We start from the raw sequence: 57671 nt of genomic DNA on the forward strand, positions 1-57671 counted from the left end.
TTACGACTAAAGGCTTTTTTGTATATAAAAATAATTCTAAAAGGAGCTAATTTTATGGAACATAATCAAAATGGAGTACTTGCTTTAATTGTTTTGTTTTTAGGATTAGTGTTTTTTGTTAGTGGAATGGTTTATCATATATGGGGTTCTTTTTAATCGTATGATTGTAATCACTCATAAATAGCCTCACGTATATCGTTCCTTTATTAATTTCAACGTTTAGACAGATACATAATTCCAAAACTAAAACGTGTATTGCAATTATCGATATGGAACATTTTCAAAAACAACTTAACATGGTAAAATAATATTCGGACGGGAGTCCAATATTATTAAAATTAAGATGGTTCAAGTCGGAGGAAGGCACCTTAGGGTGTCTTTTCTTTATTTTCAAAAGGACCTGCTCAATTATTGTGTAAAAAACATAAAGTAAGTTGAATCCATTAAAATACATGAGTGACCCCTTGTTTTCCCCTCTTATTAAAGGAGGAACTATTATGGGATTTGGTGGTAGTTGTAGTAGTGGTTGTGGCGGCGGCTTTGCTTTACTAGTTGTATTGTTTATTTTATTGATCATTGTTGGAGCTTCTTGCTTCTGCTAAAAAACTATCGGAAAAGACACTCTTATATGGGTGTCTTTTCTTTGTAATAAAAAGCTCTCTAGAAAAGAAAGTTTTGAGGCTTTTACATTCAAATCATCCAAATTAGTTATTTACACAGCACTTTATTTCTTCTCATCCCTCATACTGTAATAGCCCAAATTAATAATAATCAAGAAATACCCACCCATAATTCCAGCTGCAAATGTCCACATGTACTCACGGTGTTCAATTTCATACATAATAATCGCGCCGAGTATGGCCGCTGCAAATCGATTCATCATGCCGAGCATCGGTGCTTTTTCTTTTTTTACAATGCTGTTTCCGAACTTTTCGATACGCCTTCCTAAAATCCAGGCGCAGTACATACTCACTAAAAGGCCGATGCTTATCCCTACAAACTGGGCTCGAAAAGGTGTCACCAACCATCCTAGTAACATCACGCCTAGTAAACAATATATTTGTATGTTGAATGATCTTAATGCGATGCGAATCATGTTATGCTCCTTATCTTTCCTATTAATCCCATCTTTCGGACTTCAAGCTTTCCGATATATCCTTTTTAAAATGGGGGAATTTGATTTTGCTCACCATTAAATAAGCGAGTACGCATGTGCCAAATGCCACGGAAACTGGATTATTTAGGAGGCATAAAATGAGGAGACACATTGCCGCAAATGGAATGGGCATTCCGATGAATGTTGGGAGTTTGCTTTGTACTGTATTAAATCTCGCAAGCCGCAGCATTCCGCAAATACTATACGCAAGGGCACCTATCATCCCAATAAACTGCAAATCTTTTAAAGCGACACTATATGCAAGAATAGACGGTGCCACACCGAAGGTCACTAAATCCGCAAATGAGTCTAACTCTCCGCCTATTTCCGAAACAGCATCTAGTTTCCGAGCGACCATACCATCAAACAGATCAAATACCATACCTGTAATAATGAACATAACTGCACCATACATATCGTGAACGAAAACAGCGTGAATAGCCAACAGCCCACACACAAAATTTGCTATCGTAATCATATTTGGTATGTAACTCATCACACGCTTCTCCTCCTTTCTACTAATTGCTTCAACTTGCTTCTTACTCATTAGACTCAAGTTCCTTCTGTTTTTCTTCCAATATCACTTTATTTATTTTCGTTAACGTATCAGTCATTTGCTGCAAAGCTCCGATATCAATTTTCGAGAAATATTTCTCAATCAATACATCATCTAACTCAGACAATCTTTCGATATATTTACTACCATTTGGACCGATCGTAAGGAAATACTCCCTTTTATTATTCGGATTAACTTGTTTTGAAATCATCTGTTGCTTTTCCAATTTCGATAAAACTTGGCTCACCGCACTTTTCGTTATATTAAAAGTACTCGCAATGTTATTCGCTGTCGTGTTTTCATTTAAATTAATATGAAATAACATGCTCTCTTGCTGCCCAGTAAGACCAAACTCATCCTTTAAATCTTGAAATAGTAAAATGTAAAGTTCCGTGTAGGCTCGATTCATTTCATTAATTACTTCTTTATATGATTTAGTCATAGCGTTCTTCCTCCATGCTGTTATTTCGTTTTTAATAGTTTAGTTCACTTAACTAAACTATATTATACCTTTATGTTTGTGTAAAGGGAAATATCGCTCCGTATTTTATTCACAATGAAAAAAGAAGACATCGATTAAGATGTCTCCTTTTCATACTTAAGACTCCAAACTCTTACCATTCGTCTTAATTACTTCTTTATACCAATCGAAGCTTTTCTTCTTCGATCTTTTTAATGAACCTTTTCCTTCATTATCTTTATCAACGTATATATATCCGTAACGTTTTTTCATTTCTCCAGTCGAAGCACTTACAAGGTCAATTGGGCCCCAGCTTGTATATCCGATAATATCTACTCCATCTTGGATTGCTTCTGACATTTCAATCATATGCTTCTCTAGGTAATCAATACGGTATTCATCATTCACTTCGTCTTCACCATTTAATTGATCGATTGCACCGAGACCATTTTCAACAACAAATAACGGTTTTTGGTAACGATCGTAAAGTTGGTTCGCTGTAATACGGAAGCCTTTCGGATCAATCGTCCATCCCCACTCTGATTTTTCAAGATATGGATTTTCAACAGAACCGAATACATTCCCGCTCGTTATACTTTTTAATACTTCTGGATCTGTACTTGTTGCTCGGCTTGCATAGTAGCTAAAGCCAATATAATCAACTGTATGCTCTTTTAAAATTTCCTCGTCTTCTTTTTCCATCTCAATTGTTACATTATTATCTTTAAAGAAACGTTTTGCGTATCCAGGATATGCTCCTCTTGCTTGTACATCAATGAAGAAGAATGATTCACGGTCTTGTTCCATCGCACGAAGTACATCATCTGGATTACATGTGTACGGATACGTCGCACCTGCCGCAAGCATACAACCGATTTTTGCATCTGGAATGATTTCATGACACGCTTTTACAGCTAACGCACTTGCGACAAGTTGATGATGCGCCGCTTGATACTGAATTTGTTTTTTATTATCACCTTCTTTAAATGCTAGACCTGCTCCCATGAAAGGTAAATGTAAAAGCATATTAATTTCATTAAACGTCATCCAATATTTCACTTTATCTTTATATCTATTAAAAATCGTTTTTGCGTACGTCTCGAAGAAGTTTACAAGCTTTCTACTTCTCCAGCTTCCATACTTTTCTACTAAATGAACAGGTACATCGAAGTGAGCCATCGTAACAACTGGTTCAATACCGTGCTTTAACAGTTCATCAAACAAATTATCATAAAACTGTAATCCTGCTTCATTTGGCTTTTCATCTTCACCACTTGGGAAAATACGCGTCCACGCAATAGACACACGTAACGCTTTAAATCCCATTTCTGCAAATAGAGCAATATCTTCTTTATAACGATGATAAAAATCAATTGCTTCATGTGATGGATAAAACTCTCCTTCTACCGGTGTAAAGGAATGAATATTTCCTTTCATAATATCCCAGCGGTTTTCACCAGTTGGTAATAAATCAACCGTCGTTAATCCTTTTCCGTCTTCTACATATGCGCCTTCAACTTGATTGGCTGCAGTCGCTCCACCCCATAAAAACCCTTTTGGAAAATTAACTTTAGACATATAGAAAAACTCCTTTATATAAGAATGAACGAGGAAAGCTATTATAAGTTTTAAAGAATACCTTTCTTCGTTTGAACCTGTATGAAATGTAACTACTATTTAACTCCTAACGTTAGTAAGGAATCTCCTGCTTGAATCTTTTCTATTTCCGTTTTTTTGATGCTATATTTATCATAATTTGTAACAACAACTGGTGTTGTCACAATATAACCCGCCTTTTGGATTTCAGCTATATGAAACTCAATAAGTAATTGTCCTTTTTCTACTCTTGCTCCTTGTTCAATATGAGAAGAGAAAAATTCGCCGTTTAATTTCACAGTATCCATTCCAATATGGATTAAAATTTCAGCACCTGAATCCGCCGTAATTCCTACCGCATGATTCGTCGGGAACAGCGCAGAAATCGTACCTGAAACTGGTGAAAACAACTTTCCTTCTGAAGGCTCAATCGCAACTCCTTCACCTAGCGCACCTGATGCAAATGCAGCATCGTCAATGTTTTGAAGCGGCATAACGACGCCATGGAAAGGACTAAAGATTACTTCATCATCGTTTGATGCAGCGATTTTATCAATTGTTTCAGTTGTTTCTGTAGATGTTTGTTTTTTCGTAAAACCAAATAAGTAAGTTAGAATAAAACCTACTATTAAAGAAACAACCATCGAAATAATTGCTCCCCAAAATCCAGCTGTAATCCCATCTTTCGGACTAATAAATGTCGGAAGCGTAAATATACCAAGGCCACCTGTCATATAAGCTTGTGTACCAAATACGCCAAGTATTGCGCCGCCAATTCCTCCAGCAATACAGCTCATAATAAACGGCTTTTTAAGAGGAAGTGTAATGCCATAAATCGCCGGCTCTGTAACGCCGAAAATACCTGAAATAAAAGCTGGAATGCTAAGTGTTTTTAATTTCTTATCTTTCGTTTTCATCCAAACGCCAAGCACAGCACCAATTTGAGCAAATGAGGCAGCAAATATAAGTGCTAATATTGGATCAACACCGTTTACTGCTAAATTGTTATAGCCAATCGGAACGACGCCCCAATGAAGGCCAAATATGACAAGTACTTGCCAGAAAGCACCGAGTAAAGCACCCGCTACTAATGGGCTTGCATGATAAACCCAAAGCGTTGCCTGTCCTAAAAACTGCCCTGCCCACGTCGCAATTGGGCCAATAACGAGAAATGTAACTGGTACAACGATTAATAATGTGAAGAATGGTAATAAAAATGTTTTCACAACATCCGGAATCACTTTCTTTAAAGACTGTTCTACTTTTGCTCCAAAATAAGCAGCAAGAATAATTGGAATAACAGATGATGCATAGTTCATTAAAATAACTGGTATGCCTAAAAACGTAATATGAATTGGTGATTCAAACATCGTCCCTGCAAATAACGTATATAATGGCTCACTTGCTTTTAAACCTAATAAAGCCGGATAAACTAAAGCTCCCCCAATTGCCATACCGATGAATGGTGATCCTCCGAATTTCTTACTTGCTGTATATCCAAGGAAAATCGGGAAGAAATAAAATAATGAATCGCCAACTGCATTTAATATTTGATACGTTCCTGACTGTGTACTTAACCAGCCTAACGCTACAAATAGAGCATTAAATCCCTTAATCATCCCTGTTGCAGCTAGCACCCCTAAAATAGGAGTAAAAATGCTAGAAAGAATATCTATAAGACTACTCTTTTTCTTCTCACTCGTATTTTCTTCCTCAGCTTCCTGAAATCCTCCAGCAGCAATAACCGCTTTATACACGTCGGATACATGGTTACCAATTACAACTTGATATTGTCCGCCGCTTTTCATAACAGTCACAACATCTTCCATACTTTTCAGTACTTCTGTATTTGCTTTCTCCTCATCTTTTAACTGAAATCGTAAACGAGTGATACAATGTACAACGCTATGTATATTTTCTCTTCCGCCAACATTCTTCAGTATGTCTTTTGCCAATTTTTCATACTTCATAGTAATTTCCCCTCCCTACAATCATCCCATTTATTATTTTTTATAAAAGAAAAAACCTAAACTAACCATAACGGCGTGATACATACGAATCACTCCATTACAAGTCAATTTAGGTTTTGCCTGCCAAACAGTAACAATCCCGTTTATTCAATTACATAATTCATTGCGTTTCGTTACACGATGAATGTGCAACGTCAAGTACACCTTTTCATCTTTTGAAAGATGACTATTATGTGCTTTTCGCAAGTATGCTTCGATTTTTTCTGTACAACAATACGCCTCTTCATACTTACTTTTCACTTGCTCGTATAAAAAATCATCCTCAGCCGAGTTCAATTCCTTCTGCATTAAACGCTGTGCAAAATATCGTAAATGCGTTACAAACCGGCTATAATTAAATGAACTTTCATCTAAGTTCATCTTATAGTGGTACTTTACAACATTTAAAATATCTTGGACGATTTTCGTCATCGCTACCGTTTGTTGCATCGCCGGCTCTCCTTGCTGCGCATTCACGAAATGCAAGGCAATTGAACCTGCTTCATCTTCAGAAAGTCTAAGCCCAGTCTCTTCTTCAATTATGTTCAAAGCTTGTAGACCAATTTCAAACTCTTTCTGATAGAACCTCTTAATCTCCCAAAGCAAAGTATTTTTAAGATCCATTCCTTCTTTATGCCGAGTTAAGGCGAAACTTAAGTGATCCGTTAATGTAAGATAAATATAATCACTTAAAGTCCCCGGCAAAGCTGTCTTAGCAAACTGAATAATTCTCTCTGTAATCTCTAAATTTTCTACAGGAATTTCAGTTAGCAACCTAGCAAGTTTCTCTGATAATTCTCTTGTTTCTAGCACAAAGGTCTTTTCTACCTTAGATTCATCAATCGTATCGCCGACTTTTTTCTGAAATCCCAAACCTCTGCCCATCAGTACAACTTCTGTCTCATTATCCTTCATCGTACAAACAACATTGTTATTTAAGATTTTATGGATTCTCATATTGTTCCGCCTTCTTCTTCTTAAAGTCACAAAAGGTATAAAAAAAACCTAAACTGATTCCAAAAGCCACACTACACCCGTAGCCTCTAGATCAATTTAGGTTTTGCCTGCCGAACAGTAACAATCCTTTTACTTATTAACTTACCTTTATTATACACAAAGAGTAAGCGGTTGCAATGATAAATTATTGAATATTTTTTTACAAAGAACAATACTTTTAAAAAGCATTGTTCTTTGTAAGTATACTAACAGTTTATCAACTGTTGCTTACATTCATCTAAAACTCTCTTTCTCTCTTCATAATCTTCCGTATCGGCTTCTTCCCAAAGCTCAAGGTCAGCCCCTCGTTCAATTAATGCAATCGCATTACTGCGAACTTCTTCTTGAAGACAGCCTTTCTCCAATTGTATTGCCGCAAGACCAATATATACTAAAGACATTACTTCTAAATCTTCCTCTATATCAAACTCATCTACATACTCTTCTAAAATGAGCTTAGTTGCTTCTTCTACACTGCTACCTTCTTCTATATATTCAATAAACTGCTCTTTCACATCACAAGTCGTGTCATCATCAAATAATCCAGTTCCCCAAGCGCCCATATGCTACAGCTCCTTCTTTGTACTTTTTTCATTTCTATTTCAATCTTAAATATAGTAAAAATTCATTACAAGACTAGTTATATACATCATTTTATTTTACAATTACTGTAGGTAACATATATTTTTCACTACGTGTATCATTCCGAATAATCAAACATAATTATTAATAAAATTCCATATAGACCCAGTAATGGTTAAAATGTTATAATGAAATTACCCTACATAGTTACTCATATTTAGCATGAGGAACTAGCGTCTTATTAAGCAATGCGCATAACTCAAATAAAAAAGACACTTTGAAGTGTCTTTTTTATTTATATTCTCATAGGAAGCATCTCTTTTATACACAAAATCTATCAGATGAAAAAGGAGACTATCATATGGAGCATCCTGTAGCAAGAGAACTTAGGTTCATACGTGTCTGCCTTATTATCTTGATCATTGTCATTGCATTTTGGGATCGTGAGAAAACTGTGGATATCACTGATTATGGTAGTGATCCTAGCTTAAACATTAGCAATATGACCCAAGTTGGCGATAATACATTTGCTTATAAAGACGAATCGAATCAAATTAAAATATTTAAGTTTGACCCGGATACAAATGAAATAAAACTAATAAAAGAATTTTACGCTAGCGAATATTAATTATATAAAGGCACCTTAAGGTGTCTTTTTTTTATTTTCAAAAGGACCTGCTCATGTTTATACTTCAAAACATAAAGTAAATGGAATCCGTTAAAAAACACGAGTGACCCTTTGTTTTCCCCTCTTATTAAAGGAGGAACTATTATGGGATTTGGTGGTAGTTGCGGCGGAAGCTGCGGTTTTTCTGGAGGATTTGCACTATTAGTTGTGTTATTCATTTTATTAATCATCGTTGGAGCTTCTTGCTTCTGCTAAACAAACTATTGGAAGAGACACTCTTATGTGGGTGTCTTTTCTTTGTAAACTAAAAAGTATGAGAATCCGATCCTTTAGACATAATTACGACTAAAGGCTTTTTTTGTATGTGAATAAATGAAAAAGGAGCTAATTGTATGGAACATAATAAAAATGGAATGCTTGCTTTAATCGTTCTGTTTATAGGACTAGCATTTTTTGTTTTCGGTATGGTTTATCATTTATGGGGAACAGTTTAAAAATAAATATTAATCCATTTAGAAGAAATCTAGATGCAACATCCATATCTTCATCTCATTAAGCACCGATAATCTTTTTCCTAGTTATGTAACCCCTCCTTGAGCTTGAGGGGTTTCTGCCTTCACACCATAAAAAAAAGCCCCATCACTGAGGCACTCAAAAAATAATATAAGTAAATGAATTAAAACAAATAACAGACAACTAAAATATATACGATTTAAATTATATATTCTATATATATGTAATATTACATAAAGATATTTACTATTACATGTTATACTAAAATAGGAGTCGATAGTCGTTATTTTCTTCTTAGTTTTAAAGCAATATGGATATATACCTTCTTATCGCATTTGGATTGTACAAACAAAAGAAGACATCTTAATTGATGTCTTCTTTTCTTATATTTTTATGAGTTCCTTTGAGCAGATGCTCTCCAAGCACGAAAAGATGTTGGGCGTCTAGAATAAGCTGTCGTTCGTTGAAAAGAAAAAATATTGCTTTTTGAAAAAAGTGATAACATATATTTCTTTCTCTTTTTTCAATTTAACCTTATTTTTCTAACAATAAGGCTATAGTTTGACTTCCTCCGTTGCCAGTTTCACCGGAAACATCATCGTAAATTTCTTTTACAGTAAACCCTACAGCAGTTACCTCTTTGATGAATAATTCTTTTGTGAAGAATTGATACCAAATGTTGTAAGTTTCTATTTTTTCATCGGTTACCACTGTTGTTTGTTCTAATGTTACTCTATCAGGATATTTGAGATTTCTCCCGATAGCTAAATAGCAATCCTTTGACCAGAAACCACCATTTTCATTCATACTCCAATATTGTTCTTCCTTGAACTGATCAAATTTATTTTGAGAGAAAACATCCAATAACAACTTTCCACCATCCTTCAGACTGTTCCAAATGTTGAAAAGTAATTTACTACGATTTTCAGGCGCAAGTGCACCATAATCACAATATATCAATAGGGCCAAGTCATACATATTTGAATCATTTAATTCCAAATAATTTTCATAGCGATATTCAATATTATAATCTAACTTTTTCACTTGTTCTTTAGCATAACGAATTGAGTTTTCAGAGAAGTCTATCCCTGTTACTGTATAACCTTTTCTAGCTAATCGCTCACTATAAAGGCCTGGTCCACAACCTAAGTCTAGTACTTTTTGATAAGATTTTTTGGGAGCTATTTGTTGGATAAAATCAATAGATTTATCAATAAACTGAAAACTCCTACTAGCTCCTTCAGTATCAGAGCTTAAATGAACTTCTAATAATTTTTTAGCAATATAAGGATCTTGCCAAAAAACATTATCAGTTTGTTCGAATCGTGAAGGTACCTGCAATTGATTTAATAAATTATTCATAAAAACTTCCTCCTAAAAATTTTTAAACACAAAAAAACCGCAGAGTTTTACTCTGCGGTTAAAAAAGAGAACAAGTCCGTAGAGTAAAAAAATCAAATGGGCATACCGAATAAACACATAAAAATGCGTATTTCAGTTTGCTTCAAATTGATTTATTTACTCTTTTCCAGTCATAACAAAGTTCACGAAAATCAAACTTCTGCTATGCCGAACTTCTTCACCTATCCTTTTAGTGTTTGTATAAATATAACAGACTATAAAATACGAGGTCAACTACTAGTTTAACCCATTATTCAAGGATATGGCCCGATTGTTGAATGGAATGACTTGCATTTTTAAACAACTTTTTACATGGAGAGTTTTTTATGAATAGAAACATATTAAATCAAGAATGAAGAATGAAAAATGTATATTCAATTCTATAAAAATAGTGCGCTACTCCAATTGGTCTTGTTTCAAAAACAGATGCTACCAGTTCATCGTCTATACTAAATTATCATTTGTAACGGAGAAGCAAAATAAAACTGAGCATGTGAATTGAATTTCTCTGTGATGTTCAGTTTAAAAAATATGTTAGACTGAACAACGGTAGTTTCATTAGATTTTCCTCTTGTTACATTCTTAATGTAACAAGATAAAGATGTATATTAGTGAATAATTTTGATCTTGTAACAAAATTTAATCTCAGTCGGAAGTTCAACTGCTAATTTTGCTGGTTACAAAGCAGACGATTGATAGACGAAACTAGCTTAATTGAATCCTTATTTTATTCAAAAATCAATATCATAACAATATATAGATTCTGAAAATTGATTATGTTATTATTTTTCTATTAAGGGAGGATTAAACATGTTACTAAATGAAATTAAAGTTCCGCCTGAAGAACTTGAAAGAATTTCAAAAAATTTTCACCATGCAGGCATAGAGGCAAAAATGAAACATGAGAATCTTAAAAAAGATATTGATATGCTATATAACAGTTGGTATGGATTATCATCGCAAAACTTTTTTATAGCTTTCAACCTTTCAAGAGGCATACTTGATACATACGTAGACAAGCTAGAATATATTGAAAAAAAGCTTGCGCAAATTGCCGAAAAATTTAGGAATACAGATGAAAGTTATATATTTGAAGAGAGTTCTAATCTATTAAAAACTAGTAAAGATTATATAGAAAGTGGATTGTATGGGGATACCTTAACATATGAAGTAACTGGAGAAATCCCCAAAAATTTTGACTCAATACCCTCTAAACTCCTAGCAGGAGAGCAAATTGGTGGTGAAGCCAAAGGAGCTGTAGTAGATTCTGGATATAAGTTTTCGGATGAAAGTACACTTCATGAAAAATTGGTAAGTGGCGAAGCAAAATTAGCTGTGGAACAGGGAAAATTTGAAGCTTCTGCCGATGCATCCCTCATTGATTTTTCATATGATAGCGAGCAAGGGCGTGTAAGTACAGAATTTTTACATGGTGAAGCTAAAGCAGAAATTGGTGCTGGTGGAGGAGAAATAGCAGCAAAAATAGATGGAGCTAAAGTAGAAGGTGAATTTAAAATACCTATATGGGGAAACTGGGAAATCACTGTTGGTGGTGATGCCTCTTACGGTAGTTTAGGTATCGCAGCTGGAGGAAAAGTAAGCAATTCCGGCGGAGAAGCACACGGAAGCCTAGGGGTAGGTCCTTTTGGACTAGGATTTAAGTTAGGCGTAAATAAACACAATTAATGTAAAAAAGGGGTACTTTCACGATGTCATTTGAGACTATAAAAAAAATTTTTATCGGTTTTGGAACATTAATTTGTATAATCAATATCATTTCTATTTCATTTTTATCTAATTTAGATATTGGTTCAAAAATTAAAAATATAGCTTTTATATTAATTTTATTCCTTATCATTTGGTTTATTCTTTATAAAGTAATTGCATTTATTTATAAAAAATATGAAATTCGTAAAAAATACTAAGGGAGATATGTCATGGAGAATACAAAAGAATTCCTTCCAATTGGAACTGTTATTACAATTTATGGACTAGAACAAAAGGTTATGATTTATGGAAGAAAACAACAACAATCTAACGAAAAAAAAATTTGGGATTATGTTGGTTGCCTTTACCCTTATGGTAACCTTTCAAAAGATTACAATGTTTTTTTTGATCATATACAAATTGAAGAAATTTTATTTACTGGATATGAGAATGAAGAAGAACTTTCCTTACGAAAAGAACTCATATAAATGTTTAAAGAGGATGCACCGATAGATGCATCCTCTTTAATTTATCTTCCGTCCGAAAAATGTAAAAACAAAAATATCTTTTGTCCATTTTCCTTTCCCATACATATAAAATACAAATCCACTAATACTAGTTAGTATAAGAAGCACAACGAAATATATCCAATTTTTATTATTACCATTCTTTAAGCTATCTATAATTTGCTCCTTAGTATTTCCCATATAAACACATTTTCCGTATCTACTAGGTAACTCTTTTATTACCTTTCCCTCTACTAATCCAAGTACAACTACATTTTCTTTATTTTCTACTGCTCTAAATGAATAAAAGCGTTTTCTTCCATCTGCTAACTTTGTAGTATTCGCCTGAATATCATTTATTCTTGTTGAAATGACATTCTGACTATTTAATTCCATAAATGGCGTTTCAAGAGACACATTTTCTTTATTTATTAATTTTAATTCTTTATTTCCAATATGTATTGGTTCATTATAAAAAGCTGTTACTTGGCCGTTACTCCATAACGAGCGATTGGGTGCAGAAGTCTGTGTATAATATGTCGTTTTTTTCTTTTGAATTCGATTCACTACCGCATACCCATCAGCAAGTAGCGTTTCATCCCCTGTTACATGTTCAGAATATACCTTTCCTTTTACAAAGTATATACCATTTTCAACCTCTTTATCGCTTGAAATCATCTGTACATCACCGAGTTCATTCCAGACTAAAAAACTATTTAAACTCTTATACCCATAAAAAGCAAATACCATTAATAAAATTGTAAACAATGCCCCTATTTTAATTGTTGCCTTTTTATTCACTGGTTGTTATACCCCCATATGCTACGAATACTTTTATCTTAATTATAATTAGAGATATTATTGATGTACATATATTAATCTTTTTTCCCTAAGCTAACTTTGTTACCTACTATTTAAGTAAACGTCAAGTAACGCTGAATCTACAAGCTTATTTATATTTTCCTCTTCCATTTCAGCCAATAATAAAGCCGGTGAAGCGATAAGTTCTGTTTCCGCACCAGACACCTAAAATATATACAACATAAAATCATATAATTCATATATATGCAACATTACATAAAAATATTTAGTATTACATGCTATACTAAAAAAGGAGTCGACAATCGTTATTTTCTTCTTATTTTAAAGCAATATGGATATATACCTTCTTATCGCATTTGGATTGTACAAGCAAAAGAAGACATCGTAATCGATGTCTTCTTTTCTTATACTTTTATGAATTTTTTTGAGTAGATGCTCTCCAAGCACGAAAAGATGTTGGGCGTCCAGAATGAGCTCTTTGCTTTGCAGCAGCTGATTTTTCTTCAATATTCATTGGTTTTTCTTCAATAGTCGCTGGTTTTTCTTCCACAATCACTGATTTTTCTTCAAGAATAGTCACAGCTGTTTGCATTTTTTCCAGCTGTTCTTTTAAAGCTTGCTGTTCAATCTTTAAATCTGTAAGTAATCGTAAAATCATTTCAGAATTGGCCATAAAGATCCTCCTTCCCCCAATACACAGAATAAAATACAATATGTCATCAGCATAATACCCGTGACAAAAATAAGGTCGTCAATTCTTATAAAATCTAAGCATCTTTTATTTTTCAAAAGGACCTGCTCAAGTTTATCCGTAGAGACATAAAGTACATTAAATCCATTAATTAATGGTCTTTAGGGAAGGAGGAGTTAATATGGGATATGGCGGTAGTTGTGGTGGAGGCTGCGGTTTCGGCGGCGGATTTGCTTTACTTGTTGTACTCTTTATCTTATTAATCATCGTTGGCGCTAGCTGTTGGGGCGGCGGATTCGGCTGCTAATAAGAGGCACTCTTGAGAGTGTCTTTTTTTTGTGTTTTTTGATGTACAACCCCTTCGCATTGGTAGTTTATCAAAGTTAATAGTTAGAAAATGGTATCCTCGAAATTCGCACATTTTAACATTGACATAGCACTTCATGCACCATATACTGTTAACAACAGTATACTGTCATTAACAGTATTAATTCTAATTCATTCAAGGAGGTATATCCATGAAACATACAGGAAGACATACAGGTGCATTTCTTTTGTTATTTTTAGCAGAAGGTGATAACTATGGCGGGCAATTATTGCAAAAGTGCGAGGAAGAACTTCCAGTTAATCCAATTGATAGCGCCATTTTATACCGTACGCTAAAGAAATTAGAAAACGAAGGTGCAATTGAATCTTACGTAAGTACAGATCATCAAGACAAACCGAGAAAGATGTACAAAATTACGCCTGCTGGAAAGGAACAATTAGCAGATTTCCAAATGGATATTGAAGAAAAAATGAAGAACTTATCCTTTTTCATAGACAAATATAAAGACTTAAAGGATTCCGACCATGATTAATGGCGTGATCCTTTACACTTTAGCCATTATTCTTACGGGGATTTCTTTTATGAAGGACCGCACGAAGACGAAAGAAGCTCTAATGAAGTCATGGAAAATGTTTCGCAATCTTCTACCTGCGATGCTCTCCATCATGCTTTTCGTTGGCTTATCACTTTCTATATTAACGCCGTCTTTCATCTCTTCTATTATTGGGGAGCAATCTGGATTTCTCGGCATTGTTTATTCAGCAATACTCGGCTCCGTTGCACTTATTCCAAGCTTCGTCGTATTTCCTCTTGGCAATACATTAGTCCAACACGGCGCAGGCCTTCCTCAAGTTGCAGCACTTATGTCTACACTCATGTCAGTAGGAATTACAACCTTACCGATGGAACAAAAGATATTCGGACGAAGCTTTGCTTACGCACGTAATGCATCTGCATTGCTCATGTCCCTCCTATTCTCCTATATCATTTGGGTGGTGCTGGTATGAAGGAGCTAAAAAGATATCGCTTCTTTTTCATCTTACTACTGGGACTCTTTGTATTAACTTTTATAAATCAATCTTTAGGATGGAGCGCATTACAATTAACAGGCAATAGCATTTTAGATATGTTGTTTCTCCTCCCCCCTGTCCTCATATTTGTAGGATTACTTGATCAATGGGTGAAGAAAGAAACGCTTATGAAATATATGGGCAAAAATTCCGGCGTATACGGAATCTTATTCTCTCTATTATTAGGCGGCATTGCAGCTGGTCCTCTCTACGTTGCCTTCCCAATTGCAGCACTACTCCTAAAAAAAGGCGCAAGCATTCGATACATCGTATTTTTCTTAGGGGTTTGGACAACTGCGAAATTGCCAATTCTCGTGTATGAATTCTCTTCATTTGGAGCTACTTTTACACTCATTCATATTTGCTTCGGGCTAGTATTCTTCTATATTATGGGGCTTATTTTTGAGAGGTTTTATGATCAGGGGCAGTTGCTTCGGTATGATGTTACGAAAGAAATATAAAAAGACACCTTTCCTAGAAAAGGTGTCTTTTTTATATAAACCTTAATTCTCGTTCTGTAAAACCCTCGCTGCCTTGACTCCCTCTCTCTCTTCTTTTAAAAACAACGATACGATAAAAGCAACAACAATAAAGATTAACCCAAGTGTAAACGCACCTTGGAATCCTGATGTTAAACCGTTCAACTTCTCCACTGGGTCCAGTGGATTTGCGGAGCTTTCCATATAGCTAGTTGTTCCTGAAGACATTTTCGAAATAAAGATAGCCGTTCCAATTGCGCCAGCTACTTGTTGCAACGTACTAAATAGTGCTGTTCCGTGCGGATATAAATCTGGTGTTAATTGGTTTAAACCGTATGTTTGTGCTGTCATGACAAACATAAGTCCAACCATTAATACGCTATGCATGACAATAATTTGTACTATTGATGTATCAGGAGTAATGCCCTTAAATAAGAACATCGCTATCCCTACTAACACGATACCGGGAACGATAATAACTTTCGGACTAAATTTATCAAATAGTTTACCTGCGATTGGTCCCATTATGGCGCTAATAACACTTCCCGGAAGCATGATGATTCCTGATTTAAAAGCTGTAACGAGTAAAACTGTTTGCAGGAACATCGGTAATAAAGTCATCGTTGAAAATAACGACATCATCACAATGACAATTAATCCAACTGATAATGTAAACATCGGAACTTTAAATGCTCGTAATTCTAAAATTGGATTCTCAATTTTCAATTGTCGAACGACAAATATACATAATGAGATAAGCCCAACAAGTAAAGTGCCATACACTTTCGCATCAGACCATCCTAAATCACCCGATGCACTAAAGCTATACACAAGTCCGCCAAATCCTAATGTCGATAAAAGGATAGATGGATAATCTACTTTTGGCCTTGTTAACTCTGAAACATTTTGAATGTACTTCATCCCAATCATAATTGAAATGATCACGATAGGAATAACAACATAGAATAACCAGCGCCAATTTAATGAATCAACGATTACTCCAGATAATGTAGGGCCAATTGCTGGAGCTGCCATCATTACAAGTGCGATTAACCCCATTGTGGCACCACGTTTTTCAGGCGGACAAATGATTAAAATCGTATTCATTAATAACGGTGTAATTAACCCCGTCGCTACAGCTTGGACGATACGGCCAACTAATAAAACGGAAAATGTCGGTGCGAATCCCGCAATTAATGTACCGACTAAAAATGTTACCATAGCGATTAAAAACATTTGTCTCGTTGTGAGCCATTGCTGAAGTAACGCTGTAATTGGGACTAAAACTCCAACCACCAACATGTAAGCTGTGGAGAGCCATTGAATCGTTGAAGCTGTTACGTCAAATTCTTTCATTAATACAGTTAACGCATTACCAAGTAATGTTTCGTTTAATAATGCAACCATTGCCCCTAAAAGTAATGCGATTAAAATCGGGGTATGTTTCATATTAGAAGTATCAACTTTGCCACTTGCAGGGCTCTTAGTTGTCATATTCATTTGCAAATTCTCCTCCTGTTTCTTACTTAAAAAGCTTTAAATAAACCGGAACACATGTAATATAATATACATATGTAGATTAAAAAGGGAGAATCAATTTTCAGCCACTGTATATTTAATCTACAAAAAAGGAGAATTGTAGATGAACGATAGTGAAAAACAACTGGATTTACGTATTAGACGTACACATAAATTATTGTGGGATTCCTTATTTGAATTAATGACGCAATCAAAACAGAAATATAGTACCATCACGATTAACCAAATTTGCGATCGTGCAATGGTACACCGAACAACCTTTTATAAACATTTTGAAGATAAAGATGCTTTATTAGCATTTGGATTTAAACGATACAGCAAGATGATTGCTGGAATACCGGTTTCAGATCGATTAAGTAAACCATTTCAAGTAATGGAACAATTTCTACATCATGAAGAAATCGGTAAAATATTAGAGACGCAAATGTCTGATGAACAATTTATTAGCCGGACACAGTATTTAAGTCACGAAACGAGAAAACAAGAAATAGAAGCGTTACATCAACTTTGCAAAAATCATACGATGCCAAATGATTTAATCATTGAATTTTATTCAGGGGCAATCACCTCATTAAGCGCATGGTGGTTTAAAAATGAAAGAAGCGTTTCTGCGGCTGAAATGGATAGGTATCTCCACCAACTTATTAATCGGGATATTTTTCAGTTTGAAGAGGAATAACTTCCCCATCAAAAAAAGGCTGTTTTGTAACCAGCCTTTTTTTTGATGAAATAAAACGTCGATAAATTTAAGTTACAAATATTCAGAATTAATATTAAAATATAAAAATGGGGATAGGGGTATGGAATTATAAAATTTATACATAACGAGGGAATAGAAATGAAACTACAATTAAAAGCGGATTTAGGACTACTACTAGTTACATTCTTTTGGGGTGCATCCATCTTACTTACAAAGGTTGGACTTGAAGGCATTGAAGAATATAATTTAATCGCATTACGATTTATTATCGCCTTTCTTTTATCAGGTTTAATATTTTACAAACATTTATTCAAAATCGATTTTAAAACTGTAAAATATGCATTTATACTCGCTTCTGTCTTATTTATCGTTTACATTTTCGCAACTTTCGGTACAAAGTACACAAGTGTTTCTAATGCTGGTTTCTTACTATGTCTCACAGTCATTTTCATTCCGATCTTATCAGCTATATTTTTAAAACACATTCCGGAAAAGAAAGTTATAGTAGGAATCATTTTAACGATAATAGGAATCGGCTTATTAACATTAACGAGCGAATTCAAGATCGGTAACGGCGATATATTTTGCATACTGTCAGCCTTATTTTATGCAATCCACGTCATCATCACTGGCAGCGTAACAAAACATGTGAACTCCATTGCGCTTGGAGTCATACAACTCGGCTTCGTCGGCCTATTTAGTCTTATTTTTTCATTCATTATAGAAACGCCAAAACTGCCTAGCACAACCAACTCATGGCTAATCATCCTAGCCTTAAGCATATTCTGCACCGCAGTCGCATTCATCGTGCAAGTTATCGCCCAGCAATACACGACGCCTACACACACAGGACTTATTTTCTCATTAGAACCTGTCTTTTCCGCAGGCTTCGCTTTCGTTTTCACAGGTGAAACGCTTACCGGGAAAGGATACTTAGGGGCGACACTTATATTAGTAAGTGTATTGATTGCTGAGGTGGATTTTAAGGGGTTGTTGCGAGTTAATTATAAGAAGAATATGGAATAGTTATTTCACTAAAGTACATAAACATACCCCGAAAATATTCGTTTATATTATTTTCACCCTCTTACCTTAATTTTTTAGATGCTACCTTCAAATAAAGTAGCATCTAAAATATTTATGTAGTCTGCATAGTTAACCTTTTCTACATTACTTACTGCACATAGTCATACAGATTTTTCGCTAACAATAAACAAGTTACTGTAATGAAAAGAGCACGAACATACCCGCTTCCTTTTTTTATAGCAAATTTGGAGCCAACAATCCCTCCAGCAATTTGAGCAATCCCCATTATAAAACCATACGCATAGTTTACTTGCCCTACACACATAAACATCAACAACGCACCAACATTACTTCCTAAATTAAGAAGCTTCGCATTACCTGCTGCTTTTAAAAAATCATACCCAATAAATAAAAGAGCAAACATTAAAAACGAACCTGTGCCAGGTCCTAGAAATCCATCATAAAAACCGATAGTAAAAACAAAAAAGGTAAAAATAATGACGTGTCGACCAGACAATTTCTTATGAGTAGAAATACTACCCCAATCCTTTTTGAATATCGTATAAATAGCAACCGCACCAAGCATAATTAGCATCAATGGCTTCAGTACTTCTGGGTTCATTAAATGAACAGTCCATGCCCCTATTATGGAACCTATGAAAGTGAGTGGAACTAATTTAAACGCCGATTTCAAATCAAGATTACCAGAACGATAAAACACAATATTACTAGTTGCACACCCCATTGTCGACGCTAGTTTATTCGTAGCTACTGCACTTGCTGGATTCAGTCCTGTAAATAATAAAGCGGGTAAGGCGATCAGTCCACCGCCACCTACAACTGAATCAATAAATGCAGCTAAAAATCCAAAAGCAATCAAAATAATTAATACTGATGGGTCTAAATAAAAGTCCATACTATTAACCTCCCCTTTAGTCACTATTCGAATAGTAACTAATAATTTGCTAAATGTAAACAGTTATTGTAACGTTGAAATATAAAGCAAACATCGGAGGACGAAAAAAGTGGACTACATAGTGCAACAGCTTAAAAAAATGGGTTTTAATGAATATGAAGCTAAATCTTATGTATCTCTTGTTAAACAGGGGCCTGTCACAGCCTACCAAGTAAGTAAGGATTCAGGTGTCCCAAGAGCGCGAATTTATGAGATTTTGGGTAACCTTGTAGAGAAAGGAATTGTCATGAAGGAAGAAATAAATGACACCACTCGCTATTCACCTCTACCTGTTGAAATCTTTTTACAAAAGGCGCAATCAGAATGGCAGTCTACGTATGAAGGAATCAGTGACTCATTAAAAAAACTAGAAACTTCCGAGGAAAAAACGGATAATCGAGTGATTACTTTAAAAGACAAAAAAACAATCATTAGCTATTGTCAGACATTAATAAAAAAAGCAGAACAACGTATTGCCATTTCAATGTGGGATGAGATGTATGAAGCATTAAAAGAGGAACTATCTGCGGTAGCTGATAAAGTTACAGTACAAGGTATTACCCTGCATGTTGAAAATCCAATTAAAAATCTAGAAGCCCATCGTATCACACCCTATACAGAAACCCGCTCTACAGAACATTGGTTTATTTTATCGATAGATTCTAAAGAGATGATTTATGGACCATCGCTTGAAGAGCGTAACGTTGCCTTTTATACAGATGATCCGGTTCATATATACCTATTAGAGGATTATGTATGGCATGATGTGTTAGTGAACCGACTTGTCCGACGTAGCCAAGACAATTTGGAACAATGGATTACTACAGAGAGAAAATCCTTTTTTATGGGGAAATAAGAAACATATTCAAAGAATCAAAAAATAAAGCATAAGTTAATGAAATGGTACACTTATGCTTTATTTTATTTACAAAGTGATACTCAAGTCTTTTAACTATTTCCCCTCCACAAACCGCCCAAACTCCCTCAAAAATCTCAGCTTAAAACTCCCCACAGACCCATTCCGGTGCTTCGCCACATGAATCTCCGTCATCTCTTTTTGCACCGTTTCCTTATCATAATAAGCTTCACGATACATAAGCATAATGACATCCGCATCTTGCTCAATTTGTCCTGTCTCTCTTAGATCAAATAAAAGAGGTGTCACCTTATAACTATGTGACACCTCTTTTTTAAACATTTAATGTAGAATTGTTATTATTAGATTTTAAGTTTATTTTTCTTACAATTGCCGTTATTACCTTCATTAACAATAAGGGAATAATAGCTGCGTATATAATATATATAATTCCATATTTAATAATAACCCCTAATCCATCCGTATCTCTCATTATAAAAGTGACGTAATCTACATTTTCAAACAGTTCAATAACATTTGTAAATAACCTAGTGGCTAGAGCTAAACACCCTAAATAAAATAAAAAATTAATAAATCTAGAATTACCTTTCGTTACACACATGAGTACAAATGATAAAACAAAGCCTATATAAATATATGTAGCGTATTCAACTGCGTACGCAATAACAAGAAATCCACCGATGAAAAAAGCGATTAAACCGCCTATTAAAATAGCTAAAAACAAAAGGAATGTTCCTTGTCCAGTAGGTATTGGAATCCCTACTGAATGAGTATCATTTTGATTTGATGCTAAATCCCATGTATCACTATCAGAATCTAGTGTATATCCTCTGTCGTATAACTTATTTTCTGCATCTCGACTTGCACGTGTATTCCCCTCATAATATAACCGTTCCAGTTCTTCATCTGACTTATTCGAGTAATCTCCCATAAACTTGCCCCTATCCAATAATTTTTTCATTTTATTATCTCATTTATATTTATTAATTTTTCAGTCTTTTAACCAGAAACAGTTATTACAATCAATCTCGTGCGGTAATATAAATCATGGAGACAAAGCTCTTTTCTTACATATTCATATCAATAGTCTTTTAGCTCGATCCCGTTAGCGGCTTTCGCTACCATTTTCGAGATTAGCTTAAACTGGAAGACCATAAGGATTGGTACTCGTAACATAAAATTGCGCAGAAAGATTTTAAAGTTCGATTTTTCAACCATGCTCCCAGCAGCTAGTTTCCCTATTTTTTGATTCTTCTCAACAAACCTTCTCATCTCTTGCTCATAAGCAACATAGGCACGGGAATGATCACCAGTCGCGTTTTTGAGTTCGCCTGCTAATACATAAGCTCCGACAAGCGCTAGACTAGTACCTTGCCCTGATAGAGGTGATGGACCATACGCCGCATCACCTACCAATGTAATTCGACCTTTTGACCATGTTGGCATGTGAATTTGACAAATCTCATCAAAGTAAAAGTCATCCGCCTCTTTCATAGTTTTAAGTATGTGTGAAGTTTCCCAGTCTTCTGTATGGCCTACAAAGGCATTTTCTACAAGTTTTCTTTGAGATTCTTCATCATAGCGGTCGTACTCCAGTGCCTCTGATTGGAACAGGAGCATACCTTTTGCCTCTGTATTACCACGAGCGCTATACATACCCACAGTTTTGCCTGGCATTGTATAAAGCATTACGCGGTGGTCAAGGTTGAGGTAATTCTCGAGAGTAAAAATCGAAATATAACAACCAAGTGTACGTTTAAACTGTGTTTCATCACCAAAAGTAAGGGACCTCACATTAGAATGCAGCCCGTCCGCACCGATGACCAAATCAAACGTCTGTGGCTTTTCATGAATAAATTGGACTTCGACACCTGCTTCAGTTTCATGTATAGCAGTAATTGACTCACTCCAAATGTATTTAATTGTATCCTTAGTTAAATCGTACAAAATATTACTCAAATCATCACGCATGATTTCGATGTCCACACCATGCTGGTTCGCTAAACTCGCTTCACTTAATTGACCTTCAACATCACCTTTGCTGTTCACGAAGTACACACCGGTCATGTTTGTATCAGCTGCACGGACTTGATCGAGTATACCCATCTGTCCAAGCACCGTAACAGCTACACCACGAATATCAACCCCATATCCACCAGAGCGCAATGCAGGTGCGCGTTCTACTACAGTCACGTCGAAGCCATAACGATGAAGCCAGTAAGCGAGTGCCGGACCGGTAATGCTCGCACCAGAAATAAGGACGCGTATCGCTTTTTTCATAATTACTTATTCACTCCTATCCTAATGAAAGTCTTAACATATCCCCCAGTATATTCACCGCAGCAAAATAATAGAGATTAACTATTCAACAAATAATCGGCTTGCCTAAAAAGTAAAAACCCTGCATATCAATATAGGACATTTGCTCAAACTTTATTACAAATTATCAATATCTAAAAAATAAAACGCCATAAAAAATAAAAGGTGATACATCTTAGTTATGCATCACCTTTGTAATTCTTGTTCAACAATCCGGACCGTAATCAGGGAAATCATACCACCAACAATCATATGAAGTGTTCAAGAATTCATACCCTGTTTTAAATGCGTTTCTACCCCCTGTTATCCCATACAAAAATATAATGCTTTCGTTCATAAATATGAAACCCATTTTTATTCCATATACTAACTTAATATTTTTATACACTTATATACTAAAGAGCTTTTAAATCAAAAAATTTGCGTATTAAACATAATAATTTTTTCATATAAAAAATAGTCGGCTATTTTCCCAACACCTAATTCCCCTTCTCCACAAACCGACCAAACTCCTTCATAAACCTCAGCTTAAAACTCCCCACAGGCCCATTCCGGTGCTTCGCCACATGAATTTCCGTCATCTCTTTCTGCGCCGTTTCCTTATCATAATAATCCTCGCGATACATAAGCATAATGACATCCGCATCTTGCTCAATTTGTCCTGTCTCTCTTAAATCAGATAAAAGTGGGCGCTTATCTTGCCGTGCTTCTACGGAACGAGATAATTGTGATAATGCTACTACACAAACATTTAATTCACGTGCTAATACCTTAAGCTTACGCGAAATTTCACTAATCTCTTGAAATCGATTGCCCTTATGCTTCGGATCACCCGTAATAAGCTGCAAGTAATCTACAATAACTAAAACCTTCTTATCACCGTGCTTCCTCTTTAACTTACGAGTTTGCATCCAAATATCTTGCACCGAAATGCCTGCGTTATCGTAAATTTCAAATGGTAATTCCCCGATTTCCGCAAAGGCCTTACTCACCTTTTCCCAGTCCTCTATCGCAAAACGATGCTTCGGATTTTTCAGCCTACCTCCTGACACTTCACCTACGCAAGACGCCATCCTTTTTAACAATTGCTTACTACTCATTTCTAACGAAAACAATCCAACCGCCGCTCCAGACTTCGCCGCATGCAGTCCAACATTTAGCGCAAACGCAGTCTTCCCCATAGAAGGACGCGCACCAAGAACGACAAAATCACCTTCCTGCAATCCGCACGTCATTTTATTTAGCGATGTATAACCAGTCTCAATACCAGTAATCTCTTTCGTATCTTGATGAAGCTCTTCATATAAATCAACTAGCGCATCCTTCAAATCAAACTCACATACACAGTCCTTCTCCTCTAACTCACAAAGTGCCGTAATCGTCTCACCAATAATTTTCTCATTCTTCTCCGCAATAAGACGCTCTCCCATCTTGTGCCCGAGAACACCCGCCTGATACATTTTCCAGGCACCTCGAACAAGCCCCTCATAATAAGAGAAGTTGGCAGTTGTCGGCACACCATCCATTAACTCTATAAAATACTCCATTCCCCCGATCCCCTCTAAAAACTTCGGATCCACCCTAGAAATGAACGTCACAAGATCAATCGGTTGCCCCTCTTCTTCCATTTTTCGCATTAACTGAAATATAGACTTGTGCACTGGCAGAGAAAAATACTGCTCCGTCAAACGGCACTCCTTAATAAGCTCTCCATCAAGTAATAGAGAACCTAGCACCGTCTTTTCCGCCTCTACATTTTGAATGCTCATGGACGCCACCCGCGCTCCGCTAAAAAGCGCTGCAACTCTTCCTCAGACGGCGCATTCTTCTCCCACTCCTCACACCTCGCCAAAAACTCCTCCGTCTCCCCCGTACTAACAGACGAATCCTTCTTCCTAAAGCTCGCCGTATCCGCCTCAACCTCACATACTTTCGTAAATCCTTTCCCGTGCCACCCTCTCAAAATCCCCTTCACATAAGCAACCGTCCGCTTATTATTCTCAAACGCAATTTGAAGAGCCTTCAGCACAAGCTCCTCTGACAAATCTTCCATCCACGCACTCAGTTCCTCTACAGTATGAGGTGACAAACTACCGAAATGCTCCTCATAAAAAGAAAACACGCGACTTCCCGTTTCTTCCTCTATAACCTCTTCTTCCGCCTCTGTCTCCTCACAAACTGGCTCAACATCATCCACATCCACAGCCAAATCACTCGGCATACCGAAATGCGCTAAAAGCATCGGAACATTCAGCTCCTCCTCTACGCACTTCTGAAGAAACATATGTACAAACTCCTTATTCTTCACACCCTTAAGCTCACGAAGAACGCACTTCTCCACATTCGTATTCGTCACCGGATTATAACGAAGCCAATTTAAAACGAATAGCTCCCGCGTATCCGCATCATAAAGAATCTTCCCATAATCAATGAAGCGCTGCACAAGCTTATCAACAGTCTCCCGATTATAACCCGTCTCCATCTCAGCTAACCGCTTCGGAAAAGGAAAAATTCCACACTGCGTCGTCTTCGAACAAGTTAACAAATACACATAAAAATACCGCTCCTCCGGCGTCAAATCCAAAACAAAATCATCCTGCCAAAAATTCACCTGCACAGTACGATACACCGCCATCCCAATTCCTCCCGTCCTAATTCAAAAATGAAAATTTCCTCTTTGTACTATATATAGGAAGGAGGGCCGGGTTTTTGGCGTATTATTTCAAAATTTTTTTCGACTCCTACTACGGTGTTTGTTGGTGTTTTTGTTTTGTTATGTTTTTTCTTAGTGATTTATTACTTGGTAGGGGCTTGTAAGGGGCTTAGGAGGGGCTAGTTATCGGTTACTTCGATTAGAAACACTCGATCTGAGAAGCCACCTCGTTCTTCTGCTTTCTTTTTACGGATGTTGTTTATTTCTTCTAATGTTGTGCCTTCGTGTTGGGCTAGGATTCTTGTTGTGGGTGTTTTTTCGTGGGTTTTGATTGTTTGTGGGATTTTGTTTTGGATTAGTTTATTGTGGGTTGGCATGAGGTTTTCCTCCGTTTGGTTTTTCTTCTATCAATTATTTTGTTATCAGTTCAGAATAATGTTACCTATAATTTCTGCAAATGATTAATCAAGTGAAAAAAACATTATTCTACTAATGGGGCACGTACATGAATAATTTTATGATAAAATATCTCTATGGTCATTGGTATTATCGGACTATACAAAAAATATAATTAACTATTTTTAGGAGTGTTAAGATGGTGCAAAGTATTGCAAAAGATTCTTTCACAAAGGAAGAAGTACAGAATTATGAAGACGCTTTAAATTCACTTAAATATTTCCTTCTTGAAGATAATGATGAAATAAAAGTAGAGCATGTGGACACAGTTTATGAATTTTTAAGCCATAGCACAAATACAAAAAGACAGGATAAACAATTATTTGCACATTATTTACAAGACATACCGCCAGAAGAAGTAAAAAAGATGAAAATGGTATTAAAAAAATTAAAGAAAGGCATTAAAGAAAATACAAAGGGTCCTGTTGAGGAAAGCAAGAAAAAATTAATTGAATATGGCGCACTTAATTTTTGTTCTGTATTTCTAACAAATCCTTTGCTTCATGAAGAAAAAGAAATGATAGCAATAACAGAAAATAATCTCAAAGATTCAGGGATGAAAACAATTATTAATCAAACACATCTCCACGATAAGAAATCTAAACGCTATGACGAATGGTTATCAACCGAGGCAGCACAAGTTGTCACGGAATTAAGGACAGCCGATGAAAACAATGAATTATCAGCACTTCACGTAAATAAATTTGTCAAACTGTTCAAGAAATACTCGCAAGGAAGACTATTATTTCGTATCAATGGCTATATACAAACAGAAGAAACAGTTCGTATATATGGAACTCCTATGGAATGGACCAACGAAGGCATTGTCCCTCTAAATCACCCATGGAAAATTGAAGATTGGTCGATTTCAAGAAATAATATTAAAGCACACAGAGTTGCACATTTAAAACAGAATGATCTCGTATTAGTAAATTTTAGCGGTACACAAAATACTCATTTTTTAGCTTCTTTACTATTCATAGACTTTACAACGGCTGAAGTTGTGCCACTTTCTCTTGAACAAAGTTTGCAAGAAATAGGCGGTACAGCTTTTGTGAAGCAACTAAAAGACAATATGAATGTAAATACATCCGAGGAAATAGAAGCAATTATTATTCAACGGTTACTAAATGTAAATCAAGAGTTGAAAAATCAACTAGAAAAAGAGCAACAAGAATTCGTACTTCAACAACAAAAACTTTCAGAAGAACAACAAGTGTGGAAACGTATATTCTATAAAATTGAGCAATCAATAGCATTTGAACAAAAAGAAGCAGAGGCTGATGAAGTTCAGATACACCCTTATAAAGAAGAAACTTTTTGCAAGCAAGTACAGTCACTTCTTTATCATAATGATGAGGAACAACTAATTTATCAAGAATCTACAATAAAAAGCTTCATTCATGCTCTTCAAGCAAATGTTTTAACCATTTTAACAGGTCCGTCTGGGACAGGAAAATCCAGCATTGTACAAGCATTTGGTCATGCCGTACAAAATGTTGCTGTCCGTATGATTCCAGTTCAATCTAGCTGGACAGATACACAAGATTTAATTGGATATTTTCATCCGACCGATAAAACTTTTGTACCAACGCCATTTATGGAGGCATTAGCTGAAGCATCGAAAAATAGTAATAAGCTATTTTTAATTTGTTTAGATGAAATGAACCTTGCTCATGTCGAATATTATTTCTCCGAGCTACTTAGTGCCCGTGAAGAAAAAAATCCTGCATTACGTCTATATGCTAAACGTCACTACGATATTGCGAAAATCATTTGTGATCAAGGTTGTGAAGATGTAGAGCGTTTACGTAACTCACAAGAATTAATTGAAAACTACCAATCGACATTTAAAATTCCTAGTAATGTTCGTTTTATTGGAACTTTGAACATGGATCATACGGTTAAGCCATTAAGCCCTAAGGTGATTGATCGCAGTTTCATTATTGAGATTAACCATTTGTCCAGAATACAAAAACAAAAAATTATTGATACTATATCAAAAGAAAAATTAACAGGGAAAATCGAGATGGATGCAACTATTTTTTCAACGGTACGGAATGATGAGGAAAGTGTTAAAAAAGCAGTTAATATACTGGAAGATATTTCATCAACTTTAAATAATTATCCCAACGCATCATTAAATAGCCGTGGTTACAAGCATCTTCGCAAAATGTTGCAATTTGCAGATCTTGAAGAAACCTCACTTACTTTATATATCGATTCATTAATTTCAGGGAAAATACTACCTAGAATCGATATCCCAAAAGTTGATTTGGACTTGATTACACAGACATTCGTAGAAAAATTATCAAGCTATCCAGTATCATCTCAAAAGTTCGAAAAAATGTTAGCAACAAATCGAATGGTTAAGTTTTGGTGATCCATATGAAAATTATACATATAGTTTTAAAAGATAGTGAGATACAAGCATACGATGAACTTACTAAATCAGAAGGTATATTTCTAGCCAGTGAATATACAAAAAAAGATAAAATGACTGCTCAAATTGGCGTCATTGAGCCGGCCGCAAGTAAAGTTTTGATTGAACAATTTAAGCAACCTGTCGCTACTTTAACAAAGGACACCAAAACGAATATTTGGTACCACAAGCCATCGAAATGGTTAGCAGATGGTTTTGAACAATCAACAGATAGTATTTTTGGCATTAACGCTGGTGGTAGTTTTGATATTGTAGCATATGATGTGGACAATCTTGAACTAGCTCGAGCACAAGTAATTATTACACCTGGCACTATATCAATTAAAGAATATGCACTTATGCAACAGGAAGTACGACGTTTATTCGAGCTATTTTCCTATGATTTAGCGAGAGAAAGCATAGACAACAAAAATATCTTAAAACAAACACAAACAAAACTTTTTAATGTTTATAAACTGGAGGAAATACTGAACGAATTTAGTGATTGGTTTCTACAATTAGTGCAACAACCTGCTGAACAACTTATACATACTACAAAAAAAGTTGCGCTAATACAATTGAAAAAATGGACACCAAAAGTTATTTTAGAGCAAACACTTCGACCTGATCATAAAGTAAGAGCGAATGTTATTGAAAAATCAACAGCAATCGCGGAGCATGGAATGCTCCGCTTGATGCTTGAACAGATAAAACAACGTATAGATTGCGAATCACAGGCAGAAGAAATTTTAATAAATGAATTGACAGATGAAATGATACAGCTATCACAAGTAATTAAAGATAAAACAAATCATTTGCAAGAAGCAATTTTAGCACTACAACAAGTTGTAAAACAAGATTTAATAATACTAAAAGCACGAAAATCTATCTGGTTCCAATTAAATTCTGATGTACAAAAATGGCTAGATGAGCCACTAATGGACGTATCACCAGTAGAAATAGAAGAAACTCATGTTTTTTCTATGAACCCTGTTTATAGTGCTGTTTATGATTCCTATTTAAAGTTTAATGAATTACAGCCTAAACTGTTTGAAGCTATCCGTCCTTTTATACAGTCAATTTTAAAATCACCAACATTATACGAAATTTGGATTTTTTTAAAAATCACCCAACAACTGCACCAATGGGGCGTTAATACTGATGGATTAGTGACCGAGATTTATAAAAATCATGAACAGCATAAAGAATTCAAGCAGTTCAGAAAGCTTTTTAAACTACCTAATAATCCATTTGATATTGCACTTTATTATAATTATTCCTTCGGGAACGAAAAGAAAATATGTCCAGATTTCATCATAGCTTTCTATATCAAACAAACCAGAGAATGGTTTTACCATACACTGGATGCAAAATATAAATGTTACAGTATCAATAAACGCAGTGAACGGTTATTAGAAAAAGATTTAAAAAATTCTGCTCAGCGCTATTTAAATGTAATTAATGAATTAGCTCAAGATAACATTACAGCTCAAACAGCCACACTCATCCATACAGATATACAGGCATTAAATTGGAATTTGCAAGAGGCAAATATTAACCCTACTAAAGCTATTCATCAATATGCACATTTTCACTTTACACCTAACAATACAAAAAATTTAAACATTTATTTCAAAAGAATTTTGCATGAAGCATCACATATAGCAAATTGTTGTCCAACATGCGGCAGAGAGACGCAAGGTCAGATAAGAAATGAAATAACAGTTGGTGATAAAAAGAAGTGGAAAACAATTTATATTTGTCAGTTTGATAAAGAGGTGTGGGTGGGGAACTATTGTGGCAGATGCTTCAATAATAGACGTGGATTAATACCATACAACAGGGGCTCTATACAATGGCGAGCACGACCATTGTATAAATATGCTAAAAGTAATTACAATGTACAAGTGGATGAAGATTGGGATGTTCATTGTCCAATTTGCTATAAAAATTTTAATGGTTCTAAATGTATAAAACCATCATTATTAGATGGAAACTCTAAGTAATTGCTTCCCGCAAATTATCTTCTTCTATGAACATCCTGGCCAAATCATATCGCAGCGTGATGATCTCTTGTAAGATGACAGAGCACCGATAATCAACGTCTTCTACATAGCAGTCTTCGAAAATTCGGTTGATATTCCGAGTTTTTATCACCTTGCTCAACTATAGACAATAGCTGTGATGCTTTCTTATAGTTGAGCAATCTCTTTTTGTAACTAATAATTTAAGCTGATGGAATAGCCAACATTAAACTATCTGAACACTAATTCTTATTTTCTATTAAACTAATTAACACTTCATAGATAATTAACTCATACTAGTGTTATCCGTTCAACTACTACCTCTTTCGAAAATAAATCCTTTGCTTACTAACCAACAAATAAAAGCACCTTGCGACATCTCACTTATTTGGTCTCTTATTCATTACTTAACCCGCTTGCTACTCCCTAACATTTAATACCTCTAACACCTCCCTAAACAACACCGATCCCCTTCCAACAACCAACTCCAAAGGAACCTTTTTAACTCGCCCATCTCTCCCCACCATAACAACCCCATTCTCATAATCAACCCAAATCTGAACATCCTGCACATAATAACTTTTAATAGAAGAAGCCTCATCTAAATTACGATGATCCAACTCAACCTTAACCTGCTTCGTAAAACGGCGCAGCGTTTTCCAAAGAGTTCTTTCTTCCTTTGATTTCATGAAAAGTTCTGGGAGTTCTTGTACTTCTTTTAATAACGACATAGTTGTTATTGTGTATGTTTGAATGCCATATCCTACTGGGCGGATGAGGTGGTCTAGTTTTTTCCATGGCTCTAGTTCGAAATGTACATAGTCATCGTTTTGTTGCATTTGAATGTGTTTGATTTTGGCTACATATTGAATGCCACCTTTTTCTCCGTGCCATTTTTTCGGTGCATATAATGCTATGTACTTCGCTTCTTGCCATCCTGGTTTTAGTTGTGTAACTGGTAGATGATATACGCCATTCTTTCTATATGTTTCATAGTCACTTTCAGTTTTCACACTGCCTACTAATACTTTTTCTTCTAATGAAGAGTGCCATTCTTCTTTTGTTCCTCTTGGAAGAATGCCTTCTCTTATAATTTCTTCTGGGCTTTTTTCAATGAGATGATCTAGAAATTGTTCTACTAATCTTGTCGCGTTTGGTAAGAACGGGAAGCCACCGATATTTACTTTTTCAATACTTTTATAAAATGGATGGTTCTCATACACTTCCTCTTGGTTCCATGGGAATAATACGTATGCTCCGTAAGCTGTTCGTTCAAATGGTCCTTCTTCTTCTATTACTAGTGCGTCTCTGTAACGGTGCATTGTATTAATGTCTTCTTCCATTGGGCCAGGGGCGCCATATTTCCCTTTATAATGAGATGTTTCAGCAAAATCAATTCGATATTTCGCATCAAAAATGTATTGGTATTGATAGCTCTTTCCCTTTTTCTCTATAGCAAGCATCGTATCTGGCTTTTGTGTAACTGTTGGCAGTCGACCGTTTCTTTTTTGGAAGTAAAGTTCGATTGTCTCATCTGTTTCTGGATGTTTAAACGTTCTTTTGGCAGTTTTACTTTCATCAAGTGTTACGTATAAACCATCTTGCTTAACTTGAATAATATCTTGATGGAGCGGTATATATTTCTTTGATAAAATTTGTCCGAGTTTTAAATATGTCCAGTATTCATATAATCTAGCGACATCTTTTACCGACATTTTGAAAATTTGCCCTCGTAATGTTAAACCGCGCGATAGCATTAAGAAGATTTGATACGCGTCTCTATATCCTGCTACCATTTGGATAACGAGTGAAAAAACTGAACGATCTAATTTTCCGATTCCTCTCCAAAATGGATCGTTCAATTCATTTTTCATTCGATACTTCATATTTTTTACACGCTCCAGCAAATCTTCATCAGTTTCACCACGTGTATATCTAGATTTTGTCTCTAGCGCCTTAAGTAAATCATCTATTTTATGTACGACTCTTTGAATCATCCATTTAACAAAACGATTTTCCAGCGTATCATAAGACACTTCCTTATAAGCTGTAATGCCTTTAGTCGGTATACTGTTTTCTCCTTGCAGCAAGTGTGGTCGCTTTCGTAAATAATTCATTCCGACAGAATCCAATTTACGAATTTTTTCTCCTCGTACTAGTTGATGTCTAGTCATAAGCGTATGATGCGGTTGTCTTTTAATATGAGAGATTGACTTCATAAACCGCTCAAAGGAATCATTTAAAATACGATAGAACTCACTCTTCGATGGATTTGTAGCGTAAATTGCAGATGCTCCTAAGTAAGTTCTCTTTAGTAGATGAAACGCTAAATTATAAATTTCATCATTTACTTCATCTAATAAGGCTTTGTAATCATCCTTATAATCAAGTTTTACTGGGAAAACTTCAAATGTAACGGTTAATAAAGTTTCTTTATCATCTTTAATTTCAAACGTTGTATTTCCTACTTCATTTGGAAACGAAAGATTCCCCATTAACACATGAAGTGCTCCCATTTGAATGGAACTAACTTGTTTTCGAAATCCTGGATGTTCATGATAAAAGGAGAGCTGCTTGTTATTTTTCGGAACAACAACAAGCTGATAACTTCTATTCTCAAAAAAGATTGGTGGGTGTTCATTCCATTCGTCTAGCCTCTGCAATCTAGCATCAAATACAGAAACGGCTTCTGCCTTCCCATCTACATGAAAATACATCATTTCATCCGCGTTCATAGCATGATATTCTTTTAAACTCTCATATTTTTCATGATAAGGATTTCCTTTAATCGTCAATGATAGCTCCTCTGTTTCAATCTTAACTAGCTCTATCTCATTATTAGATCCAGAAAGAGGTGAAACCATCATACTCGAACCTCCTTAACATATGAGACAGCTTGTTAGCTGAACGAGGATACTTAGCATAAGAAGTGTCATTATTGCTACTATCATATTCTTCATTTGCACATAATACATACAACTGCTTTAATACCTCTTCTGTTCTTCCATCACTCCCTGCAAGACGCGGTAAAATCTTTTGATATATTTGATAATCAAGCGCTTCATCAAACGATAATAACTTTCCTTGTTCGTTATATGCCATATAGAAACAAATTTCATCTCGTATACGATACCCAACTTGGGCTCCAACTGATTCAAGTGTTTTATTTATTTCTATTAAAATGTTCGATATGTTTCTCACAAGATCTTCGTTTTCTTTAAAGCATTCTTTTAGATGAAGATACTCGGTTTCTAAAGAGCGATTTGAAGCAACTTCAGCTTCCTTCTCTTCTATATCCATTAAGAAATTAAAATAATCTAGGTTAACGGTATTAAACTCAATTGTATTCGCACGATCTAATACTTTCTTACTTAACGGATGTGTCGTTTCATCCATATTTACCGTTCCAATTATATATACATTTGATGGAATTGTAATATGCTTATTCGTAATTGATTCTGGAAGTACCGGTGACGTAACAATTTTTCCATCTTTCCACTTACGACTTTCAATTACACTTAAAAAGTCACTAAAGTAGTATTCCACTCGAGCTAAGTTCATCTCGTCCAATACTACAAAATACGGCCTATTTGGATTTGCATCTGCGTTTTCAAGAACTTTAATTAACGGTCTTTCTTGAAACTCCCCTTGGAGGTTCACATAACCGAGTAAATCAGAGCTATCACTCCAATCAGGTCGAACCGGAATAAGTGTAAATTGTCCATTCTCTTCCGTTGCTCCTAAACTCTCCGCAAACCACTGAACAATTTTCGTTTTTCCTGTACCTGAAATACCTGATAAAATTACAAATGGCTTTGTTTTTAATGAAAGGAAGAAATTAATAAGATCCTTTTTCTCATAAAAGAAACCTTTACTTTGAATATAAGAAGACACATGATCGATAATTGATTGTTGATCTAAATACACTTCTTTCCTTTCATAAATCGCTTCATACTTAATGTCTTTCTCTTTATAATTAATGAATCCCTCATAGTAGTGAAGCATTTCTTCTAGATCCTCTACTAACTCTTTTTCACCTGGCATTTTATTAGCATCATACGCAATATAAGCCGCTGTTGAATTTGCATATCCTTTTGCTTTTGAGCTTGTTCCTAGGAAAATCTCATCATCTTTTTTCACCTTTTGGGACATATGTATTTGCTCGCGGATCTCTTCTTTAGTTTTTTGCATATCTTCTTTAGTCGTTTCCGTTACACCTTGTCCAATGGTTAAATATAATCGTTGCATATCTTCACTAAATAAATAAACGATATAATACCCTCTCTGTGTCGATGTTGTAATATCTCTATGCATTAGCGCAATCCACGGAACTGTTGCCCAATTCCCTTTTCCAACTGACCCTATCACACTGTACTGCTTCTCATTTATAAATGGTAAACGAATAATCTCTGTTGCTATATCATTTCGGACTGTTAATCCTAATTTATGTCCTGCAAATTTTTCTGTTTTTGCATCCAAATATTCTTTCATTATCTTTAAAAAGCCTTCACGTAAACTACTATTCATATTACCGCCCTTTTCTTCACTCTTTTTTATGTATTGTTCAGCTGGAATCCATTCATTATTAATCAGCCCTACTTGTTCAAGCCAATCTAGTAAGTTACCTGTACGCCGCTTCGCTACCGATTGAACCATTAAATTATCCCCTAATGAATTTCGGACAATCGTCATTCCAAAATCAACTAGAGCTTCTTTTTTTTCATCCTTTGAATACTTTTCTAACAATCCAAGAACAAATAAAGCATGTCGGAAATATTCTTGTTTTAAAACTAGCTGCGCAATGTAAGCATTCTTCTCCTTCGATTGAACATATTCGCTTAATAGAAGCCTATTCATTTCATGGGATTCATTCAAAAAGCCCAACAATCTTAAATCCTGGCGCGCGCGTGACTTCCTACTATATAAATTTTCATCCGTTTGTTCACGTAACGTACTTGGATTATATGTACCATTTATTATCTCTTCTAAGAAGAGTATGACTTTATCATATTTTTCACTTGGTAAGTTATCTGTTTGGAATTTTTTAAATGCAATATCTCTTTCTCCATTAATATTTGTTACCTTTACAAAAGGTAATTCTGCAAATAGCGATATAAGAAAGGCATTTCGCTCCTCTTGTCGTACAAAATCGTTAACATTAACTAATTGAACATTTATTAAATCTCGCCAAAATTGTTGGATCTCTTCCTCATTCACACTAAATTCTAAATTCAACTCTTCTTCTATTCCAAATTCCCTTTCTACATATACTTCATTATTTTTTATCGTCGTAATCCAATTATATTTACTATCAATGATATGATTAATTCGCTGTTTTACCTTAATAAATTCGATCATTATTTTACCTAGCATCTTTATCCCCCATAGCTACAATTACTGTTATTTTAGCAAACTAGCACAAAACAACACATTATTTATATACTTTATTATTAATTCGATCATTATCAAATTAGCCAATACGGATGCTTTGAGGTTAATTACTAAACATTATATAACCCCAACATCTTCCGCCCCTCCTCAATAACCTCCCCCCTCATTCCTTCAGGCTTAATAACTTTCACAGAACTCCCCATACCCAAAATCCATTTCTTAACCGAACTTTCCCCACTCATTATTGCTTTGAAATTGATACTACCATCTGAATTTTGTTCTATTTTCTGCTCTTCTCCCCAAATCGATTCTGGTACAGATTTAGAAAATGGTGGATAAATAATTAACTCTACTTCTAACGTTTCATTTACTATACCTAACTTTGGACATTCTCCTTTCAGATCAAAATTTTCAGGGATGGTATATCTATCAAACAATACTTGAATATCTTTCATTCGCACTAACTTAAACTTAAGAATCTCCTGCCTATTATTACAGAAAGCTACACAATAAAAAAACTCGTTATAATGTACAATTCCATATGGCTCAATAGTACGTTCTGATTTTCTACCATTGTTATTTTCATATTTAATTCTCACTTTATTCCCTCTACTAAAAGCCTCTTGCAGTTTTAAATATTTCCTGCTTTCTTCTGAGGACTCATAATTCGGTCTAGATCGCTGAACAAAATAAATGTAACGTGCCTTATCGGCTTCAATTTTGCTAAGTGCTTTTAATTTATCGAGAGCTACTTGCGCATCATCCGAATAAATGGGATTCCCCTTAGCAACCAATTGTTCAACAGAAAATATTAAAGCTTTTAATTCCTTGGAAGACAAGTTTTTAATCGGAAATAAGGATGTATTCGAAATATAGTACCCACCATATCTTCCCCGTTCACTTTTAATATTAATATCTGCATCTTCAATGTCTTTTTTATAATCACGAACCGTTCTTGCATCTATTTTTAATTCGTATGCTAGCTCACTACTCTTCATTTTCCCTCTTGCATGTAGCAATTCAATCATACGGAGGGCCTTACTTAACTTACTCATCAATCTCTTCCTTCTCTATAAAAAAGTTGGCATAAAACTCATGCCAACTTTCTTTGAATTATTCATATTGATAAACACCCTCGCATTATGTATACAATATTAAAATACAACGGCAAGCTGTCCATCTTCTTCCAAAATTATATCATCTTCCCAATCATCTTGTTGTATATATACATCATCCTGCACAATGTATTTTTTAATAGACCTTACCGTATGCATCGGCAAAGGTAATTGCGTATGCTTTTCAAATGTAACTACCATACGTCGCAAGTAATCTACCATACATGCTAGTTCGTCCCTTTCATTTTCTTCCGCTCCTGAAACAATAATCTCAACAGCACGTTGTTGGAATATCATTTTTGTAGGTGCATCAATTTTTTTAGCGGTATTGGCAACACCTTTCATTGTGGAAGGACGTAAGCCAACGCTATAATATATACCTGTTTCATCTCGATATAAGCCCGATTTTTTATTAATATAGCTGTCTTTTTCATGGATAAAGTACTGTGGTACATCACTTGTTTGATTGATTCGAATTACACGAAGGTTCGGGAATGTAGCAAGCATGTCATCAAATTGCGTTATTTCCTCCAACTTCATTTTTGGATTAGATAATTCTGGAATCCATCCATATCTTAAAGTAGCTTCTGCAATGAAGCAAACTTGCTCGTCTGTTCTATTTAAAATATGTAATAACTCATTTACAATGAATGGTTTTAATTTTTCGTTTTCCTGGTATTTCAAGAAATTTTTATGATTATAAACATTTAAAATAGTACCGTCTAATGATCTCCACTCATTATCACCATACAATTTATATTCAAGCTTTTCTTCCTGAATTTTTGTAAGAACAGGTAAAAACTCCATCCCTCTGCCCCTTTTTATCCTCATTAATGACAGGCTTAAAATGGTTCCTTTATAATGAAACTTATTCCAATTTCGCTTTCGAAATCCTTTATCAGCCAATAGGTCTAGTATTGCTTTAAATATTCTTTCTTCCCCTGCAGTATCATACTCTAGCGGATGAATAAACTGCGTAATTCTTCCCGTAAGTGCTAGGCCTTCGCGTATTGCATGCTTCGGATCAATTTTTTTATTTTCATATGAGTCTATTTCTATTAATGATAAAGTATTCTGTTCACATCTCTCGATATTACGTACTAGAGTTTGTATATGTCTAGCAGCTGCTTTTTCTTTATACTGATCATAGTCTAAATCCTGTACAATTCCTTCCGGAGATTTCTCTACTATTTTCAAGGCCACTTCCGGCTCTGTCTTTAATAAAAAACAATTATCATCCTCTGTTTTTACTGCCAAGTCTTTTTTTACTAAAACCTCTTTCACTTTATCTGCCATATGGTGAGAACATATCTCTAATTTTAGCTCTTCTATCCCCCTAGGAGCATATAGCGGTAAAATGTGATCGTTAAATGCGGTTTTTACTTCTTTACCAGAAGACATAATTTCAAAATTTGGAAATCTATCCATAAATACATTTAATAATTCTTCTTTTTCAGGCAATCCGATCCCTCGTTGTACTTTTGTTCCCACAATTGAAAATGTACTTTCATTGTACACACACAATATTTGCTTATCTGCTTCCTCAATATATGACTTCGGATCCTTCATCACCTCGTTTAATTCTGGTAACTCTCCTAAAATTAAATCATCCAGTAATTTAAACGAATTCTGCTCCCATATTACTCCGGATTTCCCTTGTTCTATTTTCAACTTTGCAAAGGTTCTTTTTTCTTCATTAATGAACGGATTTGGAATAGAAACATATACCGTGACATTTTGCCTATTACGAATTAAATTTACTAATTTCGTTCCTTTTTGATAGTAACGTCTAATTCCAAATGATACTTTTAATAAAGGCTTATTTTCCACTCCGCGTGTAATAGCCTCAAATCGATATACGTAAGAAAAATAATCTTGTTTATTATTTTTTCTAATAGGCTCTGATATCGCTTCAAAAACTCTTCCTGATTGAATTCTATAGAACGTAACATCACTTGCTATTTCTGGTGAAACAGATAAACGAAGTGGTTCCTCACATATTTTATCCGTAACTATAGCTGGAACCCATTTGAAATGTGCATTATTATCTCCTTCAAATACGTCCTTAACACTACCATTATGCCATTTCATTTCATTATCTACTAACATAGATATTTCATTATTCTCATCAAGAACCTTAAGCCACACCTTACATACGTATTCAAATTGCTCTTGATGTAAAGGACGTTTTGTTACAATCCAAGGTCTATTTCCCATTAATGCTTGAGCATCGTTCTGAATAAATAAAATGTCAGAAAAAATAACGAACAATCTCTCCGTCAATCCTTCTAATTTCTTTTTTAATTTCCATGGTTCAGCAGGCGTTCTGAGTAAGTTAATCCAATCCTCCGGCCAATATGTATAAAAGACATTTTCTTTTTCTAATACAGACACTACATCCTTAAACGCTAATAATTGAAGTTGCTTCATTATAAATCAATCCTCTACTTTCCACATATTCTCTATACTCGTAACAAAAGGCCCATATAAAGCCATAAAAGTCTCATCATCTTTATATTTTTGCATCTTCATTCTCCAAAATTCCAGTAACGATGGTACATTAGAATTTTTATTATGGAAGCTTCCATCACAGTAATATACACGAGCATTCCTTCCACCACGTAGTAATCTACCAATCATTTGCCAAACTGGGATAAAGATAAACCAAGATAAAACTTCTCTTTCTTTTGAAGTTAACACCGCCCAAAAATCTGCTCGTTTATACATTGACTCGAAACGCCCCATACTAAGTTTGCGTAACTGCTTTATAGCCTTACCGTAATGCAGACCTCTACTTTCAATTTGATTCATAAAGACCGGAAATGCTGCATGTAACACTTGAATCATATAATTAAAGTCATTTGGTACTGGATAAGGCCTTACAAGAAAGAATACCGAGCCAAATAAAGCACCTGTACCTCCATCTAAAATATTAAAACCACGTCCGACAGACATTAACGGCACAATTAGTATTTTCTGTTCTTCTTTTCTAAACATTTCAATTTGACTCCTAGGAAAGGCGTTCTTTAATTTATCATTTTCCCGTGTTAATACACGATATTGTTTTGATAATCTCGGAATCATTTCTAATGTATTCGCAACAGTTTTAGCATCCTCATATGAATTAACTACAAGTAAAATCCGCCTGTTTTCTACTTGTAATGTTTTCAACTCAACTAACAACCTATCTTCTAAAGATGCTGTAAGTTTACTTAGATTTTCAGCCCTCTTCTGTTCACGCTTTCCTGAAATACATAGAAGTTCTCCATCTTTTTCATCAAAAGCTGGTACGTATGACTGTTTAATTTTAGAAGGAGGCAATTCCGATTGAATTAACCATTTAGGTTTCATTGCTATATCATAATGATCGGACCCTGGCGCTAAGCTTGTACCTGAAAGTAAAACAACCGCTGGACCTCTTTTCTTAAAGGCTATTTCATACATATTAGACCAGTCATATAAGAATTTTCTTCCAATCCCTGAATACTCAAGGATTTTAAAATTACCAAACTTATCATCTTCAGTTTGTTCATATCTATATCCAAACAACTTTCCAGTCATAGCATCAAGTAAAAAGGGCTTATACTGTTTTGCTTTTGTCAAAAGAGGTGATACGTCATACCCAATTCCTAATCTACTTTGCACAGCAGGATAATATGAAATTAGAAACTTAATATTGTAGTCTAAGTATGAAAAATATAGATAAAATTCTAGCAAGTCTACTGCATCACGTGTAATTTGATTATCTATTTTTAAGAGCTTAGCTACTTCTTGTAAAATTTGATTTTTATTCGATTCCCTCGCAAGTAATTGATCCAACTTACGCTTTATTTGAACGGTTTTCCTTGGATCTACAGCAAATTTCCTTAACTGTTTTTCAATTTTTCTTTGTTCCTCTTCATCTTTTGTAACTTTTTTAGATAATTCATACGCTAGCTTATTAGGAAATAACAGTTTATTTTTCAAAGAATTCCGTATTTTCGGTGTGTGACTCAATTTTGCATATAATGACCAAACAGCTTTCTCTAACTCCCGAGAATTGATTTGCCAACGCTGAATAAGCTTATCATTAGCAAACTCAGTATATCTTCCTGTAATATTATTACTCATTGCATAAAGTGACTTTTCAAAAAAAGAATTGCTATTACCAAAAGCATCGATTTCAACCGTAAATTGCTCATCGAACTGCTTTTGAACTGCATCTGCTTCATCCACAAAAATAATATCTAATAAATCATACATTGCTTCATAAATTGTTCTTTCAAGAGGATCTATAACCGCTGGAATACTAGAAGTTATTAAACTTGCAGTTGTTGCTACCCATACATCAGCATCAACTAGCTCCGTCCACTCCTTATATACACCACATGTATTAGCTAAAGGACATAAAACTGTTTTATCACCTTGATTTACAGACTTACACGGATAATAATTATTACGTTCAAAATCATTAGCTAATGCTTTTAATGTGCATGAATCCGATATAGAAACTAACGAATGAAACGTCTGTGTCAGGAACTGCGACACATCTTTAGAGGGATCTACATAACTTTCTAAAAAACGTTTTTCATGATTTGCCCGATTCCCTTTACCAATAATAGGAACCGCTTTAATACCAAGATCACGTAATTCCTGTACACGATCTAGAACTTGAAAAACGCTATTTTCAATAAAGCCCACTTTAGCTCCCTTTTCTTTTACTTGACGGTAGGTTTCTAGCATCATCCAAGTTGATTTTCCAGCTGCTAACCCTCCTGCAATATGCTGCGTTTCATGATAATCAAACGTATTTTGCTGATATACGTGGAGACTTTGAAACTTAATCCTTTTAGCACGGTCTACATAGGATTTTTTTGATATCAGCTCCATCTCAGTAGCTATATTTACCCAATTAGTATTCAAATCTGAGGAGCACTTAATTTTTTCACGATACTTCGGCAACATAGGATATTTCACTTTAATTTTTGGAATTGAACCTGTGTATTTGTGTAACATGGTTTCCACCGTCCGGGAATATGAAAAATCTCCCTCCACAGCGAATTCATAATCTTTCTCTTCTTGCTCTAATACATCAAGTATTAATTTTGCATATACCTTCGTTCTATAAGTTACTATCTGAGGGATTACTTGTACGATTTCTCCATTCTCTTCATGAAATAAACGGTATTTCTTTTCTATTTGCAAATAAGATACAAGATTGTCCCTCCATATTCTTTCATTAGAAAACTCAGCTAGCAACATTCTAAGGTTCATAACGATAGACTTATCTGTATACTTGTTTAATACCGGTTCATTATAACCAACTAGCAATGCCCATACTTCCTCAATAGGCACTTGATGATCTGCTGTTTTCCCACCGTATATAAGGAGTTCCGTTTTGATAATTTGAAGCGCTTCTTCTTTTTCTACATTGAATTCTTCAAACTGTTTTTGAAGATCATATATTAATTTGTGCTGCACAAGGTTTCCTCCTTTAAACACTTAAACAGTTCACGCTCCGTCATAATTTGTATATAGACACTGGATTTTTTGCTTAAAGAAGAACATACTAATTCTTTATAGTTAGGATTCATTTTCAATCGATAATTTGGAATAATAACATAAGCATTTTTATGATACTTCTCCAAATAACCTGAACTCTTATTATTAAAAGCATTCGCAAGCATTCTCGGCGATCTATAATCTTTTACATCTAAATCTATTAACGTATCATTTACATTAATCCTTATATCAAACTCGTCAACGTTCGGATATAATACTGCATCATACCCTTTTAGGCGTTTACATATTTTCTCTTCTATTATTCCAGTTAATAGTACATACCGTTGTATACCAGGCCGAATTCTATACACCAATTCACCCTCCGAAAATTCATACGATTCTAAACGCTCGAACGATTGAAAATGGCCACATATTTGTTCCTTATTACATCTCCAATTTCCTTTTATAAATGATACGGTCCATCCACAATGAGGGCATTTTTTATAATGATCTATGTTATGTGGAACCTGTTCATAACAACTTTCAAACAGTTGATGTAACACGTTATCTTTAATTGAAAATAATATTTTACGCAGTCGCACATATGTTAAAACTGCATTATCTGGACTAGCTATAATAGAACGAATTTTTCTATATTCCTCATCTAAACTATTGTCCCTACAATAATCTAATATCTCCTTCATTACAGATTGATCAAATTCTGCTGGAAATCTATATTCTTCAAGAAAATCCTCTATATCAATAGACAGACCAAACCCTTCAACTAAAAAAGTGGAATCACCCGGAAGTAACTTTTCTATTCCATCTATTCCCCATTTTTCAACAGGTTCGTGAAGTAACTTAATTAAATCAAAAATATTATTCGGAGGCATATTAGACTGCAACGCATTTTTCATAAACAGTAAATGCCCTTTATGCAATGTGTCAGGAATTTCGGTCCATCCCCTCTCCTCCCATTGCTCTAGCCCCTTTGCAATAAAATAAATCATTTCTTTTATTTCTCTTATTTGCAATACTCTCTCCCTTCCTTTCAATACATTTTCACAAAAAATTGAAATTGGATAAATTTCCTATGCGACAAATAAATCGTAACATTAATTGTGGCGGTATTTCCGGTAATTAAAATATTTTTCTATTTAATTTACAAAAAAGAGAGTGACTAATTGTCACTCTCTTCCTAGCTTATTACTAAAGTCTATAATTTCTTCCAACCACCCACATAAAGAATTACTACGGTTTCATCAAACTATTTATATGTGTAAAAGAAAAATCATACGCCATACCGTATGATTTACTAATTCCTATTATTCCCGACTAACTCCCCATACTCCTGACTACTCCGCTCAAGAAATATCCTACTCTCCCCACTCCCCTTATAAAAACTCTCCCACCCTCTCTCCCTCAAAATCCCCTTCCAACTATCACTCTCCACCATCTTCTTAATCACATCATCCCAATAAGCAACCTCTTCCTCCGTCATATCTTTTGGTCCCATAATCCCTTTCCAGTGCTGGAAGATGACGTTGATTCCTTGTTCTTTCCATGTTGGGATTTCTGGTAGGCGGTCTAGCCGTTTTGGTGCGGATACGGCTAGTATTTTTATTTTGCCGGCTTTGTATTGTTTTTCGGCTTCGGATAGGGTCATGGTTGCGGCGTTTATTTGTTTGTTCGTTAGGGCGTTTATGATTTTTTCTTTGTTTTCGTAGACGAAGAATTGTAGTTCGGCTGGGTTTATACCGAATGCTTTGCTTACTTGTACGAATGATAGGTGATCGTCGTTTCCTAGGCCTGGGGCAACGCCGATTTTGAAATTATTCTTGTTTTGTTTTAGTTGTTCCATGAGTTGTTTTGCGTTTACTATGTTTGATTCTTTTGATACGACAACGACTTCCCAATCTGACGCTAATGTTGCGAGCGGTGTGAAGTCTTTATATGTTAGTTTACTGTGGCCTAGTAGGTTGTTCGTTATGAGTAAGCTTGAGTTAATCGCCAGTACGTGACCGCCTTTTTGTTTCGTATATTTCCATCCGACGTCACCGCTGCCACCGACTTTGTTTGTGACTGTGATTGGTTTTGTGAAGATTTTTTCTTCTGTTAGCGTTTTTTGCATCGCTCGTGCCGTTAAGTCCCATCCCGCTCCTTGAACGTTTGGCGCAACGATTTCTACTTTGTCGATGTTCACTTTATTCTTGTGCGTTTTTTCTACGGAACAACCAGCTATTACTCCTGTTATGATCCATATACATAGTAATAATCGTTTTTTCATAGTCCTCGCCCTATTCGATATTTTCGTTCTGGTCGTCCGATAATGCCGTATGTGTACTCTACTGTGCATTCATTTGTCGCTACTAAGTATTCTAAATATCTTCTTGCGGTCGTTCTGGAGGCCCCCATTTGTTCTCCCATTTCTTCTATTGTAATGCCCTCTTCGAATCCTTTTATAATGCCTTTCACTTTTTGCAGTGTTAACGGATCGACACCTGTCGGTAAATTTTTTATGTCTTGTGTTTGCGAGGTACCGAAGAAGTTATCGATGAGTGCTTGATTTATTTCATTGTTACTATGTAATAGTTGCTTCTTTCTTTTATACTCTTCAATTGTGCGAACGAATTTTTCTAACGTGACCGGTTTTATAAGATAGTTGCTTACACCATTTCGAATCGCTTTTTCTAGCATATGGTTTTCATTTGCCGCCGTAACCATAATGACGTCAACATTTGGAAAGTCAGCATGGATTTTCGGTAATAAGTCTGTTCCAATTCCGTCTGGTAAGTAATTATCTAATAGAAGTAAATCGATTTCTTCCCTTTGTAGTAATTCCATCGTTTCTTTCGCGTTCAATGCTTTTCCAATCACTTTTACGTCCTTTATTTTTAATAAAAACTCCTCTTGAATTTGCGCGACGCGGAAATCATCTTCTGCAATTGCAACCTTCAACATATGCCCATCCCCCTGTTTGTCATGTACTTTCTCTCAATGTTTTCGGAAGGTAAATTGTAAAAATAGCTCCCCCATTTTTCTCGTTTTGAATTTCAATTGTTCCTTCTAGTAGATCTACCATTTCTTTCACGTTTGCTAGCCCGTAACCACGATCATTTCCTTTCGTTGAAAATCCTTTTTGAAAAATAGTTGCGATTTTTTCTGTCGGTACTCCCGCTCCACTATCTATCACTTCAAACACAATATCGTATCCAATATCCGTAACAAAGAAGGAAACACTCTTTCCCTCTCGTTCACTCACCGCATCAAATGCATTGTCGATTATGTTTCCAAGGATCGTAATAAGGTGTGAAACTTTTATATGGTCTGGTAACGGTTGAAGCGCACTATCTCCTTCAATATGAAAATCAATTTTCTTCTCAGATGCTGTTCCGATTTTTCCTAATAAAATAGCTTGTACTTTCGCATCATGAATTTGATGGAATAAAATATGGTTTTGGCTTTGATGAACATTAGATTCTTGCTGGATAAATTCAATCGCTTCTTTGTAATGTCCTAACTGAAGTAATCCTGATAAGACAAAAAGCTTATTTGTAAATTCATGTGTTTGAGCGCGTAAGTCCTCAGAATACTTTCTCACCTCAGATATTGTGTTAACAAGGTTTTGCAGTTCTGTTTTATCTCTAAAACTACATACAACGCCTACCGTACTGTTATTTTCGAGTATTGGTGTCATGTTTAAAATAAACACTTTATCTTGAAACGCGATTTCTTGATCGTTTTCTAGCACTCTTTCCATATTAAATTCCGGTAAAACTTTTGAAATGTGCTGCTGCATATAATCGTCATTTACATGCAGCATTTCTTCTGCCGAGGTGTTCATCATTGTAATAAAACCATTTTGATCAATAGCGATAATCCCTTCTTTTATAGATAGTAGTATCGCACTTCGTTCCCGGTATAACGCTGCAATTTCATTCGGTTCTAAACCGAGTGTATCTTTACGAATACTACGCGCTAAAAGAATGCCGCCAACAATTCCAACTAGTAACACCGCTAAAGAAAAGAGTATAATTTCTTTCGTTCTACTCAGTATGTTAGATTCAATACCTTTTATTAAAAACTCTACTGTCACAACGCCTACTACTTGATCGTAGTCTCCGTTATGAACAATAATAGGCGCCTTCGCCATTAAAGCTGGGCCACTTGCACCATTTCCTTCGAGCGTATAGTATCCTCCAAAAGTGAGTGCTTCATAGTTATATGGATTGTTACTCTTTGTGCCAATTAACTCCGAATTAGAATGGGAATACATAACCCCATAGCGATCTTCTATAATGACATAATCTGCACCAGCTTGCTCACGAACTTGTTCCGCAATGGATTGAATCGTACTTTTATGCTCGTTGTATTGAAAAGCATCTTTTATAGCTGGCATAAAAGAAAGTGACTTCGCCGTTTGCAGTGCTAGCTGCTCTACTTGACGCTTCGTATCAACGGACTGAATATAAACAAATATTCCTGCTAACAGGAGAACGACAAATAAAATTAACGTAATAATTAAGCTTACTATTTTCGTTTGCAATGATACTTTACTTGATTTCTTCATGCTTCATATCCTTTGATAAAATATTCAAAAATATCAATCTCCTTTTTCTATTATTATGACAAAACTAATAATGAAGCAACTATTAAAACTCTCCATGTACATAAAGTACAAAAAGAATAAAATTGTCATAATATTGAGATTTTATTCTATAAACAGTACAATTCAACTACATTGAACACGCTTTCATAATTATCATTTTATTTATAAGCAAGAGGAGGAATTATTATGGCTCAAGCAAAATCAAACCGAGTCGCCGGCAATATCTTTAAAGGTTCCGTCGGCAATTTAATTGAATGGTACGACTGGTACGTTTACTCTGCTTTCGCTGTTTACTTCTCAGCAGAGTTCTTTCCTAAAGGAGATCCAACGAGTCAGTTATTGAACACAGCAGCTATTTTCGCAGTCGGATTTTTAATGCGCCCTATCGGAAGTTTATTAATGGGACGCTATGCAGATCGGCACGGACGCCGGGCAGCATTAACCCTTTCCATTACGGTTATGGCCGGTGGTTCTTTAATTATCGCCTGTACACCTAGTTACGAAAGTATCGGTATTATGGCGCCAATTATTTTAGTTCTCGCCCGCTTACTGCAAGGATTATCACTCGGCGGAGAGTACGGAACTTCCGCAACATATTTATCTGAAATGGCTAGTAGTGGACGCCGTGGTTTTTATTCAAGTTTTCAATATGTAACGCTCGTTGCTGGGCAAATGGTTGCGTTAGGCGTTCAAATTGTTCTTCAGCAATTACTAAGCGAACCAGATATGAAAGCTTGGGGATGGCGTATTCCATTCATTATTGGTGCGATGGGAGCAGTAGCTGTATTATGGCTTCGACGTACAATGGATGAATCAGAGCAGTTCTCAAATATGGAATCGAAAAACCGCGAAAGCGCAGGAACCGTTCGCGCTCTTATGAAACACCCGAAAGCAGTATTAACAGTAGTCGGCCTAACACTAGGGGGCACTGTTGCATTCTATACGTACACAACATATTTACAAAAGTTCATGGTAAACACAGTCGGTCTCCCGAAAGAAGTTGTAAGCTGGATTAACTTTGCCGCACTACTTATATTCGTTGTACTTCAACCAATTGCAGGGCTATTATCCGATAAAATTGGACGCCGCCCACTATTAATGGCTTTCGGTATTCTCGGAACTTTACTAACAGCACCAATCTTCTTCTTTATGGAAAAAACAACAGAACCAATCGTAGCATTTTTACTCATGATGGTCGGACTTATTATCGTTACTGGTTACACTTCCATTAACGCAATTGTAAAAGCAGAACTCTTCCCAACCGAAATTCGCGCACTCGGCGTAGGTTTACCGTATGCACTAACTGTTGCGATATTTGGCGGAACAGCCGAATTCATCGCTTTATGGCTAAAGAGCATCGGAATGGAGTCACTATTCTACTTTTATGTAGCTGGATGTATCGCGATAAGCTTTATTACGTATTGGCGTATGGATGAGTCATCGAAGACTTCGCAGATTGAGGCGGAGCTTAGTGGTGGAGATAAACTAGCTAATAATAAATCTAGTTAAAATTACGTATTCTATGTTCTTCGTTTACCTGAACTCGATTTGCTTTATCTAAAAAAGCATAATTCATTAATATACAATTTAAAAACCTCTACTTATATGTAGAGGTTTTGTATGACGAAAAAACACGTAGTTCCATTGTTATTTTACAAACCCCAAATTCTTCCTCATCTTAAAGTGGAACAAATTTATTACTTAGAGTGTCTAATAAGTGTATTTCTAATAGTAGTTGTCCAGATTGGATACAACATATCCCGTTTGACATCTATTTTTATGTATTACAAAAAAAAAGAAAGGACTTATTATTCCCAAAAGTAAAAAATATGTATTGTAATACTTTCACAGGTGAACCATTACAAGTGAAAACAAAAAAGAAATAACCCAAACCGTGACTTATCAATCATATAAAGTGAAACTTTAATCAGTGGGGGTCTTACTGCCCGTTAATGCGGGATAAACGTTTTGGATGTCCTTTAACCTGTGAAATTTTAGCTGCAGTAGTATTGTTACCCTATGCCATCTTTAATTGCATTGGTATTTAGAATACTAGACAAAATCCATATATTTTTGAAAGAGGTTGAAAATTTATGTTCGTTTTAAACAAGTTCTTTAACATTTTACATTACAAAAAGATTGTGCCTGTAGTATTACTTTCATGTGTATCACTTATAGGATGTTCCAATAGTAACACTCAATCTGAACCACCTAAACAAACGAATCAAGCTAATCAAATTAAACAAGAAAATACAACAGGTAACCAATCTTTCGCTAAACTTGAAAAAGAATATGATGCTAAGCTTGGTATTTATGCACTGGACACAGGTACAAATCAAACTGTTGCTTATCATTCAGATGATCGTTTTGCATTTGCATCTACATCTAAATCATTAGCTGTGGGCGCTCTTTTACGCAAGAACTCATTAGAAGCTCTTGATCAAAGGATTACGTATACTCATGAAGATCTTTCTAATTATAATCCAATTACTGAAAAGCATGTTGATACAGGACTGACGTTAAAAGAACTTGCAGATGCTTCTGTTCGATATAGTGACAGCACAGCACATAATTTGATTCTTAAACAGTTAGGGGGGCCCTCTGAATTTGAAAAAATCTTGAGAGAAATGGGAGATACTGTTACTACTTCAGAACGATTTGAACCTGAATTAAATAAAGTGCATCCAGGAGAAACACATGATACCAGCACACCAGAAGCGATAGCTAAGACACTTCAATCATTTACATTAGGAACTGCACTTCCAATAGAAAAACGTGAACTATTAGTAGATTGGATGAAGAGAAATACAACTGGAGATAAATTGATTCGTGCGGGCGTACCAAAAGGATGGGAAGTAGCTGATAAAACAGGCGCGGGATCTTACGGAACAAGAAATGATATCGCAATTATTTGGCCACCAAATAAAAAGCCGATTGTTCTTGCTATACTTTCTAATCATGATAAAGAAGATGCTAAATACGATGATAAACTTATTGCAGACGCAACCAAGGTCGTGTTAAACACCTTAAAAGCTACGGAATAAATGATAATAGGTTAAAAGTTTTCTATTTTAGGCGGGTGTTTTCATCAACTAAAAATTTAATAGTGTCCCAAAAACGAAATTTGGCGCTAACTTGTAATAAAAAGCTCATTTTTATTGTTTGGGGATAAATGATTCTTTAAGCTTGATGGCAATTTGGTGCTATTCCTAAAACATCTGGACTGTAATAGCCAACTAAAAAATGCAAACAAAAAGACCTTTAGTCAGTCGTTTTGTTTGCATTTCCTTTTTCTAAAACTACAGAAAAGATAAGTACTATAGTTAACACCATAATAAACCTTACTTCACTTCCATCACTTACAAAAAATGAATACAAAGTATAAATTAAAATTAATATTCCATAAATAACTTTGTGCAATGAACTCCCCCCTTTTTGCCGTATATATTTTAGTCTAAAAATTTAATTCAAGCCCTATATCAAAATGAAAATAAAAATAAAAAGCACCTGTGATATACACAAAGTGCTTTTCTCTTGTCAATTTATCTATTTTCACTATATTTATCTATTTTCTTTTTATAACTCAAATTTCTTCGAATCATACTTTTCTAGAGTTTGCTGCCATTCATTTTGTTCATATGGAATATATTTATCTGTCTGTACATCTTCAACATTTTCTCCACCTGTTAATAATCTCCTGTACTTAAAAGAGTGCCCTGTTAATACTGTTGTAATCATTTTGTATTGCCCTCCTTTTGTTTGATTACTTGTATCATAAAACAAGTATCTGAAGTTAATATGTAGTCCATCTAGAGTGTATGTAAATTTAGAAAATCTCTAATAAAATGTTTATGTTGTAACGTTACCACCAAAACTAGTGCTTCCAACACCATGATTTGAAGAGACAGTAACCTATATTCTAGCCTCAATTCCTCCTACAGTTCTATATTGAGTAAAACTAGTTAATCCCTACAATATAAAAAGAGCACCCCTTTTGGATGCTCTTCGTTATAACTATATATTATTTAATTTCCCTCTTTTGTTGGTACCATTTTTCCTTCTTGAGAGTCTGTACCCTCTGTTCTTTCAACAGTTTTTGCATGTTCTGGTTTTTCAGGGGCTCCCATTTCAAATCCAGATTGAGAATCTGTACCTTCTTTTGCTGGTACCATTTTTCCTTCTTGAGAACCTGTACCTTCTGTTCTTTCAACAGTTTTTGCATGTTCTGGTTTTTCAGGGGCTCCCATTTCAAATCCAGGCTGAGAATCTGTACCTTCTTTTGTTGGTATCATTTTTCCTTCTTGAGAACCTGTACCTTCTGTTCTTTCAACAGTTTTTGCGTCTCCTTTAGGAGTTGCTGGCACTGCATCTTTAGGTAAATCAAAGTTTTGTGAGAAAGACATTGTTCCATCTGCACTTTGTGTAATTACTTGATTTGAACTATTTTCATTTGACTTTAAATTGTCCATTTTCGCATCATCTGCACCTACTGCACCTCCCGCTACCAATCCTGTACTTAAAAGTGCTCCTGCTAATAATGTTTTAATCATTTTTCATTACCTCCTGTTTATTTGTAATATTCATCAAAAAAGTATCTAGAGTTAATGTTTTAGTCATTATCTTTATCTACTTGCTTTTTTGATTACATTTAGCATAAGACAAGAATCTATAGTTGATATGGACTGTATCTGGAGATTATGTAAAGAAAAATAGATGATCAATTGTATATCCTAATGGATGCTTAGACAAAATTGAAACTTTATATGAGTTTGAACAATTGAGTTCCCCTTTGTTTTTGGGTGTAAGGTTTTTAGCTGGAGTGGAGTGAGGACTAACCTTTTCTAATTTGAAAGCAAACTTTTTATTATTAGTTTACATTCAAAACACTGTAAATAAAGATGTTAAAAGTCCGTGAACAAAACACCACATCTCACTGATGTCCACCCCATCAGAAGTATGGAAGGGAATTAAATATAATCCTCCCCTGTCTTTATGCATTGAGATAGAAAAAATTATAAATATAGACTTAAATATTTTTTTGAAAGGATATTATTTAACGTTACAAGCCATACCAGTTATCATATTACCAACTGAAATACCACCAGGTTCCCCCGATGCTCTCCCTCTAAAACAAATGACAAGCCACCTCATGCCCCTTCTCAATCTCAACCATCTTCGGTACTTCCTGCGCGCATTTTTCAGTGGCGAATTTGCAGCGCGTTCTGAATTTGCAGCCGGATGGTGAGTTTAGCGGGCTTGGTACTTCGCCTTGCAGGATGATCCGTTCTTTGCCTGTGCTTGTTGGGTCTGGTTCTGGCATGGATGAGAGTAGTGCTTGTGTGTATGGATGTGCCGGTTTTGTGTATAGGTCTTCGCTGTCGGCAATTTCTACTATGTTTCCTAGGTACATGACTCCGATTCTGTCTGATATGTGCCGTACCATTGATAGGTCATGTGCGATGAATAAGTATGTGACACCTGTTTCTTCTTGGATGTCTTGCAGCATGTTTACGACTTGTGCTTGGACTGAGACATCTGGTGCTGAGATTGGTTCGTCACATAGGATAAAATCTGGTTTTACAGATAGTGCGCGCGATGCTGATGCGCTGTCTTTGTCCTCCGCTAAATTCGTGCGGGTAGCGATATAAGTGTTCTTCTTTTAGGCCTACCTTTTTTAGCAGGTCTAAGATGATTTCTTTTTGTTCTTCTTTTTCATAAGTGCCGTGAATGTTCATTGGTTCGCTAATAATTTGGAATACATTCATTGCTGGGTTTAATGATGCGTATGGATCTTGGAAAATGATTTGCATTCGTTTTCTATATTCTTTTAGTTCACTTTCCTTTAAACTTGCGATGTCTTTTCCGTCGAATAGGATGTTCCCTGAAGTGACATCGTGTAAACGAATGATGCTTCTTCCTGTCGTTGATTTTCCGCAGCCCGATTCGCCTACTAATCCGAATGTTTCACCTTTTTTAATTGTGAAGCTTAAGTCATCGACTGCTTTTAATTGCTCTATTTTTCTGCCGAATAGTCCCTTTTTAATAGGAAAATATTTTTTTAAGTTCCGAACTTCAATTAAGTTTTCTTCATGCATGTGAATCACCTACCGCCCTATCGTTTAACCAACACATGGAACGTCTTTCGTTTCCGATTTCAAAATATGGCGGACGTTCTTTTTCACAAATGTCCATCGCATGCGGGCAAGGAGTTTAATAGCCCTTTCGTATATGGATAATTCGGTGATTGGAAAATATCAAATACAGGTCCTTCTTACATGATTCTTTCTTGTGAATTGTTTCTATATTTTATATTAATAGAGTTTGTTATTCAAAGTTAAGACCATAACACTCAAAATAGGAAAACAAAAATGAAAAAGGCTACTTTGATACCAAGTAGTCAATGTGTCCTATCAGAAAGGTGTTGTAACCTACAAAGAAATTAATTTATATGCTGATCAACTTGTCTTCAAACTGAAAGATGGAAAAATTGAAACATACTTCTCGTTAAAATCTTGTATGCATAATAAATGGATAAAAAGTTAGAAAATCCATAGGATAAGCCTTCTGCTTGCCCGCAACCGTACCACGCCCACAAACAAAAAAGACCACCAAAAGGCAGTCCCTCAAAACTCAATCCTATTCCTCACCCCATTCTCCACCGCTCTCTCATACAAATACTTCGCAACGATAATATCTACCACTGCCAAACCAACCGATTTAAAAATAGTAATCTCTTCATCGCTCTCTCTACCAGGTTTTTCTCCGCTTATGATTTGACCAAGTTCAGCATGAATGTCGCTTGCTTCAAATAAACCTTCTCGCACTGGAACTTGAAGGTCACCTGTTTCTTCTAGTGCTGCTTCTTTTGATTCGACTACTACTTTGTTTGCATTAGCGATGGCGTGAGATGGTAGTTCTTGCATGTTCGGTTTGAATGAACCGACGGCGTTTATGTGGACGCCTTTTTGTAGTTTTTCTGAGAAGACTGGTGTGGATGCGTTCGTAGTTGTGACGATGATGTCTGCTTCGCTTATCGCTTCATTTGCATTTGTGTGCACATAAGCAGGTTTATTGAATCTTTCTTGTATATATTGCGCAAATGCATATGCTTTTTCTTCTGTTCGATTGTATAAAATGACTTTTTCAATATCTCTCACCGCAAATACAGCTTCGGCAATCCCTTTTGCCTGTTCACCGGTCCCGATGATGCATAACGTTTTTGCGTTATGACGAGCTAAATGTTTTGTCGCTACTCCTGATAGGGCGCCTGTTCGAATCATCGTTAAGTAGGATCCTTCTAAAAGTGCGAGCGGTTCTCCCGTTTGAAAGTCTGATAGCATCACAATTCCGTTTATCGTTTTCTTTCCTATCTTTTTGTTCTCGGGGACTACAGTTACTACTTTTAAACCAAGTGCCTCAAGTCCTTCCGCTACTGAAGGCATAATTAAGGCCGTATTTTTCTCGTTCGCAAATGGTAATGAGCCGCGTATTGGTGTGATTGTTCTTTCTGCGGAAAATTCTTTTAAAGCAAGCGCCGCGTATTCAATGACTTCGTTCATATTTACTAAATTTCGTTGTTCGTTCGCGCTTATAACTAGCACATCTTTCCACCTCCTTCTTCTATCCTAACAAAAATCCCCGATTCAAATCATCTCTCGGGTCTACAACGAACTGATGAAATCCTGTAATAAATGCATGCCCCGTTACTTTCGGAACGACAGCTTCATATGTATCTACCACTGTTACGGACAATACTTCTCCTTCGAATTTTCCGTCAGTAATGCATTCATGAACGAAAATTTCTCCCTTTTGTAGGGCATCTCTTTCAAAAAGAGTTGCGATTCTTGCGGAAGTCCCTGTGCCGCAAGGAGAACGATCTACTTGCCCATCAGCGAAAATCGTTACATTTCGTAAAGTTGCGTCTTTTCCTTTCGGTTCATCTGAGAAAATAACGCCGTATATTCCTTTTAATCCTTCTTCAAGTGGATGTTTTACTTCCATTTTGCTCTCGATGTAGTGCTTAATTTTACCGCCCCACGTTTGAATAGCAGCTAAGTCTTTGAAATCAACCTTCAAACCAAATTCTTTACTATCCACCACAGCATAAAAAGCTCCGCCAAACGCGATATCTACTTGAAATTCATAGTCATCTATTTTAATAGGAACGTCTTTTTTGTATACAAATGAAGGGACATTTTCAAATGATACGGACTCTACTTCACTCCCATTATATTTCGCGTATGCAATCACTTCTCCAGCAGGGCTATCAATAGTGAACTTTTGTTTCTCACCTGTCACTTCAAACATACCGGTTTCAATTCCGACTGTAATAACAGCAATAATGCCATGACCACACATCGTACTCCAGCCTTCATTGTGCATAAATAATACGCCAAAATCAGCATGAGCACTTGCAGGCGGAGTAATGATACAACCGTACATGCCGTGATGTCCTCTCGGTTCATACATAAGAATTTCGCGAAGATGATCCAAATGTTCCATACAGTACGCGCGTCTTTCTAGCTGCGTTTCTCCTTTTATTTCTGGCACGCCGCCTGTAATAATTCGAAGTGGTTCCCCAGCTACATGAGCATCAATCGTCGTGTACACTTTACTAACCTTCATTTCTATCTCTCCCCTATATGTTGATACTATTTTTATTGCAAATATCATGCCAACGCATAGGGTATAAAATTGTATACATTGTGTAAAAAAGCATACACTACTGTCTATTTTTTTATACAGTAGACAGTAAATGATTATTAGCCCGCACAAAACAAAAAAGCCATAACGTCACTACTTGAGCAACATTATGGTTCCTTTTTTAATTATTTCGCGGGATTTGTGCCAAAATCAAATTTATCCCGCATTTAACGGGCAGTAAGACCCCCACCTCAAAATTCAGCGAAAGCAAAGAAGTTAGGTGGGGGATCAACTGCCCGTAAAAGCCCGATTGGTTCAACTAATAATCAGTGGGGGATGAACAAAACCCCCACTGATTAAAGTTTCACTTTATATTTCACTCGGCAATTTTTCCCACTCACTTAAATGCATGACATCTTGTTTTACGTTTTTCTTTTCAGGAAGTAAACATAGAAACTCTAAAGAATTACCGTCAGGATCATAAAAATAAAGATTTGCAGTAGGTGTCCACGTCTGGACCATAGGCTCAGATGGTTCAAGACCGAAAGCGGCCCTTGGGTTTATTCCTTTATTAAGAAGCCATTCCCTTGCATGAATGATTTCTTCATAGTTAACCTTGAATGCAAAGTGACTTTTATGGAATTCCTCTTCTGATACCTCCCAAATGCCCAGCATTTGTTCCTTCTTATTATCTTTATCAAACCAAAAGAATGCTACACGGCGGTCTTCAATCGTACGAGCATGAAATAACCCAAGTTTCGTATAAAACTCTTTTGCTACTTCTAAATTTCTTGTTTTAACATGTGTTTCATATAAAGTACCTGGAAACAAAACATATTCCCCCTTTATATTTTTAGAAATTCTTACTATAAAGCCTATTTTAATAAACTAGAAATAGAAGTCTCCTTACATGTTTTTTTGATTTTGTAACCCTAAAAAAGAAAATTCTCTCACCCTGCCACATATACTGTTCAAAAGCAAAAAGGAAGTGATCCAATGTACTACGGAACAAAAGGCTGGTACGTAGCTGAACTAAAGAAATTAGGCGTACGCTATCACGAAGGACGAAAACTAGAAAGTTACCGCGGACACGTCTTGCGCAATTTACTAACTGCAGAACAAGAGAAGACAAAAAAAGAGTAATCTGTTATCGATTGCTTCTCGGCATTTATCAGTGATTCAACAATTCCCGCCAAATCACTCCTCCATTCCACCAACCAATCACACACCAATACAAAGCAAAAAAGGTCACCCAAACGGGTGACCTTCTTTTCTTATTCACAAACGAGAATTTGTCTAGTAAATGATCCTTTTCTTGTAACACAGCGATCTGTAATTTCAAATCCTGCTTCATGAATCATGTCGTCCATTGTTTCCATCGTGACAACGACTACTTTTTTAGCGATGCGGCGTGCACTTGAAAGAATGGAGAACTGGTCTTCTGGTGTTGCATGTGTAAATAAGTCGTACGGCATATCGATAATGGCAACGTCGTAGTTCTCCGTAATTTCCTCGATTGGACCTTTTGTAACTGTTCCTTCAAACCCGAAATGTGCAATGTTTTTTCTCGTTCCAAGCACAACAAGTGGATTAATATCTCTACCAACGATGTTAATCCCCATAGAAAGTGCTTCCACTACTACTGTTCCAATACCGCAGCACGGGTCAATCGCTCGTACTCCATCTGGATTTGGTACAGCAATATTGGCAACTGATCTCGCAACACGTGTGCTAAGAGATGTCGAATAACTATGCGGTTTTTTTATGTGATGATACCAAACTGGCTCACTTTCTACATAGTGTCCGAAGTACCAGCGTCCTCCAAGAGGAACAATCCCGAATACACGCTCTGGATTACGAACATCCGCTTCTCCCTCAATATGCATACCGAGGTCGCGTTCAATGAGACGTCTTTCCCCATATTCAATTTTATTTTCTTTCCCAAGATCATTGATTTTAAC

Annotated in this window: 52 protein-coding genes and 2 pseudogenes (1 of these 54 running past the window's edge); 18 read left to right on the forward strand and 36 right to left on the reverse strand. The window is 35.6% G+C overall.

Annotated features, from left to right (window positions below; all coding sequences use genetic code 11):
- Nucleotides 1-497: 497 nt before the first annotated feature.
- On the forward strand, nucleotides 498-602 hold the full coding sequence (locus K5S59_RS20705) for a YjcZ family sporulation protein (RefSeq protein ID WP_000505689.1): 105 nt from the start codon (nucleotides 498-500) through the stop codon (nucleotides 600-602).
- Between the two features lie 122 nt (nucleotides 603-724).
- Here the strand turns inward: K5S59_RS20705 and K5S59_RS20710 are convergent, their stop codons facing one another.
- The 7 genes from K5S59_RS20710 to K5S59_RS20740 all read right to left on the reverse strand — a co-directional run bounded on the left by K5S59_RS20710 (nucleotide 725) and on the right by K5S59_RS20740 (nucleotide 7336).
- On the reverse strand, nucleotides 725-1096 hold the full coding sequence (locus tag K5S59_RS20710; RefSeq protein WP_000618052.1) for an ATP synthase subunit I: 372 nt from the start codon (nucleotides 1094-1096) through the stop codon (nucleotides 725-727).
- Nucleotides 1097-1118: 22 nt separating this feature from the next.
- Nucleotides 1119-1703, reverse strand: coding sequence for a CDP-diacylglycerol--serine O-phosphatidyltransferase (gene pssA / locus K5S59_RS20715; protein WP_120449608.1), 585 nt, complete (start codon nucleotides 1701-1703; stop codon nucleotides 1119-1121).
- Nucleotides 1696-2154 carry a MarR family winged helix-turn-helix transcriptional regulator gene (locus K5S59_RS20720; protein ID WP_000167608.1) on the reverse strand — a complete coding sequence of 153 codons (459 nt, stop codon included), beginning with the start codon at nucleotides 2152-2154 and terminating at the stop codon, nucleotides 1696-1698. Before K5S59_RS20720 ends, pssA begins: the two co-directional genes overlap by 8 nt.
- A 156-nt stretch (nucleotides 2155-2310) precedes the next feature.
- Nucleotides 2311-3750, reverse strand: a complete 1440-nt coding sequence (locus K5S59_RS20725; protein WP_120449606.1) for a 6-phospho-beta-glucosidase — start codon at nucleotides 3748-3750, stop codon at nucleotides 2311-2313.
- Between the two features lie 95 nt (nucleotides 3751-3845).
- Nucleotides 3846-5738: a beta-glucoside-specific PTS transporter subunit IIABC gene (locus K5S59_RS20730; protein WP_120449604.1), complete on the reverse strand. Its 1893-nt coding sequence runs from the start codon at nucleotides 5736-5738 to the stop codon at nucleotides 3846-3848.
- Between the two features lie 147 nt (nucleotides 5739-5885).
- The gene (licT, locus tag K5S59_RS20735) at nucleotides 5886-6734 is read right to left on the reverse strand and encodes a BglG family transcription antiterminator LicT (RefSeq protein ID WP_120449602.1); all 849 of its coding nucleotides are present in this window, start codon (nucleotides 6732-6734) and stop codon (nucleotides 5886-5888) included.
- Between the two features lie 245 nt (nucleotides 6735-6979).
- Nucleotides 6980-7336, reverse strand: a complete 357-nt coding sequence (locus tag K5S59_RS20740; RefSeq protein ID WP_000501496.1) for a DUF4259 domain-containing protein — start codon at nucleotides 7334-7336, stop codon at nucleotides 6980-6982.
- Nucleotides 7337-7716: 380 nt separating this feature from the next.
- On the opposite strand from K5S59_RS20740, the gene K5S59_RS20745 reads away from it, so the two are divergent.
- Both K5S59_RS20745 and K5S59_RS20750 read left to right on the forward strand, forming a co-directional pair.
- Nucleotides 7717-7983, forward strand: a complete 267-nt coding sequence (locus K5S59_RS20745; RefSeq protein WP_120449600.1) for a YmzC family protein — start codon at nucleotides 7717-7719, stop codon at nucleotides 7981-7983.
- Nucleotides 7984-8127: 144 nt separating this feature from the next.
- Nucleotides 8128-8238, forward strand: coding sequence for a YjcZ family sporulation protein (locus K5S59_RS20750; RefSeq protein ID WP_000505686.1), 111 nt, complete (start codon nucleotides 8128-8130; stop codon nucleotides 8236-8238).
- Nucleotides 8239-9030: 792 nt separating this feature from the next.
- On the opposite strand, the gene K5S59_RS20755 is transcribed toward K5S59_RS20750, so the two are convergent.
- The gene (locus tag K5S59_RS20755) at nucleotides 9031-9858 is read right to left on the reverse strand and encodes a class I SAM-dependent methyltransferase (protein WP_120449598.1); all 828 of its coding nucleotides are present in this window, start codon (nucleotides 9856-9858) and stop codon (nucleotides 9031-9033) included.
- 849 nt (nucleotides 9859-10707) lie between these two features.
- On the opposite strand from K5S59_RS20755, the gene K5S59_RS20760 reads away from it, so the two are divergent.
- Genes K5S59_RS20760 through K5S59_RS20770 form a run of 3 tightly spaced genes read left to right on the forward strand, consistent with a single transcriptional unit; the run spans nucleotide 10708 to nucleotide 12092 of the window.
- Nucleotides 10708-11583, forward strand: coding sequence for a WXG100 family type VII secretion target (locus K5S59_RS20760; protein ID WP_000925810.1), 876 nt, complete (start codon nucleotides 10708-10710; stop codon nucleotides 11581-11583).
- 23 nt (nucleotides 11584-11606) lie between these two features.
- Nucleotides 11607-11822: a hypothetical protein gene (locus K5S59_RS20765; protein ID WP_000007384.1), complete on the forward strand. Its 216-nt coding sequence runs from the start codon at nucleotides 11607-11609 to the stop codon at nucleotides 11820-11822.
- A 12-nt stretch (nucleotides 11823-11834) separates the two neighbouring features.
- Nucleotides 11835-12092: a DUF4176 domain-containing protein gene (locus K5S59_RS20770; protein ID WP_000432147.1), complete on the forward strand. Its 258-nt coding sequence runs from the start codon at nucleotides 11835-11837 to the stop codon at nucleotides 12090-12092.
- A gap of 36 nt (nucleotides 12093-12128) precedes the next feature.
- Here the strand turns inward: K5S59_RS20770 and K5S59_RS20775 are convergent, their stop codons facing one another.
- Together K5S59_RS20775 and K5S59_RS20780 are read right to left on the reverse strand one after the other, a co-directional pair.
- Nucleotides 12129-12911, reverse strand: coding sequence for a hypothetical protein (locus K5S59_RS20775; RefSeq protein ID WP_001034155.1), 783 nt, complete (start codon nucleotides 12909-12911; stop codon nucleotides 12129-12131).
- Between the two features lie 433 nt (nucleotides 12912-13344).
- Complete coding sequence (locus K5S59_RS20780) at nucleotides 13345-13605, reverse strand: hypothetical protein (RefSeq protein ID WP_000013682.1); 261 nt, start codon at nucleotides 13603-13605, stop codon at nucleotides 13345-13347.
- A gap of 199 nt (nucleotides 13606-13804) precedes the next feature.
- On the opposite strand from K5S59_RS20780, the gene K5S59_RS20785 reads away from it, so the two are divergent.
- The 4 genes from K5S59_RS20785 to K5S59_RS20800 all read left to right on the forward strand — a co-directional run bounded on the left by K5S59_RS20785 (nucleotide 13805) and on the right by K5S59_RS20800 (nucleotide 15482).
- Nucleotides 13805-13930, forward strand: a complete 126-nt coding sequence (locus tag K5S59_RS20785) for a YjcZ family sporulation protein (protein WP_000540377.1) — start codon at nucleotides 13805-13807, stop codon at nucleotides 13928-13930.
- Between the two features lie 211 nt (nucleotides 13931-14141).
- Complete coding sequence (locus tag K5S59_RS20790; protein WP_000683186.1) at nucleotides 14142-14483, forward strand: PadR family transcriptional regulator; 342 nt, start codon at nucleotides 14142-14144, stop codon at nucleotides 14481-14483.
- Complete coding sequence (locus tag K5S59_RS20795) at nucleotides 14476-14958, forward strand: hypothetical protein (protein ID WP_098873054.1); 483 nt, start codon at nucleotides 14476-14478, stop codon at nucleotides 14956-14958. The genes K5S59_RS20790 and K5S59_RS20795 overlap by 8 nt, the downstream gene beginning before the upstream one ends.
- Nucleotides 14955-15482: a permease gene (locus K5S59_RS20800; RefSeq protein WP_120449596.1), complete on the forward strand. Its 528-nt coding sequence runs from the start codon at nucleotides 14955-14957 to the stop codon at nucleotides 15480-15482. Before K5S59_RS20795 ends, K5S59_RS20800 begins: the two co-directional genes overlap by 4 nt.
- Before the next feature lie 42 nt (nucleotides 15483-15524).
- Here the strand turns inward: K5S59_RS20800 and K5S59_RS20805 are convergent, their stop codons facing one another.
- Nucleotides 15525-17000, reverse strand: coding sequence for an MDR family MFS transporter (locus K5S59_RS20805; RefSeq protein ID WP_120449594.1), 1476 nt, complete (start codon nucleotides 16998-17000; stop codon nucleotides 15525-15527).
- 142 nt (nucleotides 17001-17142) lie between these two features.
- Between K5S59_RS20805 and K5S59_RS20810 the strand changes: the two genes are divergently transcribed.
- A complete protein-coding gene (locus K5S59_RS20810) occupies nucleotides 17143-17718 on the forward strand; it encodes a TetR/AcrR family transcriptional regulator (RefSeq protein ID WP_098259230.1) in 576 nt (191 codons plus the stop codon).
- Between the two features lie 159 nt (nucleotides 17719-17877).
- A complete protein-coding gene (locus tag K5S59_RS20815; RefSeq protein ID WP_000776044.1) occupies nucleotides 17878-18765 on the forward strand; it encodes a DMT family transporter in 888 nt (295 codons plus the stop codon).
- Between the two features lie 148 nt (nucleotides 18766-18913).
- Here K5S59_RS20815 and K5S59_RS20820 read toward each other — a convergent pair whose 3' ends face one another.
- The gene (locus K5S59_RS20820; protein ID WP_120449592.1) at nucleotides 18914-19681 is read right to left on the reverse strand and encodes a TSUP family transporter; all 768 of its coding nucleotides are present in this window, start codon (nucleotides 19679-19681) and stop codon (nucleotides 18914-18916) included.
- Nucleotides 19682-19790: 109 nt separating this feature from the next.
- Here K5S59_RS20820 and K5S59_RS20825 point away from each other — a divergent pair, with 109 nt between their 5' ends.
- Nucleotides 19791-20576 carry a TrmB family transcriptional regulator gene (locus K5S59_RS20825; RefSeq protein WP_120449590.1) on the forward strand — a complete coding sequence of 262 codons (786 nt, stop codon included), beginning with the start codon at nucleotides 19791-19793 and terminating at the stop codon, nucleotides 20574-20576.
- A 96-nt stretch (nucleotides 20577-20672) separates the two neighbouring features.
- Here K5S59_RS20825 and K5S59_RS20830 read toward each other — a convergent pair whose 3' ends face one another.
- From K5S59_RS20830 to K5S59_RS20855, 6 genes are all read right to left on the reverse strand, one after another.
- Entirely contained in the window at nucleotides 20673-20903 is a 231-nt protein-coding gene (locus K5S59_RS20830; protein WP_483298344.1) for a DnaB-like helicase C-terminal domain-containing protein, read from the reverse strand.
- A 7-nt stretch (nucleotides 20904-20910) separates the two neighbouring features.
- Entirely contained in the window at nucleotides 20911-21528 is a 618-nt protein-coding gene (locus K5S59_RS20835) for a hypothetical protein (RefSeq protein ID WP_120449586.1), read from the reverse strand.
- Nucleotides 21529-21677: 149 nt separating this feature from the next.
- Complete coding sequence (locus K5S59_RS20840) at nucleotides 21678-22877, reverse strand: FAD-dependent monooxygenase (protein WP_120449585.1); 1200 nt, start codon at nucleotides 22875-22877, stop codon at nucleotides 21678-21680.
- Between the two features lie 518 nt (nucleotides 22878-23395).
- Nucleotides 23396-24685, reverse strand: coding sequence for a replicative DNA helicase (gene dnaB, locus K5S59_RS20845; RefSeq protein WP_120449583.1), 1290 nt, complete (start codon nucleotides 24683-24685; stop codon nucleotides 23396-23398).
- Nucleotides 24682-25551: a DnaD domain-containing protein gene (locus tag K5S59_RS20850; RefSeq protein ID WP_000312184.1), complete on the reverse strand. Its 870-nt coding sequence runs from the start codon at nucleotides 25549-25551 to the stop codon at nucleotides 24682-24684. The genes dnaB and K5S59_RS20850 overlap by 4 nt, the downstream gene beginning before the upstream one ends.
- Nucleotides 25552-25748: 197 nt before the next feature.
- A complete protein-coding gene (locus K5S59_RS20855; protein WP_120449581.1) occupies nucleotides 25749-25946 on the reverse strand; it encodes a nucleoside triphosphate pyrophosphohydrolase family protein in 198 nt (65 codons plus the stop codon).
- A gap of 218 nt (nucleotides 25947-26164) precedes the next feature.
- Here K5S59_RS20855 and K5S59_RS20860 point away from each other — a divergent pair, with 218 nt between their 5' ends.
- The gene (locus K5S59_RS20860) at nucleotides 26165-28408 is read left to right on the forward strand and encodes an McrB family protein (protein WP_120449579.1); all 2244 of its coding nucleotides are present in this window, start codon (nucleotides 26165-26167) and stop codon (nucleotides 28406-28408) included.
- A gap of 5 nt (nucleotides 28409-28413) precedes the next feature.
- Nucleotides 28414-30453, forward strand: a complete 2040-nt coding sequence (locus K5S59_RS20865; RefSeq protein WP_120449577.1) for a nuclease domain-containing protein — start codon at nucleotides 28414-28416, stop codon at nucleotides 30451-30453.
- 437 nt (nucleotides 30454-30890) lie between these two features.
- On the opposite strand, the gene K5S59_RS20870 is transcribed toward K5S59_RS20865, so the two are convergent.
- The 9 genes from K5S59_RS20870 to K5S59_RS20910 form a co-directional block, all read right to left on the reverse strand.
- Nucleotides 30891-33335: a restriction endonuclease-like protein gene (locus tag K5S59_RS20870; RefSeq protein WP_120451078.1), complete on the reverse strand. Its 2445-nt coding sequence runs from the start codon at nucleotides 33333-33335 to the stop codon at nucleotides 30891-30893.
- Nucleotides 33310-35844, reverse strand: a complete 2535-nt coding sequence (locus tag K5S59_RS20875) for an MrcB family domain-containing protein (RefSeq protein WP_120449575.1) — start codon at nucleotides 35842-35844, stop codon at nucleotides 33310-33312. Before K5S59_RS20875 ends, K5S59_RS20870 begins: the two co-directional genes overlap by 26 nt.
- Before the next feature lie 128 nt (nucleotides 35845-35972).
- Complete coding sequence (locus tag K5S59_RS20880; protein ID WP_120449573.1) at nucleotides 35973-36917, reverse strand: helix-turn-helix transcriptional regulator; 945 nt, start codon at nucleotides 36915-36917, stop codon at nucleotides 35973-35975.
- 99 nt (nucleotides 36918-37016) lie between these two features.
- Nucleotides 37017-39407 carry a pPIWI_RE module domain-containing protein gene (locus K5S59_RS20885; protein ID WP_120449571.1) on the reverse strand — a complete coding sequence of 797 codons (2391 nt, stop codon included), beginning with the start codon at nucleotides 39405-39407 and terminating at the stop codon, nucleotides 37017-37019.
- A 6-nt stretch (nucleotides 39408-39413) separates the two neighbouring features.
- Nucleotides 39414-42437, reverse strand: coding sequence for a pPIWI_RE_Z domain-containing protein (locus K5S59_RS20890; RefSeq protein ID WP_236078344.1), 3024 nt, complete (start codon nucleotides 42435-42437; stop codon nucleotides 39414-39416).
- Nucleotides 42422-43492: a restriction endonuclease-related protein gene (locus K5S59_RS20895; protein WP_120449567.1), complete on the reverse strand. Its 1071-nt coding sequence runs from the start codon at nucleotides 43490-43492 to the stop codon at nucleotides 42422-42424. The genes K5S59_RS20890 and K5S59_RS20895 overlap by 16 nt, the downstream gene beginning before the upstream one ends.
- A gap of 281 nt (nucleotides 43493-43773) precedes the next feature.
- A complete protein-coding gene (locus K5S59_RS20900; protein WP_120449565.1) occupies nucleotides 43774-44745 on the reverse strand; it encodes a tripartite tricarboxylate transporter substrate binding protein in 972 nt (323 codons plus the stop codon).
- A complete protein-coding gene (locus K5S59_RS20905; RefSeq protein ID WP_070168465.1) occupies nucleotides 44742-45419 on the reverse strand; it encodes a response regulator in 678 nt (225 codons plus the stop codon). The genes K5S59_RS20900 and K5S59_RS20905 overlap by 4 nt, the downstream gene beginning before the upstream one ends.
- 19 nt (nucleotides 45420-45438) lie before the next feature.
- The gene (locus K5S59_RS20910; RefSeq protein ID WP_120449563.1) at nucleotides 45439-47028 is read right to left on the reverse strand and encodes an ATP-binding protein; all 1590 of its coding nucleotides are present in this window, start codon (nucleotides 47026-47028) and stop codon (nucleotides 45439-45441) included.
- Between the two features lie 225 nt (nucleotides 47029-47253).
- Between K5S59_RS20910 and K5S59_RS20915 the strand changes: the two genes are divergently transcribed.
- Together K5S59_RS20915 and blaIII are read left to right on the forward strand one after the other, a co-directional pair.
- Nucleotides 47254-48576: an MFS transporter gene (locus K5S59_RS20915; protein WP_000035846.1), complete on the forward strand. Its 1323-nt coding sequence runs from the start codon at nucleotides 47254-47256 to the stop codon at nucleotides 48574-48576.
- A gap of 584 nt (nucleotides 48577-49160) precedes the next feature.
- The gene (gene blaIII, locus K5S59_RS20920) at nucleotides 49161-50111 is read left to right on the forward strand and encodes a class A beta-lactamase BlaIII (RefSeq protein WP_120449562.1); all 951 of its coding nucleotides are present in this window, start codon (nucleotides 49161-49163) and stop codon (nucleotides 50109-50111) included.
- Between the two features lie 217 nt (nucleotides 50112-50328).
- Here the strand turns inward: blaIII and K5S59_RS20925 are convergent, their stop codons facing one another.
- The 8 genes and pseudogenes from K5S59_RS20925 to K5S59_RS20960 all read right to left on the reverse strand — a co-directional run bounded on the left by K5S59_RS20925 (nucleotide 50329) and on the right by K5S59_RS20960 (nucleotide 56541).
- Nucleotides 50329-50487 carry a hypothetical protein gene (locus tag K5S59_RS20925; protein ID WP_002087303.1) on the reverse strand — a complete coding sequence of 53 codons (159 nt, stop codon included), beginning with the start codon at nucleotides 50485-50487 and terminating at the stop codon, nucleotides 50329-50331.
- Between the two features lie 156 nt (nucleotides 50488-50643).
- Nucleotides 50644-50805, reverse strand: a complete 162-nt coding sequence (locus K5S59_RS20930; RefSeq protein WP_162937125.1) for a hypothetical protein — start codon at nucleotides 50803-50805, stop codon at nucleotides 50644-50646.
- Nucleotides 50806-51092: 287 nt separating this feature from the next.
- The gene (locus tag K5S59_RS20935) at nucleotides 51093-51617 is read right to left on the reverse strand and encodes a hypothetical protein (RefSeq protein WP_048545554.1); all 525 of its coding nucleotides are present in this window, start codon (nucleotides 51615-51617) and stop codon (nucleotides 51093-51095) included.
- Nucleotides 51618-52192: 575 nt separating this feature from the next.
- Nucleotides 52193-53162 (reverse strand): annotated as a pseudogene (locus K5S59_RS20940) (ABC transporter ATP-binding protein).
- Nucleotides 53155-53338: pseudogene (locus K5S59_RS20945) on the reverse strand (ABC transporter ATP-binding protein); the annotation flags it as partial. The pseudogenes K5S59_RS20940 and K5S59_RS20945, both read right to left, overlap by 8 nt.
- A gap of 352 nt (nucleotides 53339-53690) precedes the next feature.
- Entirely contained in the window at nucleotides 53691-54668 is a 978-nt protein-coding gene (locus K5S59_RS20950; protein WP_120449560.1) for an ornithine cyclodeaminase family protein, read from the reverse strand.
- Nucleotides 54669-54687: 19 nt separating this feature from the next.
- Entirely contained in the window at nucleotides 54688-55740 is a 1053-nt protein-coding gene (locus K5S59_RS20955; protein WP_120449558.1) for a proline racemase family protein, read from the reverse strand.
- A gap of 339 nt (nucleotides 55741-56079) precedes the next feature.
- A complete protein-coding gene (locus tag K5S59_RS20960; protein ID WP_098257823.1) occupies nucleotides 56080-56541 on the reverse strand; it encodes a VOC family protein in 462 nt (153 codons plus the stop codon).
- Between the two features lie 165 nt (nucleotides 56542-56706).
- On the opposite strand from K5S59_RS20960, the gene K5S59_RS20965 reads away from it, so the two are divergent.
- Nucleotides 56707-56853 carry a YflJ family protein gene (locus K5S59_RS20965; protein ID WP_016089128.1) on the forward strand — a complete coding sequence of 49 codons (147 nt, stop codon included), beginning with the start codon at nucleotides 56707-56709 and terminating at the stop codon, nucleotides 56851-56853.
- A 131-nt stretch (nucleotides 56854-56984) separates the two neighbouring features.
- Here K5S59_RS20965 and K5S59_RS20970 read toward each other — a convergent pair whose 3' ends face one another.
- On the reverse strand, nucleotides 56985-57671 hold the 3' portion of the coding sequence (locus tag K5S59_RS20970; RefSeq protein ID WP_001059327.1) for a TRM11 family SAM-dependent methyltransferase. Its footprint extends 267 nt past the window's final position; only the last 687 of its 954 coding nucleotides appear in the window; the start codon falls outside the window, past its right edge — the gene reads right to left on this strand; it ends in the stop codon at nucleotides 56985-56987.

The sequence above is a fragment of the Bacillus sp. BML-BC051 genome, from assembly GCF_019656175.1.
Lineage (GTDB): Bacteria > Bacillota > Bacilli > Bacillales > Bacillaceae_G > Bacillus_A > Bacillus_A mobilis.

Bases quoted from the DNA above. Each gene is read 5' to 3' on its own strand.
- K5S59_RS20915 (WP_000035846.1), top strand. From the start codon at position 47,254: ATGGCTCAAGCAAAATCAAACCGAGTCGCCGGCAATATCTTTAAAGGT.
- K5S59_RS20865 (WP_120449577.1), top strand. From the start codon at position 28,414: ATGAAAATTATACATATAGTTTTAAAAGATAGTGAGATACAAGCATAC.
- K5S59_RS20725 (WP_120449606.1), bottom strand. From the start codon at position 3,750: ATGTCTAAAGTTAATTTTCCAAAAGGGTTTTTATGGGGTGGAGCGACT.
- K5S59_RS20835 (WP_120449586.1), bottom strand. From the start codon at position 21,528: ATGGGAGATTACTCGAATAAGTCAGATGAAGAACTGGAACGGTTATAT.
- K5S59_RS20855 (WP_120449581.1), bottom strand. From the start codon at position 25,946: ATGCCAACCCACAATAAACTAATCCAAAACAAAATCCCACAAACAATC.
- licT (WP_120449602.1), bottom strand. From the start codon at position 6,734: ATGAGAATCCATAAAATCTTAAATAACAATGTTGTTTGTACGATGAAG.
- K5S59_RS20900 (WP_120449565.1), bottom strand. From the start codon at position 44,745: ATGAAAAAACGATTATTACTATGTATATGGATCATAACAGGAGTAATA.
- K5S59_RS20800 (WP_120449596.1), top strand. From the start codon at position 14,955: ATGAAGGAGCTAAAAAGATATCGCTTCTTTTTCATCTTACTACTGGGA.
- K5S59_RS20885 (WP_120449571.1), bottom strand. From the start codon at position 39,407: ATGAAGCAACTTCAATTATTAGCGTTTAAGGATGTAGTGTCTGTATTA.
- K5S59_RS20805 (WP_120449594.1), bottom strand. From the start codon at position 17,000: ATGAATATGACAACTAAGAGCCCTGCAAGTGGCAAAGTTGATACTTCT.
- K5S59_RS20745 (WP_120449600.1), top strand. From the start codon at position 7,717: ATGGAGCATCCTGTAGCAAGAGAACTTAGGTTCATACGTGTCTGCCTT.
- K5S59_RS20965 (WP_016089128.1), top strand. From the start codon at position 56,707: ATGTACTACGGAACAAAAGGCTGGTACGTAGCTGAACTAAAGAAATTA.
- K5S59_RS20710 (WP_000618052.1), bottom strand. From the start codon at position 1,096: ATGATTCGCATCGCATTAAGATCATTCAACATACAAATATATTGTTTA.
- pssA (WP_120449608.1), bottom strand. From the start codon at position 1,703: ATGAGTAAGAAGCAAGTTGAAGCAATTAGTAGAAAGGAGGAGAAGCGT.
- K5S59_RS20955 (WP_120449558.1), bottom strand. From the start codon at position 55,740: ATGATATTTGCAATAAAAATAGTATCAACATATAGGGGAGAGATAGAA.
- K5S59_RS20820 (WP_120449592.1), bottom strand. From the start codon at position 19,681: ATGGACTTTTATTTAGACCCATCAGTATTAATTATTTTGATTGCTTTT.
- K5S59_RS20870 (WP_120451078.1), bottom strand. From the start codon at position 33,335: ATGGTTTCACCTCTTTCTGGATCTAATAATGAGATAGAGCTAGTTAAG.
- K5S59_RS20910 (WP_120449563.1), bottom strand. From the start codon at position 47,028: ATGAAGAAATCAAGTAAAGTATCATTGCAAACGAAAATAGTAAGCTTA.
- dnaB (WP_120449583.1), bottom strand. From the start codon at position 24,685: ATGAGCATTCAAAATGTAGAGGCGGAAAAGACGGTGCTAGGTTCTCTA.
- K5S59_RS20730 (WP_120449604.1), bottom strand. From the start codon at position 5,738: ATGAAGTATGAAAAATTGGCAAAAGACATACTGAAGAATGTTGGCGGA.
- K5S59_RS20840 (WP_120449585.1), bottom strand. From the start codon at position 22,877: ATGAAAAAAGCGATACGCGTCCTTATTTCTGGTGCGAGCATTACCGGT.
- K5S59_RS20810 (WP_098259230.1), top strand. From the start codon at position 17,143: ATGAACGATAGTGAAAAACAACTGGATTTACGTATTAGACGTACACAT.
- blaIII (WP_120449562.1), top strand. From the start codon at position 49,161: ATGTTCGTTTTAAACAAGTTCTTTAACATTTTACATTACAAAAAGATT.
- K5S59_RS20785 (WP_000540377.1), top strand. From the start codon at position 13,805: ATGGGATATGGCGGTAGTTGTGGTGGAGGCTGCGGTTTCGGCGGCGGA.
- K5S59_RS20750 (WP_000505686.1), top strand. From the start codon at position 8,128: ATGGGATTTGGTGGTAGTTGCGGCGGAAGCTGCGGTTTTTCTGGAGGA.
- K5S59_RS20765 (WP_000007384.1), top strand. From the start codon at position 11,607: ATGTCATTTGAGACTATAAAAAAAATTTTTATCGGTTTTGGAACATTA.
- K5S59_RS20760 (WP_000925810.1), top strand. From the start codon at position 10,708: ATGTTACTAAATGAAATTAAAGTTCCGCCTGAAGAACTTGAAAGAATT.
- K5S59_RS20790 (WP_000683186.1), top strand. From the start codon at position 14,142: ATGAAACATACAGGAAGACATACAGGTGCATTTCTTTTGTTATTTTTA.
- K5S59_RS20880 (WP_120449573.1), bottom strand. From the start codon at position 36,917: ATGAGTAAGTTAAGTAAGGCCCTCCGTATGATTGAATTGCTACATGCA.
- K5S59_RS20850 (WP_000312184.1), bottom strand. From the start codon at position 25,551: ATGGCGGTGTATCGTACTGTGCAGGTGAATTTTTGGCAGGATGATTTT.
- K5S59_RS20705 (WP_000505689.1), top strand. From the start codon at position 498: ATGGGATTTGGTGGTAGTTGTAGTAGTGGTTGTGGCGGCGGCTTTGCT.
- K5S59_RS20755 (WP_120449598.1), bottom strand. From the start codon at position 9,858: ATGAATAATTTATTAAATCAATTGCAGGTACCTTCACGATTCGAACAA.
- K5S59_RS20795 (WP_098873054.1), top strand. From the start codon at position 14,476: ATGATTAATGGCGTGATCCTTTACACTTTAGCCATTATTCTTACGGGG.
- K5S59_RS20720 (WP_000167608.1), bottom strand. From the start codon at position 2,154: ATGACTAAATCATATAAAGAAGTAATTAATGAAATGAATCGAGCCTAC.
- K5S59_RS20935 (WP_048545554.1), bottom strand. From the start codon at position 51,617: ATGATTAAAACATTATTAGCAGGAGCACTTTTAAGTACAGGATTGGTA.
- K5S59_RS20930 (WP_162937125.1), bottom strand. From the start codon at position 50,805: ATGATTACAACAGTATTAACAGGGCACTCTTTTAAGTACAGGAGATTA.
- K5S59_RS20740 (WP_000501496.1), bottom strand. From the start codon at position 7,336: ATGGGCGCTTGGGGAACTGGATTATTTGATGATGACACGACTTGTGAT.
- K5S59_RS20780 (WP_000013682.1), bottom strand. From the start codon at position 13,605: ATGGCCAATTCTGAAATGATTTTACGATTACTTACAGATTTAAAGATT.
- K5S59_RS20860 (WP_120449579.1), top strand. From the start codon at position 26,165: ATGGTGCAAAGTATTGCAAAAGATTCTTTCACAAAGGAAGAAGTACAG.
- K5S59_RS20905 (WP_070168465.1), bottom strand. From the start codon at position 45,419: ATGTTGAAGGTTGCAATTGCAGAAGATGATTTCCGCGTCGCGCAAATT.
- K5S59_RS20770 (WP_000432147.1), top strand. From the start codon at position 11,835: ATGGAGAATACAAAAGAATTCCTTCCAATTGGAACTGTTATTACAATT.
- K5S59_RS20875 (WP_120449575.1), bottom strand. From the start codon at position 35,844: ATGCTAGGTAAAATAATGATCGAATTTATTAAGGTAAAACAGCGAATT.
- K5S59_RS20815 (WP_000776044.1), top strand. From the start codon at position 17,878: ATGAAACTACAATTAAAAGCGGATTTAGGACTACTACTAGTTACATTC.